General features: G+C 75.5%; 52 protein-coding genes and 2 tRNA genes (1 of these 54 running past the window's edge). 32 read left to right on the top strand and 22 right to left on the bottom strand.

Going from position 1 to position 57671, the window contains the following annotated elements; all coding sequences use genetic code 11:
- Nucleotides 1-306 carry the 3' portion of a helix-turn-helix transcriptional regulator gene (locus ACI79X_RS19815; protein WP_457027134.1) on the top strand. It extends 543 nt beyond the left edge of the window, so the window shows 306 of its 849 coding nt (coding positions 544-849); the start codon falls outside the window, past its left edge; the stop codon is at nucleotides 304-306.
- A 149-nt stretch (nucleotides 307-455) separates the two neighbouring features.
- Here the strand turns inward: ACI79X_RS19815 and rplI are convergent, their stop codons facing one another.
- From rplI to ACI79X_RS19790, 5 genes are all read right to left on the bottom strand, one after another.
- The gene (gene rplI, locus ACI79X_RS19810; RefSeq protein ID WP_457027133.1) at nucleotides 456-911 is read right to left on the bottom strand and encodes a 50S ribosomal protein L9; all 456 of its coding nucleotides are present in this window, start codon (nucleotides 909-911) and stop codon (nucleotides 456-458) included.
- Nucleotides 912-913: 2 nt separating this feature from the next.
- Nucleotides 914-1150, bottom strand: a complete 237-nt coding sequence (gene rpsR, locus ACI79X_RS19805; RefSeq protein ID WP_073422051.1) for a 30S ribosomal protein S18 — start codon at nucleotides 1148-1150, stop codon at nucleotides 914-916.
- A gap of 38 nt (nucleotides 1151-1188) precedes the next feature.
- Nucleotides 1189-1680: a single-stranded DNA-binding protein gene (locus ACI79X_RS19800; protein WP_457027132.1), complete on the bottom strand. Its 492-nt coding sequence runs from the start codon at nucleotides 1678-1680 to the stop codon at nucleotides 1189-1191.
- A gap of 2 nt (nucleotides 1681-1682) precedes the next feature.
- The gene (gene rpsF / locus ACI79X_RS19795; RefSeq protein ID WP_075014203.1) at nucleotides 1683-1970 is read right to left on the bottom strand and encodes a 30S ribosomal protein S6; all 288 of its coding nucleotides are present in this window, start codon (nucleotides 1968-1970) and stop codon (nucleotides 1683-1685) included.
- 174 nt (nucleotides 1971-2144) lie between these two features.
- On the bottom strand, nucleotides 2145-3227 hold the full coding sequence (locus ACI79X_RS19790; RefSeq protein ID WP_457027131.1) for a hypothetical protein: 1083 nt from the start codon (nucleotides 3225-3227) through the stop codon (nucleotides 2145-2147).
- 124 nt (nucleotides 3228-3351) lie between these two features.
- On the opposite strand from ACI79X_RS19790, the gene ACI79X_RS19785 reads away from it, so the two are divergent.
- Complete coding sequence (locus ACI79X_RS19785; protein WP_457027130.1) at nucleotides 3352-4164, top strand: deoxyribonuclease IV; 813 nt, start codon at nucleotides 3352-3354, stop codon at nucleotides 4162-4164.
- Between the two features lie 73 nt (nucleotides 4165-4237).
- Here ACI79X_RS19785 and ACI79X_RS19780 read toward each other — a convergent pair whose 3' ends face one another.
- From ACI79X_RS19780 to ACI79X_RS19770, 3 genes are all read right to left on the bottom strand, one after another.
- Nucleotides 4238-5764: a glycosyltransferase family 87 protein gene (locus ACI79X_RS19780; protein ID WP_457027129.1), complete on the bottom strand. Its 1527-nt coding sequence runs from the start codon at nucleotides 5762-5764 to the stop codon at nucleotides 4238-4240.
- A gap of 22 nt (nucleotides 5765-5786) precedes the next feature.
- Entirely contained in the window at nucleotides 5787-8237 is a 2451-nt protein-coding gene (locus ACI79X_RS19775) for a transglycosylase domain-containing protein (RefSeq protein WP_457027128.1), read from the bottom strand.
- A gap of 150 nt (nucleotides 8238-8387) precedes the next feature.
- The gene (locus ACI79X_RS19770; RefSeq protein WP_457027127.1) at nucleotides 8388-8819 is read right to left on the bottom strand and encodes a DUF5318 family protein; all 432 of its coding nucleotides are present in this window, start codon (nucleotides 8817-8819) and stop codon (nucleotides 8388-8390) included.
- A 198-nt stretch (nucleotides 8820-9017) separates the two neighbouring features.
- On the opposite strand from ACI79X_RS19770, the gene ACI79X_RS19765 reads away from it, so the two are divergent.
- The 3 genes from ACI79X_RS19765 (at nucleotide 9018) to ACI79X_RS19755 (ending at nucleotide 11701) form a co-directional block, all read left to right on the top strand.
- Complete coding sequence (locus tag ACI79X_RS19765; protein ID WP_457027126.1) at nucleotides 9018-9650, top strand: PadR family transcriptional regulator; 633 nt, start codon at nucleotides 9018-9020, stop codon at nucleotides 9648-9650.
- Nucleotides 9651-9756: 106 nt separating this feature from the next.
- Nucleotides 9757-10836 (top strand): inositol-3-phosphate synthase, encoded by a 1080-nt coding sequence (locus ACI79X_RS19760; protein WP_457027125.1) that lies wholly within the window; start codon nucleotides 9757-9759, stop codon nucleotides 10834-10836.
- A gap of 109 nt (nucleotides 10837-10945) precedes the next feature.
- Nucleotides 10946-11701, top strand: coding sequence for a hypothetical protein (locus tag ACI79X_RS19755; protein ID WP_457027124.1), 756 nt, complete (start codon nucleotides 10946-10948; stop codon nucleotides 11699-11701).
- Nucleotides 11702-11824: 123 nt separating this feature from the next.
- Here the strand turns inward: ACI79X_RS19755 and ACI79X_RS19750 are convergent, their stop codons facing one another.
- Nucleotides 11825-12487 (bottom strand): YqgE/AlgH family protein, encoded by a 663-nt coding sequence (locus ACI79X_RS19750; RefSeq protein WP_457027123.1) that lies wholly within the window; start codon nucleotides 12485-12487, stop codon nucleotides 11825-11827.
- Nucleotides 12488-12550: 63 nt separating this feature from the next.
- Here ACI79X_RS19750 and ACI79X_RS19745 point away from each other — a divergent pair, with 63 nt between their 5' ends.
- Entirely contained in the window at nucleotides 12551-13828 is a 1278-nt protein-coding gene (locus ACI79X_RS19745; protein WP_457027122.1) for an MFS transporter, read from the top strand.
- A 4-nt stretch (nucleotides 13829-13832) separates the two neighbouring features.
- Here ACI79X_RS19745 and ACI79X_RS19740 read toward each other — a convergent pair whose 3' ends face one another.
- From ACI79X_RS19740 to ACI79X_RS19730, 3 genes are all read right to left on the bottom strand, one after another.
- Nucleotides 13833-14756 (bottom strand): matrixin family metalloprotease, encoded by a 924-nt coding sequence (locus tag ACI79X_RS19740; protein WP_457027121.1) that lies wholly within the window; start codon nucleotides 14754-14756, stop codon nucleotides 13833-13835.
- A gap of 260 nt (nucleotides 14757-15016) precedes the next feature.
- On the bottom strand, nucleotides 15017-15940 hold the full coding sequence (locus ACI79X_RS19735; protein ID WP_457027120.1) for a matrixin family metalloprotease: 924 nt from the start codon (nucleotides 15938-15940) through the stop codon (nucleotides 15017-15019).
- 98 nt (nucleotides 15941-16038) lie between these two features.
- A complete protein-coding gene (locus tag ACI79X_RS19730) occupies nucleotides 16039-17523 on the bottom strand; it encodes a CCA tRNA nucleotidyltransferase (RefSeq protein ID WP_457027119.1) in 1485 nt (494 codons plus the stop codon).
- Between the two features lie 41 nt (nucleotides 17524-17564).
- Between ACI79X_RS19730 and ACI79X_RS19725 the strand changes: the two genes are divergently transcribed.
- The 9 genes from ACI79X_RS19725 to ACI79X_RS19685 all read left to right on the top strand — a co-directional run bounded on the left by ACI79X_RS19725 (nucleotide 17565) and on the right by ACI79X_RS19685 (nucleotide 29731).
- Nucleotides 17565-18041: an NUDIX hydrolase gene (locus ACI79X_RS19725; protein WP_073422062.1), complete on the top strand. Its 477-nt coding sequence runs from the start codon at nucleotides 17565-17567 to the stop codon at nucleotides 18039-18041.
- The gene (locus tag ACI79X_RS19720; protein ID WP_457027118.1) at nucleotides 18034-20397 is read left to right on the top strand and encodes a DUF6049 family protein; all 2364 of its coding nucleotides are present in this window, start codon (nucleotides 18034-18036) and stop codon (nucleotides 20395-20397) included. Before ACI79X_RS19725 ends, ACI79X_RS19720 begins: the two co-directional genes overlap by 8 nt.
- Nucleotides 20394-22451, top strand: a complete 2058-nt coding sequence (gene murJ / locus ACI79X_RS19715) for a murein biosynthesis integral membrane protein MurJ (RefSeq protein ID WP_457027117.1) — start codon at nucleotides 20394-20396, stop codon at nucleotides 22449-22451. Before ACI79X_RS19720 ends, murJ begins: the two co-directional genes overlap by 4 nt.
- Nucleotides 22452-22533: 82 nt before the next feature.
- Nucleotides 22534-24219, top strand: a complete 1686-nt coding sequence (locus ACI79X_RS19710; protein WP_457027116.1) for a hypothetical protein — start codon at nucleotides 22534-22536, stop codon at nucleotides 24217-24219.
- A gap of 66 nt (nucleotides 24220-24285) precedes the next feature.
- On the top strand, nucleotides 24286-25296 hold the full coding sequence (gene trxB / locus ACI79X_RS19705) for a thioredoxin-disulfide reductase (RefSeq protein WP_457027115.1): 1011 nt from the start codon (nucleotides 24286-24288) through the stop codon (nucleotides 25294-25296).
- A gap of 84 nt (nucleotides 25297-25380) precedes the next feature.
- Nucleotides 25381-25707 (top strand): thioredoxin, encoded by a 327-nt coding sequence (gene trxA, locus ACI79X_RS19700; RefSeq protein ID WP_457027114.1) that lies wholly within the window; start codon nucleotides 25381-25383, stop codon nucleotides 25705-25707.
- Nucleotides 25708-25889: 182 nt separating this feature from the next.
- A complete protein-coding gene (locus tag ACI79X_RS19695; RefSeq protein ID WP_457027113.1) occupies nucleotides 25890-27035 on the top strand; it encodes an N-acetylmuramoyl-L-alanine amidase in 1146 nt (381 codons plus the stop codon).
- 418 nt (nucleotides 27036-27453) lie between these two features.
- Nucleotides 27454-28728, top strand: coding sequence for an aminotransferase-like domain-containing protein (locus ACI79X_RS19690; protein ID WP_457027112.1), 1275 nt, complete (start codon nucleotides 27454-27456; stop codon nucleotides 28726-28728).
- Between the two features lie 4 nt (nucleotides 28729-28732).
- Complete coding sequence (locus tag ACI79X_RS19685) at nucleotides 28733-29731, top strand: D-alanine--D-alanine ligase family protein (RefSeq protein WP_457027111.1); 999 nt, start codon at nucleotides 28733-28735, stop codon at nucleotides 29729-29731.
- A 55-nt stretch (nucleotides 29732-29786) separates the two neighbouring features.
- Here the strand turns inward: ACI79X_RS19685 and ACI79X_RS19680 are convergent, their stop codons facing one another.
- From ACI79X_RS19680 to rpmH, 8 genes are all read right to left on the bottom strand, one after another.
- Nucleotides 29787-30839: a ParB/RepB/Spo0J family partition protein gene (locus ACI79X_RS19680; protein WP_457027110.1), complete on the bottom strand. Its 1053-nt coding sequence runs from the start codon at nucleotides 30837-30839 to the stop codon at nucleotides 29787-29789.
- Nucleotides 30836-31957, bottom strand: coding sequence for a ParA family protein (locus ACI79X_RS19675; protein ID WP_457027109.1), 1122 nt, complete (start codon nucleotides 31955-31957; stop codon nucleotides 30836-30838). The genes ACI79X_RS19680 and ACI79X_RS19675 overlap by 4 nt, the downstream gene beginning before the upstream one ends.
- Nucleotides 31958-32044: 87 nt before the next feature.
- A complete protein-coding gene (gene rsmG, locus ACI79X_RS19670) occupies nucleotides 32045-32716 on the bottom strand; it encodes a 16S rRNA (guanine(527)-N(7))-methyltransferase RsmG (protein WP_457027108.1) in 672 nt (223 codons plus the stop codon).
- Complete coding sequence (locus tag ACI79X_RS19665) at nucleotides 32713-33348, bottom strand: Jag family protein (protein WP_457027107.1); 636 nt, start codon at nucleotides 33346-33348, stop codon at nucleotides 32713-32715. The genes rsmG and ACI79X_RS19665 overlap by 4 nt, the downstream gene beginning before the upstream one ends.
- A 115-nt stretch (nucleotides 33349-33463) precedes the next feature.
- Complete coding sequence (gene yidC / locus ACI79X_RS19660) at nucleotides 33464-34636, bottom strand: membrane protein insertase YidC (RefSeq protein ID WP_457027106.1); 1173 nt, start codon at nucleotides 34634-34636, stop codon at nucleotides 33464-33466.
- Nucleotides 34629-35051 (bottom strand): membrane protein insertion efficiency factor YidD, encoded by a 423-nt coding sequence (yidD, locus tag ACI79X_RS19655; RefSeq protein ID WP_457027105.1) that lies wholly within the window; start codon nucleotides 35049-35051, stop codon nucleotides 34629-34631. The genes yidC and yidD overlap by 8 nt, the downstream gene beginning before the upstream one ends.
- Nucleotides 35048-35452, bottom strand: coding sequence for a ribonuclease P protein component (gene rnpA / locus ACI79X_RS19650; RefSeq protein WP_457027104.1), 405 nt, complete (start codon nucleotides 35450-35452; stop codon nucleotides 35048-35050). Before rnpA ends, yidD begins: the two co-directional genes overlap by 4 nt.
- A 1-nt stretch (nucleotide 35453) precedes the next feature.
- Entirely contained in the window at nucleotides 35454-35591 is a 138-nt protein-coding gene (rpmH, locus tag ACI79X_RS19645) for a 50S ribosomal protein L34 (protein WP_040338882.1), read from the bottom strand.
- A gap of 683 nt (nucleotides 35592-36274) precedes the next feature.
- Between rpmH and dnaA the strand changes: the two genes are divergently transcribed.
- The 13 genes from dnaA to ACI79X_RS19580 all read left to right on the top strand — a co-directional run bounded on the left by dnaA (nucleotide 36275) and on the right by ACI79X_RS19580 (nucleotide 52000).
- Nucleotides 36275-38191, top strand: coding sequence for a chromosomal replication initiator protein DnaA (gene dnaA, locus ACI79X_RS19640; RefSeq protein WP_457027103.1), 1917 nt, complete (start codon nucleotides 36275-36277; stop codon nucleotides 38189-38191).
- A gap of 828 nt (nucleotides 38192-39019) precedes the next feature.
- Entirely contained in the window at nucleotides 39020-40204 is a 1185-nt protein-coding gene (gene dnaN / locus ACI79X_RS19635) for a DNA polymerase III subunit beta (RefSeq protein ID WP_457027102.1), read from the top strand.
- Nucleotides 40205-40343: 139 nt separating this feature from the next.
- On the top strand, nucleotides 40344-41285 hold the full coding sequence (gene gnd / locus ACI79X_RS19630) for a phosphogluconate dehydrogenase (NAD(+)-dependent, decarboxylating) (protein WP_457027101.1): 942 nt from the start codon (nucleotides 40344-40346) through the stop codon (nucleotides 41283-41285).
- A gap of 24 nt (nucleotides 41286-41309) precedes the next feature.
- Nucleotides 41310-42488, top strand: a complete 1179-nt coding sequence (gene recF, locus ACI79X_RS19625) for a DNA replication/repair protein RecF (RefSeq protein WP_457027100.1) — start codon at nucleotides 41310-41312, stop codon at nucleotides 42486-42488.
- Nucleotides 42485-42985 (top strand): DUF721 domain-containing protein, encoded by a 501-nt coding sequence (locus tag ACI79X_RS19620; RefSeq protein ID WP_457027099.1) that lies wholly within the window; start codon nucleotides 42485-42487, stop codon nucleotides 42983-42985. The genes recF and ACI79X_RS19620 overlap by 4 nt, the downstream gene beginning before the upstream one ends.
- A 13-nt stretch (nucleotides 42986-42998) precedes the next feature.
- Nucleotides 42999-43820 (top strand): hypothetical protein, encoded by an 822-nt coding sequence (locus ACI79X_RS19615; protein WP_457027098.1) that lies wholly within the window; start codon nucleotides 42999-43001, stop codon nucleotides 43818-43820.
- Nucleotides 43821-43845: 25 nt separating this feature from the next.
- A complete protein-coding gene (locus tag ACI79X_RS19610; protein WP_457027097.1) occupies nucleotides 43846-45675 on the top strand; it encodes an ABC transporter ATP-binding protein in 1830 nt (609 codons plus the stop codon).
- A 267-nt stretch (nucleotides 45676-45942) separates the two neighbouring features.
- Entirely contained in the window at nucleotides 45943-47979 is a 2037-nt protein-coding gene (gene gyrB / locus ACI79X_RS19605; protein WP_457027096.1) for a DNA topoisomerase (ATP-hydrolyzing) subunit B, read from the top strand.
- A 115-nt stretch (nucleotides 47980-48094) separates the two neighbouring features.
- On the top strand, nucleotides 48095-50563 hold the full coding sequence (gyrA, locus tag ACI79X_RS19600; protein ID WP_457027095.1) for a DNA gyrase subunit A: 2469 nt from the start codon (nucleotides 48095-48097) through the stop codon (nucleotides 50561-50563).
- Between the two features lie 156 nt (nucleotides 50564-50719).
- A complete protein-coding gene (locus ACI79X_RS19595; RefSeq protein ID WP_457027094.1) occupies nucleotides 50720-51538 on the top strand; it encodes a DUF3566 domain-containing protein in 819 nt (272 codons plus the stop codon).
- Between the two features lie 62 nt (nucleotides 51539-51600).
- Nucleotides 51601-51674 (top strand) — tRNA-Ile (locus ACI79X_RS19590).
- A gap of 75 nt (nucleotides 51675-51749) precedes the next feature.
- Nucleotides 51750-51899 carry a DLW-39 family protein gene (locus ACI79X_RS19585; protein ID WP_457027093.1) on the top strand — a complete coding sequence of 50 codons (150 nt, stop codon included), beginning with the start codon at nucleotides 51750-51752 and terminating at the stop codon, nucleotides 51897-51899.
- A 28-nt stretch (nucleotides 51900-51927) separates the two neighbouring features.
- Nucleotides 51928-52000 (top strand) — tRNA-Ala (locus ACI79X_RS19580).
- Nucleotides 52001-52063: 63 nt separating this feature from the next.
- Here ACI79X_RS19580 and ACI79X_RS19575 read toward each other — a convergent pair.
- Complete coding sequence (locus ACI79X_RS19575) at nucleotides 52064-52642, bottom strand: hypothetical protein (protein WP_457027092.1); 579 nt, start codon at nucleotides 52640-52642, stop codon at nucleotides 52064-52066.
- Nucleotides 52643-52804: 162 nt separating this feature from the next.
- On the opposite strand from ACI79X_RS19575, the gene ACI79X_RS19570 reads away from it, so the two are divergent.
- The 4 genes from ACI79X_RS19570 to ACI79X_RS19555 all read left to right on the top strand — a co-directional run bounded on the left by ACI79X_RS19570 (nucleotide 52805) and on the right by ACI79X_RS19555 (nucleotide 56828).
- Nucleotides 52805-54169 (top strand): HupE/UreJ family protein, encoded by a 1365-nt coding sequence (locus tag ACI79X_RS19570; RefSeq protein ID WP_457027091.1) that lies wholly within the window; start codon nucleotides 52805-52807, stop codon nucleotides 54167-54169.
- Nucleotides 54170-54267: 98 nt separating this feature from the next.
- Nucleotides 54268-55323, top strand: coding sequence for a class I SAM-dependent methyltransferase (locus tag ACI79X_RS19565; protein ID WP_457027090.1), 1056 nt, complete (start codon nucleotides 54268-54270; stop codon nucleotides 55321-55323).
- A 63-nt stretch (nucleotides 55324-55386) separates the two neighbouring features.
- Nucleotides 55387-55923: a peptidylprolyl isomerase gene (locus ACI79X_RS19560; RefSeq protein ID WP_457027089.1), complete on the top strand. Its 537-nt coding sequence runs from the start codon at nucleotides 55387-55389 to the stop codon at nucleotides 55921-55923.
- A 137-nt stretch (nucleotides 55924-56060) separates the two neighbouring features.
- Complete coding sequence (locus ACI79X_RS19555; protein WP_457027088.1) at nucleotides 56061-56828, top strand: rhomboid family intramembrane serine protease; 768 nt, start codon at nucleotides 56061-56063, stop codon at nucleotides 56826-56828.
- Nucleotides 56829-56871: 43 nt separating this feature from the next.
- Here ACI79X_RS19555 and ACI79X_RS19550 read toward each other — a convergent pair whose 3' ends face one another.
- A complete protein-coding gene (locus ACI79X_RS19550; protein ID WP_457027087.1) occupies nucleotides 56872-57279 on the bottom strand; it encodes a PH domain-containing protein in 408 nt (135 codons plus the stop codon).
- Nucleotides 57280-57671 lie beyond the last annotated feature (392 nt).

The following is a 57671-nucleotide window of genomic DNA, read 5'->3' as shown; positions in this document are numbered from 1 at the left end:
GCCGCCGTCGCCCGCCGGGGGCGCGACGAGGAGGCCGAGGACCTGGTGGAGCGCCTGCACGCCGCCAGCGACGAGTTCGCGGCGCTGTGGGCCAGCGGCGACGTCGCCGTGCGGCGCAGCGTCCGCAAGCGGATCGTGCACCCGACGCTGGGCGTGCTGGAGCTCGACTGCCAGCGCCTGGTCAGCGACGACGGCCGCCAGCGGCTGCTGTTCTTCACCGCGCCGCCCGGTAGCGCCGCCGTCGGGCAGCTGGAGCTGCTGTCGGTGGTGGGCCGCCAGGACCTGGGGACGCCGTCGGGGGCCTGAGCGCCCGCCTCAGGTGCCAGGAGCCCGCCCGGCCGGCGCCAGGACCGCCGGGACGGCCGGGCGGTCCAGCGGGCCCACACCGCCCCGAGGACGCCGGAGGGGGCGCCGGACGTGGTGTCCGACACCCCCTCGGGCGGTGCTGTGCTGCGTCAGCCGGCGACGACCTCGATGGCCAGCGGGGTGCTGACCTCGGGGTGCACCCGCACGGTGACGGTGTGCTGGCCCGTGGTCTTGATGCTGCTCGGCAGCTCGATGCGGCGGCGGTCGAGCTCCGGGCCACCGGCGGCCGTGACGGCAGCGGCGACGTCGGCGGTGGTGACGCGGCCGAACAGGCGGCCACCGTCGCCGGCGCGGGCGGGCACCCGGACGGTCAGGCCGGAGAGGCGGCCGGCCACGGCCTGCGCCTCCTCGAGCGACCGCACCTCGCGGGCGGCACGCGCCCGGCGCAGCGACTCGACCTGCTTCTCGGCACCGCGGGTGGCGACGATGGCCAGACCGCGGGGCAGGAGGTAGTTGCGGGCGTAGCCGCCCTTGACCTCCACCGTGTCACCGGAGGACCCGAGACCGGTGACCTCCTGCGTCAGGATCAGCTTCTGGGTGCTCATGGTCAGCGCGCCGTCGAGGTGTAGGGCAGCAGGGCCATCTCACGGCTGTTCTTGACGGCCGTGGCGACGTCCCGCTGGTGCTGGCTGCAGTTGCCGCTCACGCGGCGGGCACGGATCTTGCCGCGGTCGGAGATGAACTTCCGCAGCAGGGTCGTGTCCTTGTAGTCGATGTAGGTCGCCTTGTCCTTGCAGAACTGGCAGACCTTCTTCTTGGGCTTGCGCACGGGGGGCTTGGGCACTGGGTTCTCCAGGTACGACTAGAGCTGGGTAGAGAGGATCAGAAAGGAGGCTCGTCCGACGGGCCGGCGGGCGTCGACCACGGGTCGCTCGCGCCGCCGCCACCACCGAAGCCGCCACCGCCACCGCCGCCGAAGCCGCCGCCACCGCCGCCGCCACCCTCACCGCGGGCGGCACGGGTGACCTTCGCGGTGGCGTAGCGCAGCGAGGGACCGATCTCGTCGACCTCGAGCTCGATGACGGTGCGCTTCTCGCCCTCCTTCGTCTCGAACGAGCGCTGCTTGAGGCGCCCCGAGACGATGACCCGCGAGCCGCGGGTGAGGGACTCGGCCACGTTCTCGGCCGCCTGCCGCCAGACGTTGCAGCGGAGGAACAGCGCCTCGCCGTCCTTCCACTCCTGCGACTGCCGGTCGAAGGTGCGCGGCGTCGAGGCGACCGTGAAGTTGGCGACCGCGGCACCCGATGGCGTGAACCGCAGCTCCGGGTCGGAGGTCAGGTTGCCGATGACGGTGATGACGGTCTCGCCGGCCATGCTCAGTGGACCTCGGGCCGCATCAGCTTGGTGCGCAGGACCGACTCGTTGAGGTTCAGCTGGCGGTCGAGCTCGGCGACCGCCGCGGGCTCGGCCTGGATGTCGACGACGGCGTAGATGCCCTCGACGTGCTTCTTGATCTCGTAGGCCAGGCGGCGCCGGCCCCAGATGTCGGTCTTGACGGTGCCACCGGAGTTGGTGACGACGGTCAGGAACCGGTCGAGGGAGGGAGCGATGGTGCGCTCCTCCAGGTCGGGGTCGAGGATGACCATCAGTTCGTAATGACGCACGGAGAACCCCACCTCCTCTGGTCTGGGCGGCTGCAGGACGTCTGCAGCAGGAGGGTCGTACACGCGTCGCGCGCCCTGCCTGCCGGGACGGCACACGGGACGCGCAGGTCGAGGGTACCAGCGCGGCCGCCGCCCCCGGCCGGGGACGACGGCCGCGGGGCCGGGACGGGCAGGTCAGGAGCGTCGGCCGCCGGGTGCGCGCAAGGCCAGGTGCGTGCGGACCAGCGCCGCGGTGGCCCCGGCCAGCGCGACGACGGCGAGCAGCGCGGGCAGCGGCAGCCCGGTGGGCGTGGGCGCCCCGTCGGCGGTGACGGTACTGCTCTCCTCGTCGATGGCGGCGGCGTCGAGGCCGCCGAGGTCGCCGAAGACGGGCACCGACGCGCCGTCGGGGCCGCCCGGCACGCCGCCGGCGCCCGCGACGGGGGCACCGGACCCGCCACCGCCGGTGGGCGCGGTCCCGGGGAGGCCGGCGGCCGCGGCGACCGCGTCGCCCACCGGCGCCATCGCGGCGGCCGCGCCGCCGAGGTCGTAGCCGTACGGGTCGCCGTCGACATACTCGGCCGGCGCCTGCGCCGGGGGAGCGGCGGGAGCCTCCGGCGGCGCCCCGGGCTGCGGCACCCCGGGGGCAGGCGGCGGGGGGAGCGGCACGTCGACCGCCGGCAGCTGCGGCAGGCCCACCGACGCCAGGTCCGGCAGCGGCAGCAGGGTGGTGACGACGAACGGCGTCGGGACGCCGATCTGCACCTGGGTCTGCCGCCCGTCGACCGTGACCAGCTGGTTCTGCGGCAGCCGGCTGAGCGCCTGCGTCGTCACCCGGTCCAGTAGCGACCCGACGACCGAGGTGTCCGGCACGACGACGCGGTGGGTGTAGGTGACCGCGCACTGCGGGAAGACGCAGGTCCGGTCGAACCGCTCGCGGTGCTCGGCGTCCCGCGGCAGCGGGTGGGTGCCCGACGGCGTCTGCAGCGTCACGTCGGTGAACACCTGCACGGTGACCAGCGACGGCAGCAGCCCGCCCCCGCCGACCTGCACCGCCTTCGGCTCGATCCGGTTGACGAAGGCCACCTCGCCGCCCGGGTCCACCGACACCAGCGGCGGGGTGAGGTCGCGGATCTCGACCGTGGCGGAGGGCGCCGCCCTCGCGGTGGGGGCGAGCAGGACCGCGCCGCCCAGCACCGCGACCCCGGCGAGCACCAGGGCGGCGAGCCCGCGCGGGGCGCCCCGCCGGACCCTGCCGCGTGCCGTACCGGTCGTCATCCCGAGCCGCCCCCGTCGTCGTCGACGTCGTTCCCGGCGGGTGTCCGCCGTCACCGTCCCAACGACGGCGCCCGCGCAGCGATACGGGTGGGGGCCCGATCCGTGCCGAACTACTGTCGCCGGGGTGGCTGCACACCCGATCGGCGTACACGTCGGACCCGGACTCACCGAGGACAACCAGCTCGACGACGGCGGCCCGCTCGCCCGCGCCGCGGAGATGGACGCCGACGGCGTGCAGGTGTTCCTGGGCGACCCGCAGGGCTGGAAGGCGCCGCTGCCGCGCCCGGACGCCGAGGACCTGCTGGCCTCCGACGTCGCCGTGTTCGTGCACGCGCCCTACGTGCTCAACGTGGCCTCGACCAACAACCGCATCCGGATCCCGAGCCGGAAGAACCTCGCCGTGAACGCGCGCGCGGCCGCGGCGATCGGCGCCCGCGGCATGGTGGTGCACGGCGGGCACGTGCTGGCCAAGGACGACCCGGCCGCCGGGTTCGACAACTGGCGCAAGACCTTCGCCCGGCAGGCCGAGGAGGGCGGCTTCCCGCTGCCCCTGCTCATCGAGAACACCGCGGGCGGCGACAACGCGATGGCCCGCGAGCTCGGCGCGGTGTCGCGGCTGTGGGACGCCGTCGGGGAGTTCGGCGCGGGGTTCGTCCTCGACACCTGCCACGCCTGGGCGGCCGGCTGGGACCTGGAGACCGCCGTCGACGACGTCCGGGCGGTCACCGGCCGCATCGACCTGGTGCACCTGAACAACAGCCGCGACCCGCAGGGCTCCGGCCGCGACCGGCACGCGCCGCTCGCCTCGGGCGAGATCCCGCTGGAGCTGCTGCTGGAGGTGGCCCGCGCCGCCGACTGCCCGGTCGTGCTCGAGACCCCCGGCGACGCGGCGTCCCACGCGGAGGAGGTCGCGCTGGTCCGCTCGGCGCTGGGGTGACAGCCGGCCGGGCGGCCTGCCTCACGGCGTCCTGGCTCAGCCCACGGCGTCCTGGCTCACCGCCGACGGTGAGCTAGGACACCGCATGATCAGGCGGCCTGATCGTGCGGGGTCTGCGGCGCAGGACCAGCCGGTCGTCCGCACCGTCCAGCGGGCCGCCGGCGGGGTCGTCGACGGCCGGCCACGACGTGCGGACGACGTCGCCGTCGGGGCGCCACACGTCGCGCACGACGAGCGCCACGAGCACGACGACGGCGACGTCGCGGACGACGACGCCGAGGAAGAACCACTCCACGCCGACGCCGCGGTCGTCGGTGCCGAGGTACCAGAGCATCCGGACCACCCACAGCACCGCCTCGGTGGCCTGCCACAGCAGCAGCGACCGCCAGCGCGGGCGGGCCAGCACCGCGAGCGGCAGCAGCCACAGCGAGTACTGCGGGCTCCACACCTTGGTGACCAGCAGGAAGCCGGCGACGAGCAGGAAGGCCACCTGGGCCACGCGCGGGCGCACCGGCGCGGCCAGGGTCAGCCAGCCGACGGCGGCCACCACCAGCAGCACGCAGACCGCCACGACCGCGTTGAGCACCACCGGCGTCTCGCCCTCGGCCAGCGGCCCGTCGAACAGGTCGCCGCCGGCCGCGGTGATCGCGATGTTCCACAGCGTGTCCGGATCGGCCGGCCGGCTGCTGTTGAGCCGGAAGAACAGCGACCAGTTCTCCGGCGCGAGCAGCGCCACCGGCAGGTCGACGGCGACCCAGGCGGCGCCCGCGGCGACCGCCGCCCGCAGCCAGACGCGCACCGTCCCGGCGCGCACGCAGAGCAGGAACAGCGCGCCGAGCACCAGGACCGGGAAGAGCTTCGCGGCGGTGCCCAGGCCGAGCAGCACCCCGGCGAGCACCGGCCGCTCGCGCGCCCAGGCCCACAGCCCGCACGCGGCCAGGGCGACGGCGAGCAGGTCCCAGTTGGTGAAGGCGTGCACGAGGAGCAACGGCGAGAGGCCGATCAGCGCCGCGTCCCAGGGGCGGCGGCCGGCGGCGCCCATGACGGCGCGCACGGTGACCAGCGCGCACAGGCTGAGCAGCAGGCAGGTGGCCACGTAGTAGGCCTGCACCGGTGGCACCTGGGGCAGCAGGCCCGCCGCCGTCGCCAGGTCCTCGTAGCCGCGCCCGAGCAGGGCCGCCAGCGCCATGAACGCCCCGGTGAGCACCGGGTACTCGACGGCGGAGTCGAGGTAGGGGAGCGCGCCGGTGTCGAGGCCGTGGATGCCGAACAGCGGGACGGCGTCGGAGTAGCAGAGGTGGGTGTACTGCACCGACCCGGCCCAGTTGCCGTCGGAGCAGGGCGCCTGCTTGAGCCACGCGAACGCGAGCACCACGGTCGCGTAGAGCAGGCAGACCCGCAGCGGCGTCCAGAACAGGGCCCGCCCGGTGACCGCGTGCCGTCCCCACGGGCCGCCGACGGCCTCGCTGGCCTGCGCGGCGACCGGGTCCGACCAGGTCGGCACCACGCGGTCGGGGCGGCCGGGCGGCGCCGGGAACGCCGCGGGCCCGTCCGCCGGCGGGGGTGCCGGGGCGGACGGGCCCGAGGGGGTGGAGCTCACGTGCGTCAGTGTGCCGGGCGGGTCAGCCCGTGGGTTGGGCCACCTGACCGGGCGCGGGGGCCGGCGAGCCGTTCTGGTCGCCGTTCCCGTTGCCCTGGTCGCCGTTGCCGGGACCCTGGCCCCCGAGGTCGGGGATCCCGTCCCCGTTGGTGTCCCCGGGGACCGTGGGCGGCTGCTGCTGCGTCGTCGTCGGGGACGACGGCGTGGTGGTCGTCGGGGCCGGCGGCGGGGTCGTGGTGGTCGGGGCGGGCGGCGTCGTCGTCGTCGGGGCCGACTGGGTGGGCTGCGACTGGGTCGGCGGGGCCGTGGTCACCGGCGCCGGGACGCCCTCGCCCGTGTCGCCGCGGATCCTCGGCGAGTCCGGCAGGTCCTCCTCCGGCGTGCCGGCCAGGACGGTGTCCATGAACTGCTGCCAGATCGCACCGGGCAGGCCCGAGCCGTAGATGATCGCGCCGTCGGCGTTGCGGATCGGCTCGTAGCCGTCGCTGCCCATCCAGACCGCCGTCGACAGCGAGGGCGTGTAGCCCACCATCCAGGCGTCGGAGTTGTCGTCGGCGTCGATGCCCTGCGTACCGGTCTTCGCCGCCACCTCGCGGCCGCCGTCGAGCGAGCGGCGCGAGTACTGCGCCACGCCCTCGAGGGCGAAGGTGGTGTCGTTGGCGACGTCGGCCGACATGACCTGCTCGCCGGCGTCGGCGCCGCTCTCCAGCAGCACCGCACCGGTGGTGTCGGTCACCCGGGCGACGAAGTGCGCCGCGTGGTGCACGCCGCCGTTGGCGAAGGTGGCGAAGCCGACGGCCTGGTCGATCGGGCGCATCTCGTACTCGCCGATGCCGATCGAGGAGCCGGTCACGCCGCCGGAGCCCGGCGCGGTGAGCGTCGGCTGGTCGTCGAGCAGGCCGCCGGTGGTGGCCGGCCAGGTCTCCGGCATGCCGGTGGCGGCCAGCGCCGTCGCCCGCACGTTCTCCGGGCCGACCTCGTAGGCCAGGCCGTAGAAGGTGGTGTTGAGCGAGCGGGTCATCGCCTCGACGAGGGTGCAGGCCGCGCAGGACGCGCCACCGGAGTTGCGCACCGGGGCCTCGCGGTCGGGGAACTCCTGCGGGGAGCTGCCGTCGCGGCGGGAGTTGACGCCGATGCCCTGGTCGAGGGCGGTGGCCAGCACGTAGGGCTTCATCGACGAGCCGGGCTGGCGGCGGGCCTGGGCGTAGTCGACGGCGCCCTCGCCGGCGCCGATCTCCCCGCCGTAGTAGGCGCGCACCGCGCCGGTCCTCGGGTCGACGGCGACCAGCGCCTGCCGCAGGTTGCCCGGCTCGCCCTCCATGACGTCGAGCACGCTGGCACGGGCGGCGTCCTGGGTGGCCTTGTCCACGGTGGTGGTGATGCGCAGGCCGCCGGCGCGGATCTGCTCGTCGGAGTAGCCGCGGGCCTCGAGCTCGTCGATCGCCTGCGACACGACCAGGCCCTCGGGGCCGGTGGGGACGCCCAGCGCGGCGGACTCCGGCCGCGGCAGCACCGGCGGGTAGACCGAGGCGTCGCGCTCGGCCTGGGTCATCCAGCCCTCCTCGACCATCGCGTCGAGGACCAGGCCCCAGCGGTCCTGCGCGCCCTCGGGGTTGGCCTCGGGGTCGTAGGAGCTCGGGCTGCGGACGAGGACGGCGAGCACGGCGCCCTGCTGCGGGGTGAGCTGCGCGGCCGGGACGCCGAAGAAGGTGTTCGCCGCGGCCTCGATGCCGTAGGCGCCGCGGCCGAAGTAGATGGTGTTCAGGTAGTTCTCGAGGATCTCGTCCTTCGAGTACTCGTTGTCCAGCTTGACCGCGAGGAACAGCTCCTGGAACTTCCGGCTGAACGTCTGCTCCGACGACAGGAACGCGTTCTTCACGTACTGCTGGGTGATCGTCGAGCCACCCTGCGTCGAGCCGCCGGTGAGGTTGTTCCAGGCGGCGCGCACGATGCCGGTGAAGGAGATGCCGGGGTCGGAGTAGTAGTTGCGGTTCTCCGCCGCGAGGATCGCGTTGCGCGCCGGCTCCGACACCTGGTCGAGGCCGACGTTGGTGCGGTTGGTGTCGCCGAGGCGGGCCATCTCGGTGGTGCCGTCGGCGTAGTAGACGACGGTCGTCTGCGCGTTCTGCACGGAGTCCGGGTCGGGGACCTCGGTGGTGGCGTAGACGACGCCGACGAAGACGCCGAGCAGCACGAACATGCCGGCCAGGAGGCCGAGCAGCACCTTCAGCCGGCGACGGCGGCGCTGCTTCTTCGTGCGGGCCTTCTTGCCGCCGGGCTTGCCGCCGGCGGGGCGGGAGCCGGTGGGCCGCGAGCCGCCGGGGCGCGATCCCCCGTCGCGGGCCGCCGTCGTGCGGCCGCCGCCGCCCCCGGACGGGCGGCGGGCACCCGGGCCGGACGCGCGGGCGGCGGGCGGCCGCCGGGGCGGGCCGCCGGACGGCCCGACCGGCGAGGTCTCGTCGTGGGGAGGCACCAGGGAGCCCCTCCTCGGTAGTCGGTGGGCAGGTCTCGATCCGGCCCAGCGTGGCGTTGTCTGCTGTGTGCACCGGGGAGGACGCGCGGGTGCGCGCCGTCCGCGGGACGGGTGTGACGGAGGGGTCCGCCGGGATCCCCGGCGGACCCGCTAGCGCTGCTCGGTGGCCGCGCGGCCCCGCGCGCGCTGGCGGCCCCGCTGCGGCGAGCTCCCCGGCGCCGGCTCGGTACCGAGGACGTAGGAGCAGTCCAGGTGGTTCCAGCCGCAGCCCCGGCACACCTCGACGGCGTACACGGAGAACTCCTCCTGCATCGCGTCCATCCGGGCGAGCTCCGCGTCGGTCTTGGCCTGTCCGGCCACGTGGCCGAGGGCCTCGCCGTACACGTAGTTCACCATCGTCAGGCGCTCGCGCCGGCACACCGGGCAGGTCTCGTCGGTGGGCTGCCCGTGGTACCTCGCCGCGCGGGTGAGGTAGGGGCTCGCGTCACAGACCTCGAAGAGCCCGGTGCGGCCGGCCTGGACGTCCGCGAGGACGGCTCGCCGGTGCAGCGAGTAGTCCACGACGGAGCGACGTCCGGGCACGGCCGCCAATGTACGCAGGGACGCCAGTCCCGGACCCCGGACGCGGCCGCCGGGAGCACCCCCGGGCGCGCGGGCGGTGGTGTGTTCGCTCACCTCCCCCGCCCGATCGGGCGACGGGGCCGGCGACGGCGTGGTCTCGAGTTGCCGGGCCGTTCACCCCCGGATGTATCGTCCCGATACATCGACCGGCAGGAGCCGATGGGGGGCGAGGTGCTCGAGTTCGCCATCCTCGGACTGCTGCAGCAGGCCCCGATGCACGGCTACGAGCTGCGGAAGCGGCTCGCGGAGGTGCTGGGCGGCCTGCGCAGCATCTCCTACGGGTCGCTGTATCCCGCGCTCAAGCGGTTGCACGCCGCCGGGCTCGTCACCACCGACGAGCCCGACCGGGGGGCGCCGCTGCCGGCCGACGCACCGCCGCTCACCGGACGGCGCGGGAAGGTGGTCTACACGATCACCGCGGAGGGCAAGGAGCGCTTCGCGGAGCTGGTCAGCCAGGCCGGCCCCGAGGCGTACGACGACGGCAGGCTCTTCGGCGTCCACCTCGCCTTCTTCCGGCACACCGCCGCCGACGTGCGGCTGCGCATCCTCGAGGGGCGCCGCCGCACGGTCGAACGGCAGCGGGACGGCCTGCGGTCCTCACTGGCGCGGACCCGGGAACGGCTCGACCGCTACACGCTGGAACTGCAGCGCCACGGCCTCGACTCCGTCGACCGGGAGGTCCGCTGGCTGTCCGAGCTCATCGACAGCGAGCGCCGCTCCCCGGGCCCGGGGCAGGACGCCGCGGACCGCAGCGGCAGCGGACCACCGGAGAACGCACCAGGGCAGGACTGAGCACAGGCCTGTCCGCACCACCGGCTGCGGCCCGCCAGCGCAGCCACCGCCAGGACCGGAACGGTCCCGCGACACGGACCACCCGGTCCAGGGAGAAGGGAAGACCATGGGAGCTGTCAAGGTCGCCATCGTCGGCGTCGGCAACTGCGCCGCCTCGCTGGTGCAGGGCGTGCACTACTACCGGGACGCCGACGAGACCACCTCGGTCCCGGGCCTCATGCACGTCCGCTTCGGCGAGTACCACGTCTCCGACGTGGAGTTCGTCGCAGCGTTCGACGTCGACGCCAAGAAGGTCGGTCGTGACCTCTCCGAGGCCATCGTCGCCAGCGAGAACAACACCATCAAGATCGCCGACGTCCCCCCGCTGGGCGTCACCGTGCAGCGCGGCACCACCCTCGACGGCCTGGGCAAGTACTACCGGGCCACCATCGAGGAGTCCGACGACGAGCCCGTGGACGTCGTCGCGGCCCTGCGCGAGTCCGGCGCCGACGTGCTCGTCTGCTACCTGCCCGTCGGCTCGCAGCAGGCCGCCGAGTTCTACGCCCAGGCCGCCCTCGACGCCGGCGTCGCCTTCGTCAACGCCCTGCCGGTGTTCATCGCCGGGACCAAGGAGTGGGCGGACAAGTTCACCGCCGCCGGTGTCCCGATCGTCGGCGACGACATCAAGAGCCAGGTCGGCGCGACCATCACCCACCGGGTGCTGGCCAAGCTGTTCGAGGACCGCGGCGTGCAGCTCGACCGCACGATGCAGCTCAACGTCGGCGGCAACATGGACTTCAAGAACATGCTCGAGCGGGAGCGCCTGGAGTCCAAGAAGATCTCCAAGACCCAGGCCGTCACCAGCCAGGTCGACCGCGACATGGGCACCGACAACGTGCACATCGGCCCGTCGGACCACGTGCCGTGGCTGTCGGACCGCAAGTGGGCCTACGTCCGCCTCGAGGGCCGCGCGTTCGGCGACGTCCCGCTGAACCTGGAGTACAAGCTCGAGGTCTGGGACTCCCCGAACTCGGCCGGCATCATCATCGACGCCGTCCGCGCCGCCAAGATCGCCAAGGACCGCGGCATCGGCGGCCCGATCCTCTCGGCGTCGTCGTACTTCATGAAGTCCCCGCCGGTGCAGTACAGCGACAGCGAGGCCCGCGACGCCGTCGAGGCCTTCATCCGCGGCGAGATGGAGCGCTGACGCGCTAGCCGCGTCCCGCGTGCCCGCAGGCCCGTCCCCCGACCCGGGGGGCGGGCCTGCGGCCTGTCGGGGGTCCGGTGCCGCCCCCGGGCTGCCTACGCTGGCCCGCATGCCGCGCCGCCTGCTCGCGACCGCGCTCGTCCTGCTCGGCGTCGGGCTGACCGGCTGCACGGACGAGGGCGCCGACCGGCAGCCCGGCGACCCGGTGACCGCCGAGGAGGCCGAGGTGCTCGCCGGCCTGCTGGCCCGGGAGACCGAGGAGGGCGGCGCGGACGTCGTCGTCACCGCGCCGTTCGGGGAGGAGGGCCTGCTCACCCTCACCGGCGAGGTGGACCTCGCCGGGTCGGCCGGCCGGGCGCGCGCCGTGACCACCTACGGCGACGGGCGGCCCGACGACGTCCGCACGCTGTTCTTCACCCGCGAGCAGGTCTGGTTCGGCGACGTCCCCGGCCTGCCCGAGGCGCTCTCCGCCGCCGGGCTGCCCGACGTCCCGTTCGTGCGGCGCCCGCTGGCCACCGGCCCCGACGCGGTGCCGCTGACCGACGTCCTCGTGCAGGTGGTCCTCAACCTGGGCGCGGAGGAGGCCGACGACGCCGGCGCGTTCCTCGGGGCGGTCACGTGGGAGGGGCAGCGGTCGATCGACAGCCGGCTCGCGACGGTCTACGCGTCGGACGCGGGCTGGTCGGTGGCCGTCGACGACACCAGCGAGCTGCTGCTGCAGTACGAGACGGAGCTGCCCGGCCAGGGGACCGACGTGACGGTGACGCTCGCCGACCACGGCGCGCGGACCATCGCGCTGCCGGGCGAGGACCAGGCCCTCGACGCGACCGCGCACCCCGAGGTGGCCGCGGCGCTGGGCATCTGAGCGGGGCCCGGGCATGGGAGGAGGGGGCGGCCTCTTCCCCAGACCGCCCCCTCCGGCCTCATTCCTACCACGGGCCGCCCGTCCGGCGCCTCCCGGGACGGCGTGTCGGGGGAGGCCGGCGGCCTAGTTCGCCGAGGGGTCGGCGGGCGCGGTGGACAGCACCGCCAGGCGTCCCCGCTGGCGGCCGAGCACCGCGCGCCACAGCTCGGGGCCCGAGAGGTCGCTGAGCACGTCCTCGGGGGTGCCCGGCACGCAGGCCCAGGCGCCTTCGGCGATCTCGCCGGCGAGCTGCCCGGGCGACCACCCGGCGTACCCGGCGAACACCCGCAGGCCGGTCAGCCCGCCGTCGAGGGCGTCGGGGTCGGCGTCGAGGTCGACGAGGTAGACGTCGCCGGCCACCCGCCGCAGGCCGGCGGGCTCCGCGCGCTCGCCGGGGCAGGCGGCCAGGCACAGCGCGGTGTCGGTCTCGCACGGGCCGCCGACGTGGAACACGCCCGGCTCGACGGCGAGGTCGCACCAGCCCGGCAGCACGTCGCGGATCTCGACCTGGCTCGGCCGGCCCAGGACCACGCCGAGCGTGCCGCTGTCGTTGTGGTCGAGCACGTAGACGACGGTGCCGGCGAAGTTCGGGTCGCTCAGCGCCGGCATCGCCACCAGCAGCGACCCGGGGCCCACGTCGTCGAGGGTGCCCGTGGACAACTGGGGCACCGCCGCGCGGCGTCGGCCCGGGACGGCCGGAGCGGGGCGGCCGGACTCGGGATCGGGTGACGAGGGCACCGAGGACATCGATCCCAGTGTGCAACAGTCCGGCCGCCGGGGGAGGGCGAGGCCGCGCCGTACGGTGAGCGGGTGCCGCGCGCCGACACCTCCGTGCGGCACCTGCTCGCCCGCGCCGACTTCCGCCGGCTGCTGGCCACCCGCCTGCTCGCCCAGTCCGGCGACGGCGTCCTGCAGGCCGCGCTGGCCGGCACGGTGCTGTTCAACCCGCAGCGGGCCGCCGACCCGGTCGACGTCGCCGCCGCCTTCGCCGTCCTGCTGCTGCCCTACTCGGTGGTCGGGCCGTTCGCCGGCGTGTGGCTGGACCGGTGGAGCCGCCGGCAGGTGCTGGTGCGGGCGAACCTGCTGCGCGCCGGGCTGGTCGCCGTCCTGGCCGCGCTCGTCCTGGCCGGCGACGCCGGCGTCCCCTTCCACGCCGCGGGGCTGGCCGTCTTCGCCGTCACCCGGTTCCTGCTGTCGGCGCTGTCGGCAGGGCTGCCGCACACCACCGACCCGGCGTCGCTGGTGCCGGCCAACGCGCTGTCGACGACGTCGGGCGCGGTGGCCACCGTCGCGGGGGGCCTGGTCGCGCTCGGCCTGCTGCAGCTCGCGCCGCCCGGTGACTCCGCCTACGCGGCCGTGGCCCTGGCGGCGGCGCTGCCGTGGCTGGCCTCGGCCGCCGTCGCCGCCGGGTTCGGGACGGCGCACCTGGGGCCGGACTCCATCACCGGCCCCGCCCCGGTGGCGGCGCGGGAGGTGCTGCGCGGCATGGTCGCCGGCGCCCGGCACGTGGCCGCGCACCCGCCGGCCGCCGCGGCGCTGGCCGCCATCGGCGCGCACCGGCTCTGCTACGGCCTGCTGACGCTGCTCACCCTGCTGCTCTACCGCAACACGCTGACCGACGGCGCCGGGCCGCTGTTCCCGGGCGGGCTGGTGGGCCTGGGCCAGGTGCTCGCGGCCGGGTCGGCCGGCACGCTGCTGGCCGCCGCGGTCACGCCCCCGGCGGTGCGGCGGCTGGGCACCCGCGGCTGGGTGCTCCTGCTCCTGGCCACCGGCGGGGTGCTGCAGCTCGGGCTCGTGCTCACCTTCGCCCCGCCCGGCATGGTCGCCTCCGGGCTGGTGCTCGGCTTCGTCGCGCAGGGCGTGAAGATCTGCGTCGACGCCACCCTGCAGGCTCGCGTCGACGACGACTTCCGCGGCCGCGTCTTCTCCGTCTACGACACGCTGGTCAACGTCACCTACGTAGCGGCGCTGGTGGCCGGGGCTTTCCTGCTGCCCGCGTCGGGCCGGTCGGTGCCGGCGCTGCTCGTCGTGGCCGGCGTCTACCTGCTCACCGCCGCCGGCTACGCGCGGGCCACCCGGGCCCGCTGACGCCTCAGAGGCCCGGCTCGCACGCCCCCCGGCCCAGGCGGGCCAGCCCGGCGAGGTCGCCGGGGCCGAAGCCGGTCTGGCCGGCGTTGGTCCCGTGCATCAGCTCGGCGGGGTCGTCGACGTGGTCGAGTCCCACCACGTGGCCGAGCTCGTGCATGAGCACGGCGCGGATCTCCTCGCGCCCGCCCGGGGACAGCGCGGCACCGGCCGACCAGCCGGCGTCGAGGGTGACCGCGCCGGAGACGTAGACCCACGGGCCGCCCGCCGAGTACGCGACGCTGCCGCCGAGGCCGGCGACGGTGTCGGCGAGCTCGGGCACCTCCTCCGGCGTCGACCAGCTGACCAGCACGGGCGCCCAGCGGTCGCCGTAGCGGTCGGGCTGGTGGGCCGGGCGCTGCTCGGACCACGCCTCGTCGGTGGTCCCGTCGGCCACGAACCGCAGGCCGGTCGCCGCCGACACCCGCGCGACGGCGTCGGCGACCAGCGCCTCCGCGCCGGCCGGGGCGTCGTCGAGGGCGACGACGTAGTGCACCGGGCGGCAGGGGTCGTAGGCCACGGGCGTGACGCCGTCGGGCTGGTGCTGCACGAAGGCGTAGCCGCCGGTGTCCGGGGCGGCGCCGGGCCGCCCGAGGGGCGCGGCCTCGGACCCCAGGCCGGGGGGAGGGCGGTCGCCGTCCACCCCGAGCAGCCCGCCGCCGGCGGAGGAGTCGGGGTCCGCGGGGGCGGACCGGGAGAGCTCGCCGGCGAGGTGCGCGGCGCCGAGGCTCAGCGCGACGACGGCGCCGACCGACAGCAGGGCGCGGACGGGGGAGGAGCGGCGGCGCGGCGCGGGCGGCGCCCAGGTGCGCCGGTCCGGTGGCGCGACGGGCCGGCCGGTGGCCTGGTCGAGCACCCACTGCGGCACGCGGCCGGTGGGGGAGGTGGGCACCGGGGGCGGCCCCCACGCGGGCGGCGGCGGGGGCGGGGGCGGGGGCGCCCAGGGCGGCGGCGGCTGCGGCGCTGCCCACGCGGGCGGCAGCCGGCCGCCGGAGCCGGGCTGCTCCGGGGGCCACGGCGGCCGTCCGCCGCGCCCGTCCTGGTGTCCCCCGTGCACGCGCCGTCCTCCCGTCGGTCCTCCCGCGGATCCTCCCGGCCGGACCGCCCGCCGGGTAGCGGGCGCTCCGGCCGGCCACCCCGAGGGGGGAGCGGTCAGAGGCCGGGCTCGCAGGCCCCGCGGCCCAGCCGCGCCAGCCCCGCGCGGTCGCCCGGGCCGAGCACGCGCTGGCCGTCGTTGTGCGCGTACATGAGCTCGGCGGGGTCCTCGACGTGCCCGAGACCGACGACGTGACCGAGCTCGTGCACCAGCACCGCCGCCACCGCGGCGCGGCCCTCGGGGGTGCCGACCCGCCCGGCGGCCCAGTCGGCGTCGACGAGCACGCTGCCGGTGACGTAGACGGCCGGCCCGCCGGCGCGCACCGCGTCGCTGCCGCCGCGGGCGGCGATCCCGCCGCCGACGTCGGGGTTGGCGGCCGGCGGCTCGAAGGAAACCAGCACCGGCGCCCAGCGGTCGCCGTAGCGCGCCGGCTGGAAGGCCGGCCGGTCGCGGGTGACCCGCTCGTCGGTGCGGCCGTCGTGGACGAACGTCAGCCCGGTGGCGGCGGCGACCTCCGCGACCGCGCCGGCGACGAGCTCCTCGGCGCCCGCGGGGGCGTCGTCGGGACGGAGGACCCAGTGGACGGCGCGGCACGGGTCGTAGGCGACCGGGCTCACGCCGTCGTCCTGCACCGCGAGGTACTCCCAGGTGCCCGCGGAGGGCGCCGGGGGCGGGGTACCGAGCGGCCCGGGCGCCGCGCCGGTGCCGGGGGTCGGCCGCGTGCCCGGCGCGGCCGCCGCGGCCGCGCCCTCGGCGAGGGCGAAGTCGTAGGGGTCGGCGCCCCAGGCGTCCCCGACCTCCCGGCCGCCCAGCCAGAGCGCCAGCGCCAGCGCCAGGCAGCCGGCGGTGGCCTCGCGCACCCGGGAGCGGGGGAGGACCGGCCGGCGCAGGCCGGGCGCCGGCGACCACAGCGCGGCGGTGCCGCCCTCGGAGGGCCACGCCGGCCGGCGCGCGCGCCCGTCCGGCCCCCCTCCGTGCACGCCTGCCCCCGTCCCGCGGTCCGGCGCTCCGTCCTACCGGCGGGACCCTCGGCGCGGGAGGGGCCGGGCGGGGGAGGCCACCCGGGCGGGGGAGACGGTCAGCCCCGCGCGGCCCACCAGGCGCGCAGCTCCGCCTCGGCCTCGTCGGGGTCGAGCGGGCCGCGCTCGAGGCGCAGGTCCTTGAGGAACCGCCACGCCTCGCCGACCTCACGGCCGGGACCGATGCCCAGGATCTCCATGATCGCGTTGCCGTCGAGGTCGGGCCGCACCCGCGCGAGGTCCTCGGCCGCCGACAGCTCGGCGATGCGGTGCTCCAGCGAGTCGTAGGTGGCCGACAGCGCCGCGGCCCGGCGCCGGTTGCGCGTCGTGCAGTCCGAGCGCACCAGCTTGTGCAGCCGGGGCAGCAGGTCGCCGGCGTCGGTGACGTAGCGGCGCACCGCCGAGTCGGTCCACTCCCCGCGGCCGTAGCCGTGGAACCGCAGGTGCAGGAACGTCAGCCGGGCGACCTGCTCCACGACCTCCTTGGGGTAGCGCAGCGCCGTCAGCCGCTTGCGGACCAGCTTGGCGCCGACCACCTCGTGGTGGTGGAAGGAGACCCGCCCGCGTGGCTCGTGCCGGCGGGTGGCCGGCTTGCCGATGTCGTGCAGCAGGGCCGCCAGCCGCAGCACGAGATCCGGGGAGCCGGCGTCCGGGTCCGCCTTCTCGAGGGCGATCGCCTGGTCGAGCACGGTCAGCGAGTGGCTGTAGACGTCCTTGTGCTGGTGGTGCTCGTCGATCTCCATCCGCAGTGCGGGCAGCTCCGGCAGCACGACGTCGGCCAGGCCGGAGGAGACGAACAGCTCCAGGGCGGCGCGGGGGGAGTCCTGCAGCAGCGTCTTGGACAGCTCGGCCTGCACCCGCTCGGGCGTGATGCGGGCCAGCTCGCCGGACATGCCGGTGAGCGCCTCGACCACCTCGTCGACCGGGGTGAGCCCCAGCTGGGCGACGAAGCGCACCGCGCGCAGCATGCGCAGCGGGTCGTCGGCGAAGGAGTCGGACGCGCGGCCGGGCGTGCGCAGCCGCCGCGCGAGCAGGTCGCCGAGGCCGCCGAAGGGATCGGTCACCGTCCGGTCGGGGCCCAGCGACACGGCCATCGCGTTGACGGTGAAGTCGCGGCGGGCGAGGTCGTCGGCGAGCGACGTCCCCCAGGCCACCTCCGGGTTCCGCGACTCGCGGTCGTAGCGGTCGGCGCGGAACGTCGTGATCTCCACCCGCGTGCCGCGGATCTCGGCGCCCACCGTGCCGAAGGCGATCCCCTGGTTCCACGTGGAACCCGCCCAGCCGCGCAGCAGCCGGAGCACCTGCTCGGGACGGGCGTCGGTGGTGACGTCGAGGTCGCCGTCCGGGAGGCTCACGCCGGTGCCGGCGGCCAGCAGGGCGTCGCGCACCGAGCCGCCGACGAGGTGCGCTTCGAAGCCCGCCGCGGCGAACCGCTCGCCCAGCTCGACCAGCACGGGGGACACGTCGACCAGGGCACGCACGGTCTCCTGGACCGCCGGCGGGACGAGCTCGGCGGCCGGACGACTCTGGGGCTCTCCGGACACGACGAGCCAGGGTAGGCGACGTCTCGCGCTACCCTCCTGGCATGGCAGGGACCGGCGGACGAGGGCGCCCCGGCCGCCGTCTGCGCCGGGTCGACGAGACCTCCGCGGGGGGCCTCGTGGTCGCCGACGACGGCGTCTCCGGGCCCCGGGCCGCGCTGATCGGGCGCACCGACCGCCGCGGCCGGCTGCTGTGGTCGCTGCCCAAGGGTCACATCGAGGAGGGCGAGACCCCCGAGGACACCGCCGTCCGGGAGGTCGCCGAGGAGACCGGGATCATCGGCGAGGTCCTCGCCCCGCTCGGGATCATCGACTTCTGGTTCGTGGCCGAGGGCCGGCGCGTGCACAAGACGGTCCACCACTTCCTCCTGCGCGCCATCGGTGGCGCCCTGTCCGACGCCGACGTCGAGGTGACCGAGGTCGCCTGGGTCCCCCTCGACGAGCTGAGCGGCCGGCTGGCCTACGCCGACGAGCGGGCGCTGGTCGAACGCGCGCCGGCACTGCTCGCCGACAGTGCGTGACCCCGCGCGCGAGGTCCGTCCCAGGCACGAGACGCCCGCGGCCGGGACCGGCCGGCGCCGGGGGACCGCGACGCGCTGCCGCCGCACGGGTCTCGGCGCGGGCCTGACCGCGGCGCTGCTCGCCCTCCCGCTGCTCGCCGTCCCCCCGGCCGCCCTGCCGCAGGCCGCCGCCGCCCCGGCCGCGCCCACCGCACCGACGGCGCCCGCGACCGACCCCGATCGCCCGGTGGTCGTGACGCTCACCCGCTTCGACCCGCGCACGGTCGCGCCCGGCGGCACGGTCACGCTGGCGGGCACGCTGACCAACACCGGCACCGAGGCACTCAGCGACCTCGGCGTCCGGCTGCAGCGCGGCGCGGTGGTCACCAGCCGGGCCGACCTGCTGGCCAACGACGCCGACCCCGACCCGGCCACCGCCGTCACGGCCCCGTTCCAGCCCCTCGAGGGCGTCCTCGAGCCGGGCGGCACCCTGTCGTTCACCTACACGGCCACCACCGCCGACCTGCAACTCGACCGCGACGGCGTCTACCCGGTGCTGTTCAACGTCAACGGCACCGACCCCGAGGGCGAGCCGTCGCGGGTCGGGGAGATCGCCACCTCCGTGGTGCAGCAGACCGTGGCCCCCGCGGCCGCGACGTCGGTGGCGTGGCTGTGGCCCCTGGTCGAGCGCACCCACCGCGACGCCTCCGGCGAGTTCGTCGACGACGGCCTCACCGCGCTGGTGTCCGAGGGCGGCCGCCTCGACCGCGCGCTCGCCGTCCTCGAGCGGCTGCCCACGGTCCTCGCCCCGGGCGCGCCGACCGCCACCCCGGTCGCCCCCGTGACGGTCGCCGTCGACCCGGCCCTGGTCGAGGAGCTCGCGCTCATGGCCGAGGGCCCCTACGACGTCGCGGGCGAGGAGGGTGCGGGCACCGGCACCGAGGCCGCCGCCGCGTGGCTGAAGCGGCTGCGCACCGTCGCCGCCGACCACACCGTGCTCGCCCTGTCCTACGGCGACGTCGACGCCGACGCGCTGGTGGCCGCGGGGCTCCCCGGCGCGGTCGCCCGCAGCCTGCCCGCGGGGCCGGACACCGCCGGCGACTCGACCGGCGACTCGACCGGCGACTCGACCGACGACGAGGAGACCGCCCCCGGCCCGGCCGGCGCGGCCCTGCTCGGCGAGGTGCTGGGCGTGACCCCGCGCACCGACCTGGCCTGGGCCGCCGGCGGCTCGCTGCGCGCCGACACCCTCGGCACGCTGCGCGACGGCGGCGTCGAGCGGGTCGTCGTCGCCTCCAGCGCGCTGTCCGGCGGCGAGGCGGTGCTGGGGACCACCGGCGACGGCGCGGCCGCCCGCACCAGCGTCCCCGGCGCGGACGGCCCCGTGGAGGCGCTCGCGGCCGACAGCGGCCTGTCCGCCGTCGTCGGCGCGGCGGGCAGCACCGCCGGCGGCCCGCGGGTCGCCGAGCAGCGCTACCTGGCCGAGCTGGTGCTGCTGTCCCAGCAGCCGGTGGCCGACCCCGCCGGGCAGTCGGTGCTGGTCGCCCCGCCGCGCGACGTCGACCCCGAGCCCGAGGCGGTCGCCGCGATGATCGCCGACACCGCGCTGCCCGGGCTGCGGCCGGCGTCGCTCGCCGACCTGGCCGCCGGGCCGGTCGCCGAGGCCGGGGAGCCGGTGCAGCCGGCCGAGGCCGCGGCGCTCGACCCCGAGGGCCTGGCCGACCTCGCCGGCGCCGAGGGCGTGCGCGACGACCTGGCCGGCGCCGTCGTCGGCGACCCGGACGCGGCGCTGGCCCCCTACGACCGCGCCCTGTCCCGCACCGCCGCGGCGTCCTGGCGCGACGAGCCGGCTGCCTTCCGCGCCGCCGCCGCCGACCTGCGCGACACCCTCGGCGGACTGCGCGAGCGGGTCACGCTGCTCGCCCCGGCCGACGGCACCTACAGCCTGGCCTCCAGCGACGCCCCGCTCGTGCTCACCGTGCAGAACGACCTGCCCTTCGCCGTCCGCGTGGAGGTCGAGGCCCGCACCCGCGACAACGTCGGCCTGACCATCGGCGACCTCGGCCCCCAGGAGATCGCCCCCGGCGAGCGGACGACGCTGGAGGTGCCCACCGAGGTCCGCCAGTCCGGCCGGTTCGCGGTCACCGCCGGCCTCACCACGCCCGACGGCGGCCCGCTCGGCGAGGACGTCGCCATCCAGGTCCGCAGCACCGCCTACGGCACGATCTCGCTGTCGATCACCATCGGCGCGGCGGTCCTGCTCGGGCTGCTGTTCCTCCGCCGCGGCGTGCTGTTCCTGCGCCGCCGCGGCCGTCCCGACGACGACGCCGGCCTGCCCGACGGCGCGGCCTTCCCGCCGAGCCGGAGCCCGGTGTGACCGGCGGTCCCCGCAGCGAGGAGGACGCCCCGGCCCAGCGGCCGCTGCCGCCGGTGCCTCCGTCGGCCGGCCCCCGGCCGGCCGGCCGCGGGCGCCCGCTGCCCCCGCCGCCCTATCCCGTCGCCCCGCCGCCGGAGTCGCGGCTGCCCGCGCCGCAGCGGCCGGTCCCGCCCGTCCCGCCGCCGGCCCGCCCGCGGCCGCCCGTACCGCCGCCGTCCCAGCCGCCGGGCCCCTCGCGGTCGTCGTCGGCGACGCCGCCCGCGACCCCCGCGCCCGGCCCCGCCCGGCGTCCCGACCGGCCGCTGCCCCCGGTGCCCCCGCCGGTGCGCCGCCGGTTCATCCCGGCCGACGAGACGCAGGTCATCCCGATCCTGCAGCTCCCGCCGGTGCCCTCGGCACCCGGCGAGACCGAGGAGGAGGCCCAGCGCCGCGAGGGCGCCCCCGGCGGCAGCCGCGGCATCCTCCGGGCGGCCGGCACGATGGCGGTGGCCACGCTGGTCTCCCGCATCACCGGGCTGCTGCGCACGATGGTGCTCACCGCCGTCCTCGGCGTCGGGCTGGTCGGCGACGCCTACACGACCGCGAACACGCTGCCCAACATCGTCTACGAGCTGCTGCTCGGCGGCGTCCTGACCTCCGTCATCGTGCCGCTGCTGGTGCACGCGCAGGAACGCGACCGCGACGGCGGCGTCGCCTACGCGCAGCGGCTGTCCACCATCGCGGTCGCCGGCCTGGTGGTGGTCACCGCGGCCGCGATCGCCGTCGCGCCGCTGCTCACCGCGCTGTACGGCATCCAGGAGGACCCCGAGCAGGTCCGGCTGGCCAACTGGCTGGCGCGGATCCTGCTGGTGGAGATCGTCTTCTACGGCGTCGGCGCGCTGGCGCAGGCGATCCTCAACTCGCGCGGCGTCTACGGCCCGCCCGCCTGGGCGCCGGTGCTCAACAACGTCGTCGTCATCGCCACCGGCGTGCTGTTCGTGCTGTCCGCAGGCCCCGGCGACCTCGAGCCCGCCACGATCACCGCCGGCCAGGTGTGGCTGCTCGGCGGCGGCACGCTGCTCGGCATCGCCGTCCAGGCGCTGGTCCTGGTGCCGCTGCTGGGGCGCGCCGGCGTGCCACTGCGGCCGCGCTGGGGGCTGCGCCAGACGGGTCTGCGCGAGGCCGGGAGCCTCGGCGTGTGGGTGGTCGTCTACGTGGCGGTCAGCCAGATCGGCGTCATCGTGGCGACCCGCGTCGCCAACGCCGCCGGCCGCGACGGGGGCCTCGGCAACTTCGCGTTCCAGAACGCCAGCCTGCTGTTCCAGATGCCCTACGGGATCATCGGCGTCGCCCTCCTGACGGCGCTGGTGCCGCGGATGAGCCGCGCCGCCGCCCGCTCCGACGTCCCCGGCGTCGTCCGCGACCTCGCACTCGGCACCCGCCTGTCGGCGCTGGGCCTGCTGCCGGTCAGCGCGGCGCTCACCGTGCTCGGCCCGCCGCTCGCGGTGGTCGCCTTCGGCCGGGGCAACACCGGCGTCGACGACGCCCGCGCCATCGGGCTGGCCCTGGCGATCGGCGCGTTCGGGCTGCTGCCGATGGCCGTGACGCTGCTGCAGCTGCGGGTGTTCTACGCCATGAAGGACGCCCGCACGCCCACGCTCATCCAGGTGGGCATGGTGGCCGTCCGGGTGCCGCTGCTGCTGCTCGTGCCGGCGGTCGTCGGACCCGAGCACGTCGTCGCCGGGCTGATGCTGGCCACCAGCGCCACCTACCTCGCCGGCTGGGCGTTCGGGCACCTCGCGCTGCGCCGCCACCTCGGCGGCGCGGGCACCGGCGGCACCCTCGGCCCGGTGCTGCGGATGGTGCTCGCGGCCGTCGTCGCGGGGCTGCTCGGCCGGCTCGTCGTCGGGGTGACCGACGACGCGTTCGGGACCTCGGTGGGGGGCTCGCTCGCCACCCTCGTGATCGGTACGGTTGTCGTCGGAGTCACGGCCCTCGCCGGCTTCGCGCTCGCCCGTGTCCCGGAGCTCCGGGAGCCCCTCGCCGCCGTCCGCGCGCGGCTGGGCCGCGGGTGAGCGACGGGGTGGCGGGGTACGGGACACCGGTGCCGGGGCGGCGTGCCTCCGGCAGGGAGCAGACAGGGGGTCGGCAGCGTCCGTGACGTCGACGATCACCGGGCTCCCGGACCGCTACCGGCCGCTCGACGAGATCGGTCCCGAGGAGCGCACCGACAGCGGGGTCATCCACAGCTGGCGCGCCAAGGACCGGATCCTCAACCGCGACGTCGCCATCCGCGTGCACGTCCCCGGCGGCCCGCCCGCCCGGGCCTGGATCGCGCGGGCGCTGACCGCGGGCGGCCTGGCCACCCCCGCGCTGGCGATGGTCTACGACGCCTCGGAGGGCACCGGCGGCGAGGCCGGCGTCGCCTACGTCGTCAACGAGTGGATCGACGGCCAGACCCTCGCCGAGCGCCTCGAGTCCGGGCCGATGGACGAGCGCCAGGCCCGCACCGTGCTGCGCCGGCTGGCCGAGGGCGTCGCCGAGGCGCACCGGGTCGGCCTGGCCGTGGGCGGCCTCGGCCCCGAGACCGTCGTGCTGCGCCCCAACGGGCTGGTCGGCCTGCGCGCCGTGCCCGCCGCCGCCGGCAGCGTCCAGGAGGACATCGCCGCCCTCGGCGCGCTGCTCGAGTACTGCCTGACCGGCCGCACCGCCGACGGTCCCGGCCCCGCGCCGGTCATCGCCGCGCCCGACCTCGCCGCCCTGGTCCGCCGCGCCCGCTCCACCGAGCCGGGCGCGCGGCTGGCCAGCGCCGCCGCCATGGCCGCGCTGCTGGCCGAGCGGCCCCGCTCGCACGCCTCCGTCCCCGTGCGCGACCGCGACGAGAGCGACAGCGGCTGGCTGCGCCGGCTCCGCGAGCACCGCGAGGCCGAGCAGTCCGGCCCCCGGCCCGACGCCACCCAGGCGGTCACCCCGGTGGCCGACGGCGGGCCGCACCGGCTCACCCCCGGCGCGCTGCCGCCGGTGCCGTCCGCCGCGCCGCAGCGGGCCGAGCCGGCGGACGCCCCGCACCAGGACGCCCCGCACCAGGACGCCCCGTACCAGGACACCCCGCACGAGGACACCTGGCGCGACGACGTCTGGGACGACGACGACGTCCTGGCCGGCACCGACCACGACGACGAGGACGACGAGCCGCGCTCGAGCGTGTCCCGCCGCCTGCTGGTGATCGGCCTGCCGCTGGCCGCGCTGGTCGTCGTCGTCCTGCTGGCCCTGTGGGTCGGCAACAACGTGCTGTCGGTCTCCGACGAGGTCGACTCGGCCCCCGGGGCCACCGCTCCGGCTCCCGCAAGCAGCGCGCCCGCCGAGGACAGCGCCGCCCCCTCCTCCGCGGCGGCGGGCCCGGTCGCCCTCGCCGGCGGCGCGGTGTTCGACCCCTTCGGCGACGGCGAGCCCGAGAACGACGACGAGGTCCCCGCGTCCTTCGACGGCGACCCGGCCACCACCTGGTCGACGCTGAGCTACCGCGGCTCGGCCGACTTCGGCAACCTCAAGCCCGGCGTCGGCATCGTCTACGACCTCGGCTCGGCGCAGGCCGTGGGCGGCGTGACGCTCACGACCACCACGCCGGGTATCGCCGTCGAGGTGCGCACCGGCGACGCCCCCGACGGAGAGCTCGACTCCTTCGCCGTCGCGGCCGCCGGCACCGTCGACGGCACCGCCGAGCTGGCCTTCGAGGAGCCGGTGACCACGCGGTACGTGCTGGTCTGGGTGACCGGCCTGGTGCCGGCCGAGGACGGCTTCGCGGGCACGCTCGCCGAGGTGGGCGTCACCCCCGCCACCTGACCGCCACGCGGCCCTCACCGGCCCGGACGCGGGAATCCCGCCCTACGATGCCGCGTTGTGCCGCACGTGACCGATCCCCAGCCCACCCCCGGCCCCGCCACGACGACCGAGATCACCTCTCCGGTCATCCCGCCGGCCGAGCACGACGGTGTCCGTGACCTGATCATCATCGGGTCGGGCCCCGCCGGGTACACCGCGGCGATCTACGCCGCGCGGGCCAACCTGCACCCGCTGGTCTTCGAGGGCTCCCAGTTCGGCGGCGCCCTCATGACGACCACCGAGGTCGAGAACTTCCCCGGCTTCGCCGAGGGCATCCAGGGCCCGCAGCTGATGGACGACATGCGCACCCAGGCCGAGCGCTTCGGCGCCGAGCTCGTCGCCCGTGACGTCACCGAGGTCGACCTGACCGCGACGCCGAAGGTCGTCAAGGTCGGCGACGAGGTGCACCGGGCGCACGCGGTCATCGTCGCCACCGGCTCCAAGTACCGGTACCTGGGCCTGGACAACGAGCAGCGGCTGCTCGGCCGCGGCGTGTCGGCCTGCGCCACCTGCGACGGGTTCTTCTTCCGCGACCAGGACATCGTGGTCGTCGGCGGCGGCGACTCGGCGATGGAGGAGGCCACCTTCCTCACCCGCTTCGCCAAGAGCGTGACCGTCGTGCACCGCCGCGAGGAGCTGCGCGCCTCGAAGATCATGCAGAAGCGCGCGCAGGACAACGAGAAGATCCGCTGGGCGCTCGGCAAGCAGGTCACCGACGTCCTCGGCGACCAGACCGTCTCCGCCGTCCAGCTCACCGACGTCGCCAGCGGCAGCACCGAGGAGCTCCCGGTGTCGGGCCTGTTCGTGGCCATCGGCCACGACCCGCGCAGCGAGCTGTTCGCCGGCCAGCTCAAGCTCGACGACGAGGGCTACGTGCAGGTGGAGCACCCCACCACCCGCACCAACATCGACGGCGTCTTCGCGTGCGGCGACGTGGTCGACCACGTCTACCGGCAGGCCATCACCTCGGCCGGCACCGGCGCGGCGGCGGCCATCGACGCCGAGCGCTGGCTGGCCGAGACCTTCGACGAGCGCTGACCCGGCGCGGGCATACCGCACCCCCTCCGCGGGTTATCCCCCCGGAGGCCCACCGGACCTCGACCGACCAGAGGGAGAACGACCATGGCAGGCAACACCGTGACGGTGACCGACGCGAGCTTCGCGAACGACGTGCTGGGCAGCGACAAGCCCGTGCTCGTCGACTTCTGGGCGGAGTGGTGCGGGCCGTGCAAGATGGTCGCCCCGGTGCTGGAGGAGATCGCCCGCGAGCACGGCGAGAAGCTGACCATCGCCAAGCTCAACATCGACGAGAACCCCCAGATCGCCCGCGACTACCAGGTGATGTCGATCCCGACGATGACCGTCTTCCAGGGCGGCAAGCCGGTGAAGAGCATCATCGGCGCCAAGCCCAAGGGCGCCATCCTCTCGGACCTCGCCGACTACATCTGACGAAGGACCTCCCTGCCCCCCACCGCTCGCACGCTCGCGGCGGGACCCTGCAGGGAGGCCGTTCCAGACGGTGCCCAGGGCCCCGCTCGTCCAGCCGGACGGGCGGGGCCCTCGTCGTCCGCGGCAGGGGGGTGACCCCCGGCGGGCCGGATGGTGTCGCGCACGGGACAATCGAGGGCACGATGGGTAGCGAGAGCAGCATGGAGCCGCTGGGTCCGGGCAGTTCCGGACCGGCGGTGGCCGACGTCCGGGCGGCGCTGCGCAGCCTCGGGCTGCTGGAGGTCGACGCCGCCGCCGGCGAGAGCGCCGGCGAGGACTACGACCGGGCCACCGAGCTCGCCGTCCGGCACTTCCAGCAGGTGCGCGGGCTCTCGGTCGACGGTCGCGTGGGCGAGGAGACGTACCGGGCGCTGTCGGAGGCGCGCTGGTCGCTGGGCGACCGGCTGCTGCACCACGACCCCGAGCGCCCGATGCGCGGCGACGACGTCACCAACCTGCAGGAGCGTCTCCTCGAGCTCGGGTACGACGCCGGCCGCGCCGACGGCATCTTCGGCGGCGAGACCGAGACCGGGCTGCGCGCCTTCCAGCGCGACTACGGCCTCACCGCCGACGGCACCTGCGGCCCCGGCACGCTGCGCGCGCTGCGCCAGCTCGGCCGGAAGGTCACCGGCGGCCGCCCGCAGCTGCTGCGGCAGAGCGCCAGCTTCGTCGACAGCGGCCCGCACCTCATCGGCCGGCGGATCGTCGTCGACCCGGGCCACGGTGGCGCCGACACCGGCTTCACCGCCGGGGAGACCACCGAGGCCGACCTGGTGCTCGACCTCGCCAGCCGCATCGAGGGGCGCCTGGCCGCCGCCGGCGCCACCGTCTACCTCACCCGCGGCCGCGACCAGAACCCGACCGCGGAGCAGCGGACGGCGTTCGCCAACGACGCGCGCGCCGACCTGTTCATCTCCCTGCACCTGGACGCCCACGGCTCCGAGCACGCCCGCGGGGTGGCCAGCTACTACTACGGCACCGGCTCCGGCACGTCGTCGACGGTGGGGGAGCGGTTCGCCGACCTCGCCCGCCGCGAGGTGGTCGCCCGCACCGGCATGCTCGACCTCGGCGGACACCCCAAGACCTGGGACCTGCTGCGGTGGACCCGCATGCCCGCCGTCCGCCTCGACTGCGGCTACCTGTCCCACCCGGTGGACCGGCTGCTGCTGCTCGACGCGCGGCTGCGCGGCACCGTCGCCTCCGCGGTGCTCGCCGCCGTCCAGCGGCTCTTCCTGCCGGCCGAGGCCGACCCGCCCACCGGCACCTTCGTGCTGCCCCAGAAGGTGTGACGACCACGTCGTCGGCCCACCGGCCGACACCGCGGCCAGGAGCCCGGGAGGACCCCGGTGCCTCGCACGCTCGGCGCGGGCCCCTGCACCGAGGCCGATCGACGCGCTGAGCCCTGCCGTGCCGTCCCGGCCGGGAGCACCCGGCCGCCGCGGTCGGTCCGGCATCCCGCGCGGGGCGGCTCACCGGTGTGACCCCTGTGACGGGTGTAGCCCCAGGTGTGACGGGTCCGTCTCAGCCGCCGTGTCGGGGAGGCCGGGCCGCGCCCGTCCCTACACTCGGTCCGTGGCCTCCCTCCCGCCGTCGCACGGCCAGCCGCACCGCACGCCGCCGCAGCACGGGCGCCCGCACAGCCCCGCTGTGCCCCGTCACCCGCGGCTGGACCCCCTCGCCGACCGGTACGCAGCCCGTACCCACGGCATGAAGACCTCGGAGATCCGCGCGCTGTTCTCCGTCGTCAGCCGGCCCGAGGTGGTCTCGCTGGCCGGCGGGATGCCCGCGGTCACCGCACTCCCGCTCGACGCCGTCGGCTCCATGATCGGCGAGCTGGTCAGCGGCATGGGCGCGCAGACCCTCCAGTACGGCTCCGGCCAGGGCGACCCCCGGCTGCGCGAGCGCATCTGCGACGTCATGGCGCTCGAGGGCATCACCGACGCCTCCCCCAGCGAGGTCGTGGTGACCGTCGGCTCCCAGCAGGGCCTCGACCTCGTCACCCGCGTCTTCTGCGACCCCGGCGACGTCATCCTCGCCGAGGGCCCCTCCTACGTGGGCGCGCTCGGCGTCTTCCAGGCCGCCGAGGCCCGCGTCCGGCACGTGCCCATGGACGACGACGGGCTCATCCCCGAGGCGCTGGAGCAGGCGCTGATCGAGTGCCGCGCCAACGGCGACCGGGTCAAGTTCCTCTACACGGTGCCGAACTACCACAACCCGGGCGGCGTCACGCTGTCCGAGCCGCGGCGCCAGGCGATCGTCGACATCGCCGACCGCTACGACCTGCTGGTCATCGAGGACAACCCGTACGGCCTGCTCGGCTTCGACCGGGAGCCGATGCGCGCGCTGCGGGCCCGCGACGCCCAGCGGGTCATCTACCTCGGCTCGTTCTCCAAGACCTTCTCCCCGGGCCTGCGCGTGGGCTGGGTGCTCGCGCCGCTCGCCGTCCGCGAGAAGCTCGTGCTGGCCACCGAGGCGCAGGTGCTCTGCCCGCCGTCGCTGACCCAGTACGCCGTCGCGCGCTACCTGGACACCCAGCCGTGGCGCGAGCAGATCAAGCTGTTCACCGAGCTCTACCGCGAGCGGCGGGACGCCACCCTGGAGTCCCTCGACGCGCTCATGCCGGCCGGCACCACCTGGACCCGCCCCGACGGCGGCTTCTACGTGTGGCTGAAGCTCCCGAACGGCCTGGACAGCAAGCTCATGCAGCCGCGCGCGGTGAACGCGCACGTCGCCTACGTGCCCGGCATCGGCTTCTACGCCGACGGCTCGGGCCGCGAGTACATGCGGCTGTCCTACTGCTACCCCGAGCCCGACCAGATCCGGGAGGGCGTGCGCCGCCTGGCCCGGGTCATCGAGGCCGAGCTGGACCTGCACTCGACCTTCGACGCCGTCGACACCGGCACCTTCCGCGCGGTCGGGCGTCCCACGTCCACCGCGGAGACCATCGTCGGCCCCGCCAACAGCGACCGGATCGAGGACTGAGCCCGTGACCGAGCCCGCCCCGTCCCCCGTGGCCGAGCGCCCGGCCGAGGAGACGCCCCTGCGCGCCGTCGTCCTGGCCGGCGGCCTCACCTTCGAGCGCGAGGTCAGCCTGTCCTCGGGCACCCAGGTGGTCGAGGAGCTCGCCCGCGTCGGGGTCGACGCCGAGCTGCGCGACGCCGACGCCGAGCTGCTGCCGGGCCTCGCCGCGGCGCCCGCCGACGCGGTCTTCGTCGCCCTGCACGGCGCCACCGGCGAGGACGGCGCCCTCCGCGCGGTCCTCGACCTGGCCGGCGTCCCCTACGTCGGCTCCCCGGCCGCGGCCTGCCGCCTTGCGTGGGACAAGCCGGCCGCCAAGTCGGTGGTCCGCACCGCCGGCGTCACGACGCCGGACTGGGTGGCCCTGCCGCACTCCACGTTCCGCGAGCTGGGCGCCGGCGCCGTGCTCGACCTGATCGTCGCCCGGCTCGGGCTGCCGCTGATGGTCAAGCCCGCCTCCGGGGGATCCGCCCTCGGCGCCCAGAAGGTCTCCCGGGTGGAGGACCTGCCCGCGGCCATGGTGAGCTGCTTCGCCTACGGCGACACGGTGCTCGTCGAGCGCTTCGTCGACGGCGTCGAGGTGGCGCTGTCGGTCGTCGACCTGGGGGAGGGGCCCGAGGCCCTGCCCGCGGTGGAGATCGCGCCGGAGTCGGGCGTCTTCGACTACACCGCCCGCTACACGCCCGGCCTCACCGAGTACCACGCGCCGGCCCGGCTGGCCGACGACGTCGCGGCCCGCGCGGCGGAGCTCGCCGTCCGGGTGCACGAGGCGCTGGGCCTGGCCGACCTGTCGCGCACCGACGCGATCGTCTCGCCCGACGGCGAGGTGCACTTCCTCGAGGTGAACGTCTCCCCGGGACTGACCGAGACGTCGATGTTCCCGATGGCCGTCGAGGCCGCCGGGCACGACCTCGGCGAGGTCCTGGCCCGGCTGCTCACCCGCCGGGCCCGCACCCAGCGCCCCTGAGTCCCGCTCGACAGCGCCCGGGTTCCGTCCGTGACGGAACCCGGGCGCTGTCGTCTCAGGAGTCCTCGGCGTCCTCGCGGCGGCCGGTGATGTCCGGCGCCATCTGGCCGATGATGCGCTGCAGGTCGTCGACCGAGCCGAACTCGACGACGATGCGCCCCTTCGCCCGGCCGATCTGGATCTTCACCTTGGTCTCGAAGACGTCGGAGAGCCGACCGGCCAGGTCCTCGACGCCGGGCGCGCTGATCCGGCGGGCGCGGCGGCGCGAGGCCGGCTGCTCCGCCGCGGCGAGCGCCACGGCCTCCTCGGTCGCCCGCACCGACAGGCCCTCGGCGACGATCCGGGCAGCGAGCGCCTCCTGCGCCTCGGCGTCGCCCAGCCCGAGCAGCGCCCGCGCGTGCCCGGCCGAGATGACGCCGGCGGCCACCCGGGTCTGCACCTTCACCGGCAGCTTGAGCAGCCGGATGGTGTTGGTGACCTGCGAGCGGCTGCGGCCGATGCGCTGGGCAAGCTCCTCGTGGGTGGCGCCGAACTCCTCCAGCAGCTGCTGGTAGGCCGCGGCCTCCTCCAGCGGGTTGAGCTGGACCCGGTGGATGTTCTCCAGCAGGGCGTCGCGCAGCAGCGCGTCGTCCTCGGTGTCGCGGACGATCGCCGGCACGGTGTCCAGCTCGGCGGCGCGGGCGGCACGGAGCCGCCGCTCGCCCATGATCAGCTCGTAGCCGCCCTCGACCCGCTCGCGGACGACGATCGGCTGCAGCAGGCCGAACTCGCGGACCGAGTGGGTGAGCTCCTCCAGCGCCTCGTCGTCGAAGACCTGGCGGGGCTGGCGGGGGTTGGGGACCACGTCGGTGACGGCCACCTCGCGCAGCTGCGCTCCGGGGACGCCGACGGCGGCCTCGGCCTGGGCGGCCACGGTCGCCGCGGCCTGCGCCGCCGGGGGGAGGAGGGTGACCGGGGAAGCCGCGGTCGTCCCACCCGTCTCCGGCGTCCCGCCCGCCTCGGGGGTGGGCGCCGTCTCGGTCTGGGGCAGCGTCGGCTGCTCGACCGGGGGAGCGCTGGTGGGGATGAGCGCCGCCAGGCCCCGGCCGAGGCCGCCACGCTTGCTCATCGGGTCTCCTCGGAGGTGGGAACGGGCAGGACGCCGGCGTCGGACTCGGGGAAGGCGCGCTGCAGCGGACCGGACGGCGGGCCGGAGGACGGCCGGATGGCCGGCATCGGCGCGGTGGCCGGCGCGGGCGGGGGAGGCGGCGGGCCCATCGGCCGGGGGTCGCGCTCCGGCTGCAGGTGCACGCCGCGCTCGGCGAGCTCGCGGGCGGCCTCGACGTAGCTGGTCGACCCGCGCGAGCCCGGGTCGTAGGTGAGCACCGACTGGCCGTACCCCGGCGCCTCCGAGACCCGGACGTTGCGCGGGATCACCGTCGTCAGCACCAGGTCGCCGAAGTGGCTGCGGACCTCCTCGGCCACCTGGTCGGCGAGCTTGGTCCGGGCGTCGTACATCGTCAGCAGGATGGTGCGGACGGCGATCCCCGGGTTGAGGTGCGCCCGCACCAGCTCGATGTTGTTGAGCAGCTGGCCGAGGCCCTCCAGCGCGTAGTACTCGCACTGGATGGGGATGAGCACCTCGTCGCCGGCCACGAGCGCGTTGAGCGTCAGCAGGCCCAGCGACGGCGGGCAGTCGATGAGGACGTAGTGCGGCCGCTGGTCCTCCGGCAGCCCCTGGATGTAGCCCTCGATGGCCCGGCGCAGGCGGTACTCGCGGGCGACGACGGAGACGAGCTCGATCTCGGCGCCGGCCAGGTCGATCGTGGCCGGGACGCAGCGCAGCAGCGGGCTCGCCGTCGTGGGGTGCACGACGTCGGCCAGCGAGCTGTCGCCGACGAGGGCGTCGTAGATCGACGGCGTCCCGACGGTGTGCTCGACGCCGAGGGCCGTGCTCGTGTTGCCCTGGGGGTCGAGGTCGATGACCAGCGCCCGCAGGCCGAACAGCGCCAGCGCGACGCCGAGGTTGACCGTCGAGGTGGTCTTGCCGACGCCGCCCTTCTGGTTGGCGACGGTGATGACCCGGATGCGGCCCGGCGGCGGGAACGGCTCCTGGTCGGCGGCGTGCAGCACGCGGGTGGCCCGCATCGCCTCCATGGCGATCGGGCTGTCGAACTCCGCGCCGCCGGAACCGGCCGACGAGTCGGCCGCGAGGCTGCTCCGCAGCCGCTGGCCAGGGTCGGTCATCGGGGGTCCTCCCTGCCGTCCCGTTTCACGTGGAACGGGTACGGGTAGCTCTGCGCGTTCCACGTGGAACGCGGTGTAGCCGAGCGGTCACCGGGTGCCGCGCGTCATGACCACCACGGTAGTGGCAGCGTCCCCGAGCCCGGCACCGACAGCCCGTGCGTGGACGTCGCGCATCCCGGCGGCGGTCAGCTGCGGGAGCATCGCCGGCAGCTCCTCGACCGCACGGGCCCCGACCAGGGCCACCAGTCGCGCGCCGGGGCGCAGCAGGCCGCGGCACCAGCCGACCAGCCGCGGGAGCGCGGCGACCGCCCGCGCGGTGACGACGTCGACCGGCCCCACGGCGGTGACCACCGAGCGCTCCTCGGCCCGGCCGCGGACCACCCGCCAGCCGGTCCCGAGCTCGGAGACGACCTCCTCGAGGAACTCCACCCGCCGCGCCATCGGCTCGACGAGGGCGAGCGAGAGGTCCGGCCGGGCCAGCGCCAGCGGGATGCCGGGCAGGCCGGCGCCGCTGCCGACGTCGACCACCCGGGCGCCGTCCGGGACGGCCTCGGCCACCGCGGCGCTGTTGAGGACGTGCCGCTCCCACAGCCGCGGCACCTCCCGCGGCCCGATCAGGCCGCGGGTGACGCCGTCGGAGGCCAGCCGGGCGACGTAGCGCTCGGCGTCGGGCAGGGCGGCGCCGAAGACCTCGCGCGCGACGGGCGGGGCCGGTGGGGCGGACGGGGCGCCGGCCGGCGGCTCGGACGGGCCGCTCACCGCTCCGGCAGGACCACGACGCGGCGGGCGGGCTCCTCGCCCTCCGACTCGCTGCGCACCCCGGCCACGCCGGCGATGACGTCGTGGACGACCTTGCGCTCGAACGGGTTCATCGGTGCCAGCCGCTCGGCCCTGCCGCTGCCGGCCACCCGCGCGGCCGCGTCCGCGGCCATCGAGGTCAGGTCGGCGCGGCGCCGCGCACGGTAGCCGCCGACGTCGAGCATGAGCCGGCTGCGGACGCCGGTGGCCTGGGCGACGGCCAGGCGGGTGAGCTCCTGCAGCGCCTCGAGCACCGCGCCGTCGGAGCCGACGAGGTCGTCGAGCTCGCCGCCGACGATGGCCACCGAGGCCCGGTCGCCCTCCACGTCGAGGTCGATGTCGCCGTCGACGTCGAGGATGTCGAGCAGCCGCTCGAGGTAGTCGCCGGCCACGTCGCCCTCGCGGACGAGCAGGTCGGTGCCGCGGGACACGGTGGTCTCGCCGGCCGGCTCGAGCGCGGCGTCGGCGCCGGTGTCGTCGGTGTCGGGGAGCTCGACGTCGGAGACCGGGCCGGTGGCCGGGCTCAGGACGGCGCCGGCGGTGACCTCGGCGGTCGCGGCGGTGTCGCCGGCGGGCTGGTGCGGAACGCTCACGGAGGGACCTCCAGTCGGTGCGGGCAGCCGGGCGTACCCGGGGGTCAGGAGCCGGCCGGCGCCGTCGCGGAGGACGGCGGCACGGGGCCGGCGGGTGCGTCCGCGGACGCAGCGGTCAGCGGCGCTTCTTCTTCCCGCCGGTGCCGGCCGCGCGGCCGTGCGGGCGGTTGGCGGGGCGGCCGGCCTTGCCGGGGCCGTTGGCGGACCCGCCGGCGCCGTTGGCCGACCTCCCCGAGGCGGTCGCGCCGCCGGAGCCGGTCGCCGGCGGGGTGCCGTCGGCGGGCGTCCCGTCCGCCGTCGGGCCTGAGCCGTCCGTCGCGGGCGTCCCGTTGACCGGGGTGCCGTTCGCGGGACCGGCGCCGTCGGTGCCGTCCTTGGTCAGCGCGACGCCGGGCGCCGCGGGGCGGCCGCCCCGGCCGGGGCGGACCGGCTTGGCGCCGGGCTTGGGGGCCAGCGCCTTCGGGTCGATCGCCGGCTTGTCGGTGGCGGCCTTGGCGAGCGCGGCGGGGGAGCCGGGCGGGGGCATCTTGCGGAGGATGAAGAACTGCTGGCCCAGCGTCCACAGGTTGTTGGTCATCCAGTACAGCAGGACGCCGATCGGGAAGAAGAAGCCCGTGACGAAGAGGCTGATCGGCATGCCGTAGAGCAGCAGCTTCTGCACCATCGCGGCCTGGCCGTCGACCGGGCCGGAGCGCGCCATGATCTGCTTCTGCGTGACGTACGTGGTCACGCACATGACCACCATGAGGATCAGCGCGACGGTGCGGATGCCGCCCTGGGTCACGCCCGGCAGGGCGAGGATGTCGGTGGCCTTCTGCCCCGTCATGTTGAACGACGAGGAGATCGGGGCGCCGAACAGCTCGGCCCGCGCCGCCTGGTCGGTGAGCTCGTCGGACCAGCTGTAGAGACCGTCGGCGCCCGGCCGCAGCCGGCGCAGGACGTGGAACAGCGACAGGAAGACCGGGATCTGCGGCAGGATCGGCAGACAGCCGGCCAGCGGGTTGACCCCGCGCTCCTTCTGCAGCGCCATCATCGCCTGGCTGAAGCCCTGGCGGTCGGCGCCGTACTGCTTGCGCAGCTTCTGGATCTCCGGCTGGATCTCCTGCATCGCCCGCTGGCTCTTGACCTGCTTGACGAACAGCGGGAACAGGATCAGCCGCACGGTGACGACGAGGAACACGATCGACAGCGCCCAGGTGATGCCGGCGGCCGGGTCGAGGAACGTCGAGAACACCGAGTGCCACGTCTTCATGACGAAGGCGATCGCGGTGTACAGCCAGTCAAGCAACGCCAGCCTCCTGCTGCGGGGTCCGGCGGTCAGCCGGCGGGGTGTCGGGGGCGGGGCGACGGGCGCCGTCGGCGGCGGGCGCCGCGGGAGGTCCCGCGGGCGTCGCTGTCATCGACGTGCGGCCGTCGCCGCCGGTTCCGGTGGTCGCCTCCCCGGCGTGCGGCGCCGGGACCGGGTCGAACCCACCGGGGTGCCAGGGGGCGCACTTCAGCAGCCGCCGGAGCGCCAGCCACGACCCGCGGGCGGGGCCGTGGACGGCGACCGCCTCGGCGGCGTAGGCGCTGCAGGTCGGCGCGAAGCGGCACCGCGGCGGCAGGGCCGGGCTGATCGCCCGGGAGTAGAAGCCGATCGCCGCCAGCAGGGCGCGGGCGACCGGGCCGCGGCGACCGGATCCGGCGGTGCCTCCGCCGGTCACGACGACCGCGTCCGCTCGCGCAGCAGCCGGTCGAGGCCCGCGGCCAGGTCGCGGCGCAGGACCGCCGACGGGGCCGTCCCGGCCTCGGGCCGGGCGCGGACGACGAGGTCGGCGGTGTCGGGCAGGCGCGGCAGCTCCTCGCGGACGGCAGCGCGAAGCCGCCGGGTCACGCGGTGGCGGACCACGGAGTTGCCGACCGCCTTGCCGACGACGAAGCCGGCCCGGGGGCCGGCCGGTGCGCCGGTCCCGTCCCCGGACACGTCAGGACCCCCGGCCGCGCTGGCCGGGGGTCGGACGGGGAGGTAGTGGAGCACCATGGTCGGCCGACCGGCCCGCCGGCCAGACCGGACGACCGCGGTGAACTCCGGACGCCGGCGCAGGCGGGCCTGCGCGGGCAGCACCTCAGGCGGAGAGCTTCTCGCGACCCTTGCGGCGGCGGCCGGCGAGGATCGCGCGGCCCGCACGGGTGCGCATCCGCAGCCGGAAGCCGTGGGTCTTGGACCGGCGGCGGTTGTTCGGCTGGAAGGTGCGCTTGCTCACGGGGAACTCCTACGGCAGGACGTCGGTGGTGCGGACCCGCCGGTGGGCAGGCACGCTGCGGGGTACGGGGCGGGACGGCACTGGCCGCTCCGCGCGACCCCGGAGGCTGGTCTCCGGGCACCCCGACGGGTACACGGACTCCGCCCATCATAACCAGGGCGCCCGCGGGGACGGCCAGGACCGGCGACGGCCCCTCCCGGCGGGCGACCGGGACGGGGACGGGGCGCGGACCCGGCCCGGCGTGACCCGTCAGGCTCCACTGCCGGGGCGGACTGTTGGTGGCGGCGCGCCGACCGGCGGGGGACGACACGCCGAACGACACGCACACCGCGGGCCCCAGGGGCACCGGGACGTCGTTGCCGGGCTGTGGACGGGGCTGTTAGCGTCGCCGTCGCTCCGGTCCGGGTGACCTGCCCGGCACGGGGGCCGACCACCCGGTCGACCTGACCGCCGTCCGCCTCGAGCCGTATCACGACCTCCCTCCCGATCAGCGACGACGCCGGGACCGACCCGCCAGCGGCGAGTCGACAAGGCGCCGTGTCGCCGGTCGTGCACAGCCTGTGGACACTCGTGTGGATCCCGTGTGTCCGGACGTCCACACCCGGGCGCCGCGGCACCGGGGACCCGGGACGCGCGGGACGGTCGGACCACGGGGACAGCACCAGCTTGGGGAGGACACGGTCATGGCCGATGCCACGGAGGACCTGGCGGAGGTCTGGGACTCGGTCCGCGAGCGGCTGGCCACGAGCCTGACCCGCCAGCAGAACGCGATGCTCAACCTGACCCGGCCGGTGGGCCTGGTCGGGGGCACCGCGGTGCTGGCCGCCCCCAACGAGTTCACCCAGACCGTCCTCGAGTCGCGCATGCGCCGGGTGCTGGCCGAGGCGCTGTCCGAGCAGCTCGGCCGCGACATCGGCGTCGCCATCCAGCTGGAGGACAGCCCGGCCGGCGCCGCCGAGCCCGAGGCACCGACCCGCCGCCCGTGGTCGCCGCCCGTCGCGGAGCCCACCGACGAGGACCGCGAGCGGGCCGACGACGGCCGCAGCGCGTTCGGCGTCCGCAGCGACGCCCGCCCGCTCGGGCGCGCCCCCTACGACGACGCCCCCGGGTACGACGACCGCCCCGCCTTCGACGACCGCCCCGCCTTCGACGACCGGCCCGCCTTCGACGGCGCCCGGGCCGAGGCGCCGCGCGGCCGCGACGACGTCCGCTACGACGACGGCAGGTACCCCGACGACCGCCGGTCCGAGGACCGCCGTACCGACGACAGGTACGCCGACGCCGCCCGCTACGAGGCGACGCGGCCCGTCGAGGCCCGCCCGGGCACCGAGCCGGCCGCCGACGGCGCGGGGGAGTGGGGCGGCACCGACTGGAGCCCCGCGGTGCGCGGCCGCGGCCGCCGGCGCGGCGTCCGGCCGGGGGAGGGCGCCGAGGTGCTGCCCTTCGACCTCGGGGACGACGCCCCGCCCGCCGAGGAGCCCGAGGGCCGGCGCGACCGGGGCCCCGCGCGGGCCGGGAGCGCCGCCGTGCCGCTGTTCGGCGACCGCCGCCCGCCCGTGGGTCTGGACCCGGGCCTGAACCCCAAGTACGTCTTCGACAGTTTCGTCATCGGCAACAGCAACCGGTTCGCCCACGCCGCGGCGGTCGCCGTCGCCGAGGCCCCGGCGCGCGCCTACAACCCGCTGTTCGTCTACGGCGACTCCGGGCTGGGGAAGACGCACCTGCTGCACGCGATCGGGCACTACGCGGCGCGCATGTTCCCCAACGTGCGGGTGCGCTACGTGAGCACCGAGGAGTTCACCAACGAGTTCATCAACCTGGTGCACTCCGGCCGGGCCGAGGACTTCCGCCGTCGCTACCGCGACATCGACTTCCTGCTCATCGACGACATCCAGTTCCTGGAGCGCGCCGAGCGGACGCAGGAGGAGTTCTTCCACACCTTCAACACGTTGCACAACGCGAGCAAGCAGATCGTCATCACCTCCGACCGGGCGCCGAAGAAGCTGACGACGCTCGAGGACCGGCTGCGCACCCGCTTCGAGTGGGGCCTCATCACCGACGTCCAGGCGCCCGACCTCGAGACCCGCATCGCGATCCTGCGCAAGAAGGCCTACGGGGAGCGCCTGCAGGTGCCCGACCCGGTGCTGGAGTTCATCGCCAGCAAGGTGCAGACCAACATCCGCGAGCTCGAGGGCGCGCTGATCCGGGTCACCGCCTTCGCCAGCCTCAACAAGCAGCAGGTGGACCTGCCGCTGGCCGAGCTGGTGCTCAAGGACCTCATCAGCGACGAGCAGGGCCCGCAGATCACCGCGGCGATCATCATGGCGGCGACGGCGGAGTACTTCTCCGTGACGATGGAGGAGCTGCAGGGCTCCAACCGCAGCCGCACGCTGGTCAACGCCCGCCAGATCGCCATGTACCTGTGCCGGGAGCTCACCGAGCTCTCCCTGCCGCGGATCGGCGCGTCCTTCGGCGGCAAGGACCACACCACGGTCATGCACGCGGTCAAGAAGATCACCAACCTCATGAGCGAGCGCCGGGCCACCTACACCCAGGTCACCGAGCTCACCGCGCGCATCAAGAGCCGCGCCCGCCAGTAGCCCGTCCCCGGGACGGCCGGCGCCCGCCACCGCAGGGCCCCGGCCGTCCCGCCGGCACGTGTGGATCCCGCGCGGGATGTCCACAGCTGTGGGACGGTGACCGGGGCCCGCGAGGCCCCCGACGGCGCCCGTCGTCCCGCGGCTGACGAGCGGTGACCGGCCTCCCGGCTGTCGACATCGCGCCGAGTTGTCCCCAGGGATGTGCACACCCTGGGGAGATCGTGATGACGGCGTGACCCGCCCGCCGCGGACGGCCTGACACCGGGTGCCGTCCCCAGGGAACTCCCCAGTGTGTGTACGGAGCCCCTCCCTCCCGTCCCGACCTGCGGTTTCGCCCTGCCCGGGGGCCGCCGTCCCCACGTCCCGGCGCCCGCGGCGCGGTCGTCGCCGGCGGGCCTGGGCACGGACTGGGGACATCCCGGGGGTGTGACGGGGACAGGACGTGGATCCGCGGGGGGCGTTGTGCACGGCCGTCGAGATGTCCACGTGTCGACAACAACCGGACGCCGGTTCCCCACAGCGGGCCAACATGTCGACTCGGGCGCTGACCTGCGCGAAGGGCCTCGATCCCCAGCTTCCACACCGGTGATGACGGAGATGAGGGATAGAGATCGAGATTTCCTTGAACCCCAGTAGGGGTGGGGAAGGTCCGGCCCGGGGGCCTCCAGGAGCAGGGACGAGCGACGACGAGGGCACGACGGGACACCTGATCGGGTCCCGGGTTCCCCCGGCCGTGCACCGACGGGCACGATGAACCGAGCAGGACGGACAGCACCGCCCCGGTGAGCACGGACGCCGGGGAGGAGTGCGCAGAGACAGCAGTGGACCGTGCAGAGCTGGGGTGGGTCGGTCATGGAGTTCCGGGTGACACGCGAGGTGCTCGCCGATGCCGTCGCGTGGACGGCGCGCAGCCTCCCGCCACGGCCGTCGGTGCCCGTCCTCGCCGGCATCAAGCTCGAGGTCGACGGCAGCCAGCTGTCGGTGTCCGGCTTCGACTACGAGGTCTCCGCCCGCGCCGAGGTCGACGTGCAGGCCGCCGAGAGCGGTCAGGTGCTCGTCCCGGGCCGGCTGCTCGCCGAGATCACCCGCGCCCTGCCGCCGCAGCCGGTCGACATCCGCGCCGACGGGCCGCGCCTGGCCATCACCTGTGGCAACGCACGCTTCAGCCTGCCGACGCTGCCGGTCGAGGACTACCCGTCGCTGCCGTCGATGCCCTCGTCGGCCGGCGTGGTCGACAGCGACGTCTTCGCCGAGGCGGTCGGCCAGGTCGCCGTCGCCGCCGGCCGCGACGACACCCTGCCCATGCTCACCGGCGTCCGCCTGGAGATCGACGACGACCGGGTGACCCTGGCCGCCACCGACCGCTACCGGCTCGCGGTGCGCGAGTTCGCCTGGCGCCCGGACACCCCGGGCACCTCGGCGGCGGTGCTGGTCCCGGCGCGCACGCTCGCCGACGCCGCCCGCACGCTCACCAGCGGACCGGAGATCACCGTCTCGCTGTCCTCGGGTGGCTCCGGCGAGGGCATCCTGGGCCTGTCGGGCAAGGACCGGCAGACCACCACCCGGCTGCTCGACGCCGAGTTCGTCAAGTACCGCGCGATCATGCCCAGCGAGTCCGCGGCCAACGCCACACTGCCGGTCGCGCAGTTCACCGACGCCGCCAAGCGCGTGGCGCTGGTCGCCGAGCGGGGGACGCCGCTGCGCTGCGAGTTCACCCTCGGCCAGGTCACCCTGCGCGCCGGCGGCAGCGACGACGAGGGGCAGGCCGAGGAGCGCTGCGACGTCGAGTTCGACGGGGAGCCGCTGACGATCGGCTTCAACCCGACGTTCCTGCTCGACGGGCTCGCCGCGGTGCACACGAGCCGCGCGCGGATGGACTTCACCAGCCCGCTCAAGCCCGCGGTGCTCTCCGGCGTCGAGGAGCCGGCCACCGACGACGACGGCGGCGAGCGCCCGGCCGAGCGGCCCGGCAGCTACCGGTACCTGATCATGCCGGTGCGTCTGCCCGGCTGATCCGAGACCGCAGGACGGGGCCCGATCGGGCTCTCCACGGAGGTGTCCCGGGCCGTGCGCCCGGGCACCGCACCCGCGGGCACCCGCACCGGCGCGTGCGCCCGCATGACGACGACGGTGTGCGACGAGAGGAAGAGCCGTGCAGCTGGGGCTGATCGGGCTGGGCAAGATGGGCGGCAACATGGCCGAGCGGCTGCGCCGCGCCGGTCACGAGGTCGTGGGTTACGACCGGGCGCCCGGCAAGCGGGACGTCGACAGCCTCGAGGGGCTGGTCGGCGCGCTCTCCGCCCCGCGCGTGGTGTGGGTGATGGTCCCCGCGGGGGAGCCGACCCGGCAGACGGTGCGCGAGCTCGGTGAGCTGCTCGAGCCCGGCGACGTCGTCGTCGACGGCGGCAACTCCAAGTTCACCGACGACAAGGTGCACGCCGACCTGCTGGCCGAGAAGGGCATCGGCTACCTCGACTGCGGCGTCTCCGGCGGCGTCTGGGGGCTGGAGAACGGCTACGCGCTGATGGTGGGCGGCTCGAAGGACGACGTCGCCAAGGTGCAGCCGGTGTTCGACGCCCTCCGCCCGCCCGCGCCGCACGACGAGCGCGGTGAGCCGATGCCCGGCGTCGGCTTCGTGCACGCCGGCCCGGTGGGCGCGGGCCACTACGCGAAGATGGTCCACAACGGCATCGAGTACGCGCTCATGCAGGCCTACGGCGAGGGTTACGAGCTGCTGGCCGCCGTCGACGTCGTCGAGGACGTGCCGGGCGTCATCGCCTCCTGGACGCAGGGCACCGTCATCCGGTCCTGGCTGCTGGACCTGCTGGTCAAGGCGCTGCAGGAGGACCCGCGCCTCGACCGCATCCGGGGCTACGCCGAGGACTCCGGCGAGGGGCGCTGGACGGTCATGGAGGCCATCGAGAACGCCGTCCCGATGCCCACGATCGCGGCGTCGCTGTTCGCCCGCTTCTCCTCGCGCCAGGAGGACTCGCCGACCATGAAGGCGGTCGCCGCGCTGCGCAACCAGTTCGGCGGGCACGCGGTGCACGCCGTCGAGGCGGCCGGCTCCGAGGAGATGGAGAAGCCCGCGTGACCTCCCTCCCCGACCGGGACTGAGGTGTACGTCCGGCACCTGCAGCTCGTCGGGTTCCGCAGCTGGGACAAGGTCGACCTCGCCCTGCGGCCGGGACCGACGGTGTTCGTCGGGCGCAACGGCGAGGGCAAGACCAACCTCGTCGAGGCGGTCGGCTACCTCGCGACCATGGGCAGCCACCGGGTCTCCGGCGACGCGCCGCTGGTGCGCCACGGCGCGCCGCAGGCGGTGGTCCGGGCGGCGCTGCGCCGGGAGGACCGCGAGCTGCTCGTCGAGGTGGAGATCAACCCCGGCCGGGCCAACCGCGTGCGGGTCAACCGCTCGCCGCTGGCCCGGCCGCGGGAGCTGCTCGGCCTGGTGAAGAGCGTGCTGTTCGCCCCGGAGGACCTCGCGCTGGTCCGCGGCGACCCGGCCGAGCGGCGCCGGTTCCTCGACGACCTGCTGGTCAGCCGGACGCCGCGGCTGGCCGGGGTCCGCAGCGACTACGAGCGGGTGCTCAAGCAGCGCAACGCCCTGCTCAAGACCGCGCGGATGGCCCGCGGCGACGCGCTGGCGACGCTCGACGTCTGGGACGCCCACCTCGTCGACCTCGGCGGGCAGCTGCTGGCCGCCCGGCTGGCGCTGGTGGCCGACCTCGCGCCGCACGTGGCGCGGGCCTACGCGACGGTCGCCGGCGAGGGCGCGGCGACCGCCGGCCTCGGGTACACGAGCACCGTCCCGCTGGCCGGTGACGGCGCTCCGCTGGCCGAGGGCGCGGCCGCGCCGACCGCGGGCGAGCTGTCGGCGGCGCTGCGCGAGCGGATCGCCGAGCGGCGGCGCGACGAGGTCGACCGCGGCATGACGCTGGTCGGCCCGCACCGCGACGACCTCGTGCTGCACCTCGGACCCGCGCCGGCCAAGGGCTTCGCCAGCCACGGGGAGTCCTGGTCGCTGGCCCTGGCCCTCAAGCTCGGCTGCTTCGCGCTGCTGCGCGCCGACGGCGAGGAGCCGGTGCTCGTCCTCGACGACGTCTTCGCCACCCTCGACGCCGGGCGGCGGGCCGCGCTGTCCGAGGTCGCCCGCGCCGCCGAGCAGACGCTCATCACCGCCGCCGTCCTCGACGACGTGCCGCCGGAGCTCCGGGGCGCCCGCGTGGAGGTCGGCGGGGGACACGCGATCCTGACGGTCGAGAACCCGGCCGACGACGAGGAGGGCGCCCCGTGAGCGAGGACCGGCCGGCCCGGCCGAGCGACATCGCCCGCGCCGCGCTGGAGGCGGCCCGCGCGGCCTCCGCGGCGCGGCCCGCGCCGACCCGCCGCCGGGTGGCCGGCCCGCGCCGGCGGTGGAGCGGCCCGCGCCCCGGCGACGACGACCCGCAGCCCCTGGGCAGGCTGGTCGACTCGCTGGTGAACACCCAGGACTGGACCGAGCAGACCCGCGTCGGGGCGGTGTTCGGCCGCTGGTCGGCGCTGGTCGGCCCGGACATCGCCGCGCACTGCCGGCCGGAGACCCTCACCGAGGGCGAGCTGCTCGTCGTCGCCGAGTCCACCGCCTGGGCCACCCAGCTGCGGCTGCTCGCGCCGACGATCCTGGCCAAGCTGCGCGCCTCGGTGGGCGGGGACGTCGTGACCCGGCTGCGCGTTGTCGGACCGACGGCCCCGAGCTGGAAGAAGGGTCCGCGGTCGGTCCGCGGTCGGGGGCCCCGCGACACGTACGGATGAGGACGGTGCAGCGATGAGCAGCCCCCGGGACAGCGGCTCCGGAGACGAGCGCCCCGACGACCGCCGGGACGACGACCCCCGCTGGCAGGAGCCGGCCCACCTCGGCGACGAGCGCCGGGAGGAGGCCCACCCCGGGGACGGGGAGACGGCCCCGGACGGCGACCGGCGCGACCCGGCGGCCGGCGGGCCGGTGGTGTCCTGGTCCCCGGCCGCCCCGCGGCAGCGGACGCCGGGCGTCGTCGAGCAGGTCTTCGCCTACCGGGGCGACACGGTCGGCGCGCAGGGCTGGGCGCTGCAGCACGGCTGGACGATCTCCGACGGTACCGCCCCCGAGGACGCGGTCCTCGCCGAGCTGGTCGTCAGCGCGCCGGTGCGCGCCACCCGCGACCACCGCGCGGCCGGGGTGATGCGCGGCCGCTCCGGGAACCTCGAGCTCGTCGCCTTCGACGTCGTCTACACCGACAAGCGCCACACCGTGCCGGAGTGGGCGGTCACCGCCGCGCCGGTGCTGGTGCCCCTGCCGCCCGGGCTGCGGCTGTCCCCGGCGCGGTTCTGGCGGCACCGCACCGGCGGGCTGCTGCACGTGCCCAGCGGCGACCAGGCGCTCGACGACCGGTGGGTGCTGCTCACCGCCGAGGACGGCCCGGCGGTGCGCCGGCTGGTCGCCGACCCGGTCGTGCGCGACCTGCTGCTGCGCAGCGACGACGGTGACGAGTTCTGGGCGGCCGCCGGCCACCTGGCCGCCGTCCGCCCCGACGGGCACCGGCCCGCCCTCATCGAGCACCACGCCCGGCTGCTGACGGCGATGGTCGCCGCCCTGGCCGGCGCCGCCTGAGCCGCGGCCGGCCGGCGTCCGCACCGTGACCACCCCCGGGCAGCCCGCCGCCGGGCAGACCGCCGGGCAGACCGCCGAGCCGGCCGCTCCGGGGCCGGCCGCTCCCGGGCCGGCGCCGGCCGCGGGGCTGCGCGAGCTCCTGCCGCTGGTGCGCCCGCACCGGCGGGCGCTCCTGGCCGCCGCCGGGCTGTCGCTGGTGGGCGCGGCGGCGGCGCTGGCCCAGCCCGCGCTCACCGGCCGGGTCATCTCCGCCGTCGGCGCCGGGCGCCCCCTGCTGCCCGCCGTCGCGGCGCTGCTGCTGGTCCTGGTGGCGGGCGCGGTGTTGAACGCGTTCCAGTCCTACCTGCTGCAGCGCACGGGGGAGGGCGTCGTCCTCACCACCCGCCGGACCGTCGCCGACCGGCTGCTGCGGCTGCCCGTCGCCGAGTACGACCGGCGGCGCACCGGCGACCTGATGTCCCGGGTGGGCGCCGACACCACGCTGCTGCGCGCCACGGTGACCTCCGGTGTGGTCGAGGTGGTCGGCTCGGCGGTCGTGGCGGTCGGCGCGCTGGTGGCCATGGCGCTGGTCGACGTCTGGCTGCTCCTGGTCACGGTGACCGCCGTCGCGGTCGGCCTGACCGTGGTCGTGGCGAGCAGCCGGCGGATCCGGAAGCTGTCGCGCCGGGCCCAGGAGGAGGTCGGCGCGATGACGGCGGCCGTCGAGCGGGCGCTGTCGGCGGTGCGCACCATCCGGGCCAGTGGCGCCACCGCGCGGGAGGTCGGCACCGTCGGCGCCAGCGCCGAGCGGGCCTACCGGGCCGGGGTCTCGGTGGCCCGGGTGGAGGCGCTCGTGGCGCCGGCCGGCTCCATCGCCGTCCAGGGCGCGTTCCTCGCCGTCCTCGGCCTCGGCGGCTACCGGGTGGCCACCGGCTCGATCGCCGTCGCCGACCTGGTCGCGTTCATCCTCTACCTGTTCCTGCTGGTCATGCCGCTGGGCCAGGCCGTCGGTGCCTGGACGCAGCTGCAGACCGGCCTCGGCGCGCTGGCCCGCATCCAGGAGGTGCTGGTCCTCGAGCCCGAGCGCGACGACGTCGCCGAGGTCGGCGGGGCCACCACCTCCGCCCCGCGCACCCCGCCTGCCGGCGTGCCGCTGCTCGAGCTCGACGGCGTCTCGTTCGCCTACCCCGACGGCACCCGCGTCCTCGACGGGGTCTCGCTGTCGGTGCCGGCCGGCAGCCGTGTCGCGCTGGTCGGCCCGTCGGGTGCGGGCAAGTCGACGGTGCTGGCGCTGGTCGAGGGCTTCTACCCGCTGTCGGGCGGCACGATCCGGTGGGCGGGCACCGACGTCCGCGAGCTGCCGCGGGCGGCCCTGCGCGCACAGCTCGGCTACGTCGAGCAGGAGGCCCCGGTGCTGGCCGGCACGGTGCGGGAGAACCTGCTGCTGGCCGCGCCCGACGCCGCCGACGACGAGCTGTGGGCGGTGCTCGCCGACGTCGGCCTCACCGGCGTGGTGCAGCGCTCCCCGCGCGGGCTCGACGTGCCGGTCGGCGACGAGGGCGTGCTGCTGTCCGGCGGCGAGCGGCAGCGGCTGGCGATCGCGCGCTCGCTGCTGGCCCGCCCGGCGCTGCTGCTGCTCGACGAGCCGACCGCCAGCCTCGACGCCCGCAACGAGAACCTGCTGCGGGAGACGCTGGCCGCCGCTGCCGCCGACCGGGCGCTGCTCGTCGTCGCCCACCGGCTGTCCACCGTCCTCGACAGCGACCAGATCGTCGTCCTCGACGGCGGCCGGGTCGTCGCCCGCGGGACGCACGCCGAGCTCGTCGACGCGAGCCCGCTCTACCGCGAGCTCGCCGCCGCCCAGCTCCTGGTCTGACCCGGCGCGCGTTCCACGTGGAACGCGCGACCCGCCCAGCGCCCCTGGGCGGGCGTGTCGGGCCCGGGGGCAACACCGGTGGTGCAGCCGGTGCCGCGAGTGGCGCAGAACGGACGTCAGGGGCTGCGTGACGCCGTTCCTGTCGGTGGACCCGGTAACATGGAGGCCAGGAATCCCCAGCATCCGGCTGAGCGGCGCTGTGCGCCCTCGGAGCCCCTCCCGCAACGGGAGGGCCGGCGCGCCGGCTGCTCGACAGAAGGGCCCCACGTGGTCGCTCGGACCCAGACCGACACCAGCTACTCCGGCAGCTCCATCACCGTCCTCGAGGGGCTCGAGGCGGTCCGCAAGCGGCCCGGCATGTACATCGGCTCCACCGGTGAGCGCGGCCTGCACCACATGGTGTGGGAGGTCGTCGACAACTCCGTCGACGAGGCGCTGGCCGGCTTCTGCGACACCGTCCGCGTCACGCTGCTGGCCGACGGCGGCGTCCGCGTCGAGGACAACGGCCGCGGCATCCCGGTCGACATGCACCCGCGCGAGAAGCGCCCCACGGTCGAGGTCGTCATGACCGTGCTGCACGCCGGCGGCAAGTTCGACGGCAAGAGCTACGCGGTCTCCGGCGGTCTGCACGGCGTCGGCGTCACCGTCGTCAACGCGCTGTCCACCGCGCTCGACGTGCGCATCTGGCGCGACGGCCGGGAGTGGCACCAGTCCTACGCGATGGCCAAGCCGGGCCCGCTCGAGGAGGTCGGCCCCACCACCAAGCGCGGCACCCAGATCACCTTCTGGGCCGACGGCGACATCTTCGAGACGACGACCTACTCGTTCGACACGATCAGCCGCCGGCTGCAGGAGATGGCCTTCCTCAACAAGGGCCTGACGATCGTCCTGCGCGACGAGCGGCCCGGCAGCGGCAAGGCCGAGACCGGCCTGGCCGAGGAGACCTCGGTCGCCGACGCGGCGCCGGCGCCCGGCAGCGAGGACGCCGCCTTCGAGCCGACCGAGATCACCTACCGGTACGACGGCGGCCTCGAGGACTACGTCCGCCACATCAACGCCAAGAAGACGCCGATCCACCGCTCGATCGTCGGCTTCGGCGCCGAGGGCACCGGCAAGAACGACATGCGGATGAGCGTCGAGGTCGCGATGCAGTGGTCCGACGCCTACTCGGAGTCGGTCTACTCGTTCGCCAACACGATCAACACGCACGAGGGCGGCACCCACGAGGAGGGCTTCCGCACCGCGCTGACGTCGATCGTCAACCGGTACGCCGTCGAGAAGAAGCTCCTCAAGGAGAAGGACGAGAAGCTCACCGGCGAGGACATCCGCGAGGGCCTGGCCGCGATCGTCTCGGTCAAGATCGGCGACCCGCAGTTCGAGGGCCAGACGAAGACCAAGCTCGGCAACACCGAGGTCAAGGGCTTCGTCCAGCGCATCTGCAACGAGCAGATCTCGCACTGGTTCGAGGCCAACCCGACCGAGGCCAAGACCATCATCACCAAGGCCGCCTCGGCCGCCCGCGCCCGCCGCGCGGCGCAGGACGCGCGCAAGCTCGCCCGCAAGAACCTGCTGAGCAACAACTCGCTGCCGGGCAAGCTGGCCGACTGCCGCTCCACCGACCCGCGGGCCTCGGAGATCTACATCGTCGAGGGTGACTCCGCCGGCGGTTCGGCCAAGTCCGGCCGCGACTCGATGTTCCAGGCGATCCTGCCGATCCGCGGCAAGATCATCAACGTCGAGAAGGCGCGCATCGACCGGGTCCTCAAGAACAACGAGGTCCAGTCGATGATCACCGCCTTCGGCACCGGCATCCACGACGAGTTCGACCTGTCGAAGCTGCGGTACCACAAGATCGTCCTGATGGCCGACGCCGACGTCGACGGCCAGCACATCCGCACGCTGCTGCTCACCCTGCTGTTCCGCTTCATGCGGCCGCTGGTCGAGGCCGGGCACGTCTACCTGGCCCAGCCGCCGCTGTACAAGATCAAGTGGGGCGGCAAGTTCGGCGACGAGTACGTCTACACCGACAAGGAGCGCGACGCCGTCCTCAAGGCGGGTGCCGAGGCCGGCCGCAAGCTGCCCAAGGACGACGCGATCCAGCGGTTCAAGGGTCTCGGCGAGATGAACGCGACCGAGCTGTGGGAGACCACGATGAACCCCGAGACCCGCATCCTGCTGCAGGTCACGCTCGAGGACGCCGCCACCGCCGACGAGCTGTTCAGCGTGCTGATGGGCGAGGACGTCGACGCCCGCCGCAGCTTCATCACCCGCAACGCCAAGGACGTCCGCTTCCTCGATGTCTGAGACCGGCGGCGTGTGACGCGCAGGCCACCGGGAGGGGTCCTCCCGGTGGCCTGCCACACGTCGCTGACCTGCGACTTCGTCCACCGACTGTGCACCGACCTGTGGAGACCCGAACGTGACCGAGACCCCGTACCGCGACCGCGTCGAGCCGGTCGACCTCCAGCAGGAGATGCAGCGGTCCTACATCGACTACGCGATGAGCGTGATCGTGGGCCGCGCGCTGCCCGAGGTGCGCGACGGCCTCAAGCCGGTGCACCGCCGGGTGCTGTTCGCCATGTACGACCAGGGCTTCCGCCCCGACCGCGGCTACGTCAAGTGCGCCCGCGTCGTCGGCGAGGTCATGGGTAACTACCACCCGCACGGCGACAGCTCCATCTACGACGCCCTCGTGCGGCTGGCCCAGCCCTGGTCCATGCGCTACCCGCTGGTCGACGGCCAGGGCAACTTCGGCTCCCCGGGCAACGACCCGGCGGCGGCCATGCGCTACACCGAGGCCCGGCTGACGCCGCTGGCCATGGAGATGCTGGCCAACATCGACGAGGAGACCGTCGACTTCCAGCCCAACTACGACGGCAAGAACCAGGAGCCGCTGGTCCTGCCGGGGCGCATCCCCAACCTGCTCATCAACGGCTCGGCCGGCATCGCCGTCGGCATGGCCACCAACATGCCGCCGCACAACCTGCGCGAGGTCGCCGAGGCGGTGTTCTGGGTGCTCGAGCACCCCGACGCCGAGCCGGAGGAGGCCCTCACCGCGTGCATGGAGCGGATCAAGGGCCCTGACTTCCCCACCTACGGCCTGATCGTGGGCCGCGACGGCATCGAGGACGCCTACCGCACCGGCCGCGGCTCGGTCCGCATGCGCGCGGTGGTCACCGTCGAGGAGGACTCCCGCGGCCGGGTGCAGCTCGTCGTCACCGAGCTGCCCTACCAGGTCAACCCGGACAACCTGGCCGAGGCGATCGCCGACGCGGTCAAGGACGGCCGGCTGCAGGGCATCAGCGAGATCGCCGACGAGTCCAGCGACCGCGTGGGCCGCCGGCTGGTCATCACCCTGCGCCGCGACGCCGTGGCCAAGGTCGTGCTGAACAACCTCTACAAGCACACCCAGCTGCAGACGTCCTTCGGCTGCAACATGCTCTCGATCGTCGACGGCGTCCCGCGGACGCTGCGCCTCGACGAGCTCGTCCGCCTGTACGTCGACCACCAGATCGAGGTCATCCAGCGGCGGACCCGCTACCGGCTGCGCAAGGCCGAGGAGCGCGCGCACATCCTGCGCGGCTACGCCAAGGCCCTCGACCAGCTCGACGCCGTCATCGCGCTCATCCGCAACAGCGAGTCCGCCGAGGCCGCGCGGACGGGCCTGATGGAGCTCCTCGACGTCGACGAGGTGCAGGCCGTCGCGATCCTCGACCTGCAGCTGCGCCGGCTGGCCGCCCTCGAGCGCCAGCGGATCATGGACGAGCTCGCCGAGATCGAGGCCCGCATCGCCGACCTGCAGGCGATCCTCGACTCCCCGGAGCGCCAGCGGCAGATCATCCGCGACGAGCTGGCCGAGATCGTCGAGAAGTACGGCGACGACCGGCGCACGAAGTTCATCGCCAACGACGGCGACGTGACGATGGAGGACCTCATCGCGGAGGAGGAGGTCGTCGTCACCATCACCCGCACCGGCTACGCCAAGCGGACCAAGAGCGACCTCTACCGGTCCCAGCGCCGCGGCGGGAAGGGCGTCATGGGCGCCCAGCTCAAGCAGGACGACCTCGTCGACCACTTCTTCGTGGGCTCCACCCACGACTGGATCCTGTTCTTCACGACCAAGGGCCGGGTGTACCGGGCCAAGGCCTACGAGCTGCCCGAGGCCAACCGCACCGCGCGCGGCCAGCACGTGGCCAACCTCCTGGCCTTCCAGCCCGACGAGAAGATCGCCCAGGTCATGCAGATCAAGGACTACGGCGTCGCGCCGTACCTGGTCCTGGCCACCGCGAACGGGCAGGTCAAGAAGACCCGGCTGTCGGACTTCGACTCCCCGCGCAGCGGCGGCGTCATCGCCATCAACCTGCGCGAGGGCGACGAGCTGGTCGGTGCGGCGCTCATCGACCCGGAGCAGGACCTGCTGCTGGTCACCCGCTCGGCGATGTCGATCCGGTTCAAGGCCGACGACGCGACGCTGCGGCCGATGGGCCGGGCCACCGAGGGCGTCCGCGGCATCGCGCTGTCCCCCGGCGACCGGCTGCTGTCGATGATGGTCGTCGAGGAGGGCGTCGACGTCCTCGTCGCCACCGAGCGCGGCTTCGCCAAGCGCACCGGCATCGAGAACTACCCGCCGCAGGGCCGCGGCGGGAAGGGCGTGCTCACCGCCGACCCCAAGGCGCGCAAGGGCGCGCTGGTCGGGGCCCTGGCGGTGCGGCTGGGCGACGAGCTGTACGCCATCACCTCCGGCGGCGGCGTCATCCGGACCCCGGTCAACGGGGTGCGCCACAACAAGGACCGGGCCACCATGGGTGTCAAGCTCATGAACTTGCCCGAGGACGTGACGATCGTGGCGATCGCGCGGACGACGGACAACGACGAGCCCGCCGCCTAGGGTGAGACCGGGAGCACGGCGCGTGGTGGCCTCCGGCCGCCACGCGCCCCCGGCTCCCGCTGACGGACACGACCGGCGCCCGGGCGCCACCGGCTCCCCGCCGGGCACCCCGGGCGCGAGAGCGCGGCGAGGGCCGCAGGCGAACGGGAGAACGGCATGAGCGACCGGCCGCAGGCGGTGCGCACCGGGGTCCGCCCGGAGGGCGCAGCCGGAGCGGACGGAGCCCCGGCGACGGGCTCGGCGCCCGCGACCGGGCAGACGCCGGCAGCCCCGGCCGGCGCGTCCGCCGTGGGGGCCGCCCCCGCCGGTGCGGGCTCCCCGGGTGCCGCCCCGTCCGGTCCGGCGGCGTCGCTGACCAAGCCGATCAGCGGGCAGGTGCCGGCGCAGCAGGCGGGCGTCCCGGCCGACGCGACCGTGCCGCCGCCGTCGGCCGGCCAGGCGGTACCGCCCGCGGCCGGCCGGGCGCCCCAGCAGGCTCCCCACCAGGCTCCCCAGCAGCCGGTGCAGCACGCCCCGCACCAGCAGGTCCCCCAGCAGCAGGCCTCGCAGCAGGCGGCGCAGCAGCCTGCCCCGCAGGCCGGCCGGCCCGCCAAGAACCGCGGCAACCGCGGCCCGCGCCGGGCCCGCCTGCAGCTGCGGCACATCGACACCTGGTCGGCGCTGAAGATCTCGCTGGTCGTGTCGATCGCGATGTTCTTCATCTGGATGGTCGCGGTCGGGATCCTCTTCGGCGTCCTGTCCGGCCTGGGCGTCTTCGACACCCTCAACGACCTGTTCGGCCAGCTGGGCACCGCGTCCGGCGGCGAGGGCGGCGGCGACGTCATCACCCCGGGCATCGTCTTCGGCGGCGCGGCCGTCATCGGCGCGATCAACATCGTGCTCATGACCGCGCTGTGCACCGTCGCGGCGTTCATCTACAACCTCTGCGCCGACCTCGTCGGCGGCCTGGAGGTCACCCTCGCCGAGCGCGACTAGGACGCTCCGGGGCCCCGCCCGCCGGGGCCCCGGGACGCCCTTGTAAGCTGGTCGAGGTTCACGGGCCTGTAGCTCAGGCGGTTAGAGCGCATCCCTGATAAGGATGAGGCCGGAGGTTCAAGTCCTCCCAGGCCCACCCGTGTACCGGTGCCCCGAGCACCGCGGCAGCGCGGCCCCGTCCGGCGCCGCGGTCGTCCCCAGGAGGTACCGAGTGCTCAAGCAGCTGGCCCTGGTCGCCGCGGCGGCCGGTGCCGTCGTCGCCGTCCGCCGTCGCTCCGCCGGCGCGGGCAAGGGCGAGGCCGACCTGTGGCACGAGGCCACCAACGGCCCGCAGGCCGTCAGCCGCCCCACCACCCGCTGACCCGCGGCCCCCGCGACGGGGCCGCCCCGGGGACGTAGCTCAATTGGCAGAGCACCGCCTTTGCAAGGCGGGGGTTAGGGGTTCGATTCCCCTCGTCTCCACTCCGCCCGCCGGCGCCCCCGTCCGGAGGGCGCCGGCCGCCACGGTCAGGCGTCTCAGGCGTCTCAGGCGTCCAGGCCGGAGAAGGTCGGCGTCGCCTCCTCGCCGTCCCAGTGCACGCGGAAGCTGAACGCCTCCTCGAGCGCCGCCCGGTACTGCTCGGCCTCGTCCTCGGTGATCTCACCCGAGGCGAGCACGGCGTCGATCGCCGTCCCCCAGGAGTCCGTCAGCGCGTCGACGAGCTCCTGCGGGTCGATGCCGAGGTCCTCGGCGACGGCGGCCAGGTTCTGCCCGGCGTCCATCCGGACGTGCAGCTCGTCGTGGCTGATGGTCAGCACCTCGTCGAGCACGTCCTGTACGGGCTGGTGGCCGCGGTGCAGGTCGAGGCCGACGTCGCCGTAGGCCTCCTGGACGAGCTCGACGAGCTCGGCCTCGGTGTCGACGGAGGAGACGTCGATGCCGCCGGGGCCGCCGCCCTGGCCTCCTCCGCCGGGGAACCCGGTGTCGGTGGTGCTGCTCTCGGTGCTGGCCGACGTGCTCGTGCCGGTCGTCGTGGAGGCCGCCTCGGCGGTCGTGCCGCAGGCGGCGGCGACGGGGACGACGGCGGTGAGCAGGAGGGCGGCGAGGGTCGTGCGGAGCTTCACGGGTGGCTCATCTCGGTTCGGGGTGAGTCGGTCGAGGCCGAGACTCCGGTGGCCGCCTGGACGCAGGCTGGACACCGCCCGGGAGGTCGCTGCGGGGTCCCTGCACGCGTCCACAGCCCGCTCCCCGGGTGCTGCCAGGACCGCTCCGCACCCTCGGGACCCATGTCCTCCCAGCCCCGGCGCGCCCGCCTGCGCCGCGCCCTCCTCCCGGCCGCCGGGACCGCCGCCCTGACGACCGTCCTCGCCGGCGGCCTCGTGCTGCTTGCCCCCGGCGTCGCGAGCGCGCACAGCCTCGGGAGCAGCACGCTGTCCGCGGTGGTCGGCGAGGACTCCGTCGAGGTCACCGTCAGCGTCGCCCTCGAGACCCTCGACCAGGCACTGGGCACCGACCACACCAGCAGTACCGACGTCGCCTCCTACGCCGACGCGGTCACGGCCTACCTCGGCGAGCACCTGACGGTCGCCGGCGCCGACGGCACCGTGTGGAGCGAGACGTGGTCCGACGTCGTCCGCGAGTCCGTGGAGGGCATCGAGTCCCTCAGCGCGACCGTCACCCTCGACCCCGCCGGCGCCGACCCGTCCGCCTTCACGCTCGCCTACGACGGCGTCATCGACGCGGTGCCGTCGCACGAGGCCGTCGTCGTGCTCACCGACGCGGCGGGGGACATCTCCACCGCGGGGGTCCTCACCGCCACCGACGGCAGCCTGCAGGTGGGGGAGACCGCCTCGACGGGGCCGGCCGACATGGTCGGGTACGGCCTGCACCACGTCCTCGAGGGCGCCGACCACCTGCTCTTCCTGCTCACCCTGCTGCTGGTGGCGCCGCTGGTCGTGCGCGCGGGCCACTGGCAGCGCCGGGAGGGCCTGCTGCCCGCGCTGCGCCGCGTCCTCGCCGTCGTCACCGCGTTCACCGCCGGGCACTCGCTGACCCTCCTCGCGGCCGCGCTCGGCTGGGTGACGGTGCCGTCGGCACCGGTCGAGGTGCTCATCGCGGTCTCGGTGGGCGTGGCGGCGGTGCACGCCGTCCGTCCGCTGGCCCGCCGCGGCGAGGTCCTCGTCGCCGGCGGCTTCGGGCTGGTGCACGGCCTCGCCTTCGCCGGGATCCTCACCGACCTCGGGCTGGACGGCTCGGCGTCGGTGCCCGCGCTGCTGGCCTTCAACGTCGGCGTCGAGCTCGCGCAGCTGGCCGCCGTCGCCCTGGTCTTCCCGTCGCTGTACCTGGCCTCGCGCACCCGCTGGTACCCGGTGCTCCGCCTGGCCGGGGCGGCGGTCGCGCTGGCGGCGGCCACCGGGTGGGCCCTCGACCGGCTGGGCCTGCTCGCCGATCCGCTCGCCGACGTGGAGGAGGCGGCCTTCGCGCACCCGTGGTGGGTCGTCGCCGGCCTCGCGGCGGTGGCGCTGGCCTGCCGGCTGGCCGACCGCGGCGGGGCCGGGCGAGCCGGGAGCGTCTCCGTTGACGACGGCCCGGCAGCGGGGCCAGTGTCCCGGCTGCCTGCGCAGCAGCAGGCCGGCGCCGGGCGGCCGTGACGCGGCCGCCCTCCCGCGCCCCCGGCCCCGGGCCGTCGGCGCACCCCGGGCCCGCCCCGCGGGCTCCCCGCACCCACCCGCACCCCCAGGGGATGGCCATGACCATCGACCAGGACCGCCTCGATGCCCTGCTCGGCCGCTTCGTCACCGACGTCGGGGCGGGCTTCCACGCCGTCAACGCCGTCATCGGCGACCGGCTCGGCCTCTACCAGGCGCTCGCCGCGGTCATGCCCGCGACGCCGGAGGACGTCGCCCGGCAGGCCGGCGTCGACGAGCGGCACGTCCGCGAGTGGCTGTCCGGCCAGGCCGCCGGCGGCTACGTCACCTACGACCCGGACACCGAGCGCTTCTCGCTCACCGAGGAGCAGGCCTTCCTGCTCGCCGCGCCCGACGGCATGCAGGCCGCCGCGGCCTTCCACCTCCCGGTGGCGCTGGCCCGCAACGTCGAGCCGGTGACCGAGGCCGTGCGCACCGGCAGCGGCTTCGCCTGGCACCGGCACGACCCGGAGCTGTTCGAGGGCACCGAGCGCTTCTTCCGGCCCGGCTACGCCGCCGCGCTGGTCCCGTCGTGGATCCCCGCGCTCGACGGCGTCGAGGAGCGGCTGCGCAGCGGCGCGCGGGTGGCCGACGTCGGCTGCGGCCACGGCGCCTCCAGCCTGCTCATGGCGCAGGCCTACCCGGCCGCCACGGTCACCGGCTTCGACTACCACCGGGGCTCGGTCGAGGTGGCGGGCAAGCGGGCGGGCGACGCCGGCCTCACCCACCGGGTGTCGTTCGAGGTGGCCACGGCCGCGGACTTCCCGGGCACCGGGTACGACCTGGTGACCGTCTTCGACGCGCTGCACGACATGCCCGACCCGCTGGGCGCGGCGCGGCACATCCGCGAGGCGCTCGCCGACGACGGCGTCTTCATGCTGGTCGAGCCCTTCGCGGGGGACCGGCTGGAGGACAACCTGAACCCGGTCGGCCGGCTGTACTACACGGCGTCCACGGCGATCTGCGTCGCACACTCCAAGACCGCGCCGCCCGCGACCGCGCTCGGCGCCCAGGCCGGCGAGGCCCGGCTGACGGCGCTGCTGCGCGAGGCCGGCTTCACGCGGGTGCGCCGTGCGGCGAGCACGCCGTTCAACCTGGTCGTGGAGGCCCGGCCCTGAGCCCCCCCCCGGCGTGGGGGCGGGCCCCGGCCCCCCCGCACGCGGGATGGGAGAGTGGACGGCGTGACCGAATCGACCTCGCCCGCCCGCCGCGCGGTGCTGCACACCAACCACGGCGACATCACCGTCGACCTGTTCCCGGACCACGCGCCCAAGACGGTCGCGAACTTCGCGGACCTGGCCGAGGGCCGCCGTGAGTGGACGCACCCGGCCACCCGGCAGAAGACCACCGACAAGCTCTACGACGGCACGATCTTCCACCGGATCATCTCCGGCTTCATGATCCAGGGCGGCGACCCGCTGGGTCAGGGCTTCGGCGGCCCCGGCTACCAGTTCGGCGACGAGTTCCACCCCGAGCTGCAGTTCGACCGGCCCTACCTGCTCGCGATGGCCAACGCCGGCCCCGGCACCAACGGCTCGCAGTTCTTCATCACCGTGGGCCCGACCCCGCACCTGAACCGCAAGCACACGATCTTCGGCGAGGTGACCGACCCCGCCAGCCGCGAGGTCGTCGACCGCATCTCGACCGTGCGCACCGGCCGCAACGACAAGCCCGTCGAGGACGTCGTCATCGAGTCGGTCGAGGTGCAGCGCAGCTGACCGGTTCCCCGCCCGACGAGGGCGCCGGCGGCGCGGTGCCGCCGCCGGCGCCCCCGCCGACCACCTGCTACCGGCACCCGGACCGGCCCACGGGCGTGCGCTGCGCGCGCTGCGACCGGCCCATCTGCCCGGAGTGCATGACACCGGCCGCCGTCGGCTTCCAGTGCCCCGACGACGTGCGCGCCGGCAACGCCGGGGTCCGTCGCCCGCGCCGGGCCTCCGGCTGGAGCACCGCCCGCCGCCGCTTCGGCCCGGTCACCGCCACCCTCGTGGCGGTCAACGTCGTCGTCTTCGTCATCACCGCGATCTCGGCGGTGTCCGAGGGCGCGAGCCCTCTGGAGAACTACCGGTCCGAGGTCTTCCGCGACTTCTCGCTCGTCCCCGTCCTCGTCGACGTCTACGGCCAGGACTGGCGGCTGATCACCAGCGCGTTCCTGCACATCGGGATCACCCACCTGCTGCTGAACATGCTCAGCCTGCTGTTGTTCGGTCCCGAGATCGAGGCGCGGCTGGGCTGGTGGCGCTACCTCGCCGTCTACCTCGTCGCCGCGCTCGGCGGCGCCGTGGCCATCGAGCTGTTCGGCGACCCCGGCCGCCCCGTCGCCGGCGCCTCCGCGGCCATCTACGGCCTGCTCGGGGCGCTCGGCGTGCTGCTCGTCGCCGCCCGGCAGGACCTGCGCGGCCTGCTCACCCTCCTGGCGATCAACGTCGTCATCAGCTTCCTGCCCGGCGTCTCGCTGCTCGGGCACCTCGGCGGCCTCGCCGCCGGCCTGCTGGCCACCACGCTGCTGGTGCTCGCCCGCCGCCGCGTCGCCGTGCAGGCTGCCGGGCTGGCGCTGCTCGCCGTCGCGATGGTCGTCCTCGTGCTGGTCGTCCCGGTGCCCGTGGTCGTCCTCGGGCTCTGAGCCTGCGGGCCCGTGGGCTCCCGGGCCCGGACGGGCCCGCCGCTCAGGCCGGCCGGAGCGCCTCCAGCGCGGCGGCCACGGCCGCGGGGTCGGCGCCCAGGTCGTGCCGGCCGAGGAGCACCAGGACGCCGTCGTCGTCGGGCCCGGCCGCGGTGTCCAGCTCGAGCAGCCGCGAGCGCACGCCCAGCCGCCGCGTCGTGCGCAGCCGCACGCGCAGCAGCGGCCAGGGGAGCGTGGTGCGCCCGGAGAGGCCGCGGACGACGACGCCGCCCGTGTCGGCCGACAGCCGGGGCCGCAGCACCACGTCGCGCACCGCCAGCGCGAGCAGCAGGACGCCCGCCGCGCCGACCAGCACCCGGCCTCCGGCGTCGAGCGTCAGGGCCGCCAGGACGAGCAGCAGCCCGCCGAGCCCCAGCACCACCGTCTCCGCCGTCCGGGCCGCCCACTGCACGTCCCCACCCTCCCAGGTGGACGGGATCGGAGGCGGACCGCTCCGTCCACAGGCCGCGGGACCTGGGGACGGTGTCCGCGGACGGGTAAGTGCCCTGTTAAGCGCGCGTGTCGACTCCTCGACCGCAGGGCCGCGGTAGCAGGCGGTGACCGTCCACAGGGTGCGGTCATGTCGACTCGTCCACAGCTGGGTACACAGCTGGGGACAAAGAACAGAGCTGTAGTTACGTCGCCGTCCTGCTCGTCACACGCGCCCCAGCCGATACGAACGCGCAGGTCAGACGGGTGCACTCGAACACCCGTTCTCCACACGTGGTGGACAACCCTGGGGGCGGGACGTCATGTCGACCTGTGGATCCACCGGTGGGGTGTGCACAGCGGTGCACACCCCAC

The organism is Geodermatophilus sp. SYSU D01119, from assembly GCF_054049975.1.
Note: the sequence above shows the minus strand (reverse complement) of the source record. Positions and strands in the feature narration are given on the sequence as shown.

Excerpts from the sequence above, each read along its gene's own strand:
- rplI (WP_457027133.1), bottom strand. The coding sequence starts at position 911 with ATGAGCACCCAGAAGCTGATCCTGACGCAGGAGGTCACCGGTCTCGGG.
- ACI79X_RS19800 (WP_457027132.1), bottom strand. The coding sequence starts at position 1,680 with ATGGCCGGCGAGACCGTCATCACCGTCATCGGCAACCTGACCTCCGAC.
- ACI79X_RS19790 (WP_457027131.1), bottom strand. The coding sequence starts at position 3,227 with ATGACGACCGGTACGGCACGCGGCAGGGTCCGGCGGGGCGCCCCGCGC.
- ACI79X_RS19765 (WP_457027126.1), top strand. The coding sequence starts at position 9,018 with ATGGGGGGCGAGGTGCTCGAGTTCGCCATCCTCGGACTGCTGCAGCAG.
- ACI79X_RS19760 (WP_457027125.1), top strand. The coding sequence starts at position 9,757 with ATGGGAGCTGTCAAGGTCGCCATCGTCGGCGTCGGCAACTGCGCCGCC.
- ACI79X_RS19755 (WP_457027124.1), top strand. The coding sequence starts at position 10,946 with ATGCCGCGCCGCCTGCTCGCGACCGCGCTCGTCCTGCTCGGCGTCGGG.
- ACI79X_RS19750 (WP_457027123.1), bottom strand. The coding sequence starts at position 12,487 with ATGTCCTCGGTGCCCTCGTCACCCGATCCCGAGTCCGGCCGCCCCGCT.
- ACI79X_RS19725 (WP_073422062.1), top strand. The coding sequence starts at position 17,565 with ATGGCAGGGACCGGCGGACGAGGGCGCCCCGGCCGCCGTCTGCGCCGG.
- trxA (WP_457027114.1), top strand. The coding sequence starts at position 25,381 with ATGGCAGGCAACACCGTGACGGTGACCGACGCGAGCTTCGCGAACGAC.
- ACI79X_RS19695 (WP_457027113.1), top strand. The coding sequence starts at position 25,890 with ATGGGTAGCGAGAGCAGCATGGAGCCGCTGGGTCCGGGCAGTTCCGGA.
- ACI79X_RS19690 (WP_457027112.1), top strand. The coding sequence starts at position 27,454 with ATGAAGACCTCGGAGATCCGCGCGCTGTTCTCCGTCGTCAGCCGGCCC.
- ACI79X_RS19680 (WP_457027110.1), bottom strand. The coding sequence starts at position 30,839 with ATGAGCAAGCGTGGCGGCCTCGGCCGGGGCCTGGCGGCGCTCATCCCC.
- ACI79X_RS19675 (WP_457027109.1), bottom strand. The coding sequence starts at position 31,957 with ATGACCGACCCTGGCCAGCGGCTGCGGAGCAGCCTCGCGGCCGACTCG.
- dnaA (WP_457027103.1), top strand. The coding sequence starts at position 36,275 with ATGGCCGATGCCACGGAGGACCTGGCGGAGGTCTGGGACTCGGTCCGC.
- ACI79X_RS19615 (WP_457027098.1), top strand. The coding sequence starts at position 42,999 with ATGAGCAGCCCCCGGGACAGCGGCTCCGGAGACGAGCGCCCCGACGAC.
- ACI79X_RS19595 (WP_457027094.1), top strand. The coding sequence starts at position 50,720 with ATGAGCGACCGGCCGCAGGCGGTGCGCACCGGGGTCCGCCCGGAGGGC.
- ACI79X_RS19570 (WP_457027091.1), top strand. The coding sequence starts at position 52,805 with ATGTCCTCCCAGCCCCGGCGCGCCCGCCTGCGCCGCGCCCTCCTCCCG.
- ACI79X_RS19565 (WP_457027090.1), top strand. The coding sequence starts at position 54,268 with ATGACCATCGACCAGGACCGCCTCGATGCCCTGCTCGGCCGCTTCGTC.
- ACI79X_RS19555 (WP_457027088.1), top strand. The coding sequence starts at position 56,061 with ATGACACCGGCCGCCGTCGGCTTCCAGTGCCCCGACGACGTGCGCGCC.